This is a genomic window from Bacteroides luhongzhouii (assembly GCF_009193295.2).
Classification (GTDB): domain Bacteria; phylum Bacteroidota; class Bacteroidia; order Bacteroidales; family Bacteroidaceae; genus Bacteroides; species Bacteroides luhongzhouii.
In genome coordinates, this window is the sequence record NZ_CP059973.1 from 5,709,472 (window position 1) to 5,760,088 (window position 50,617).

The window sequence follows — 50,617 nt, forward strand, 5'->3', positions numbered from 1 at the left end:
AAAAAGAATATTTGAATCACGCTATCAAGATTGGCAAATTCATTATGAATCATCCGCGTCTGCCTAAGGATAAGATTCCTTATTGGGATTTCGATGCTCCCAACATTCCTAAAGAAGACCGTGATGCCTCTGCTGGTGCCATCATGGCATCAGCCTATGTAGAATTGAGCACTTATGTAGAAGGGGAACTAAGCAAACAGTTCCTCACAATAGCCGAACAACAGATAAAATCGTTAGCTTCTCCTGCTTATCGCGCAAAAAAAGTAGGCGATAATAACCATTATATTATCAAACATTGTACGGGCTTCATGGCTAAACAATATGAAATTGATGCCCCTCTGACTTATGCAGACTATTATTTTATAGAGGCATTAATCAGATATAAAAAACTACTGGAAAATCGTCCGGTAGTTGAAACAATAACAGCTTTCTCGGAGAATTCGGACCGTTCTCTCTGGTTAAGTTCACTCCATCGCATTTCCTACCCGCTGTTAACGAACATGGCAAAAGGGGAACTTCGGAAGAATATGCCAGTTGAATCTATCGCTGCTGATATACAAAAAAGAAAAGAGGTTACGCATTTGGAGGCTTTAGGAAGATTAATTACCGGAATCTCAACATGGTTGGAATTAGGACCAGACAATACGATAGAAGGCAAACTACGTGCTGAATATATTGATTTAGCCTTGAAATCCATTTCTAATGGAGTAAATCCACAATCTCCTGATTATCTGAACTTCAATAACGGACGCCAACCATTAGTCGATGCTGCATTTCTTGCTCACGGCTTGCTTAGAGCACGCACGCAATTATGGGACAAACTTGATAAGACGACTCAAGAACGAGTCATTAAGGAACTTAAATCATCGAGAGTAATAAAGCCTTCTGAAACCAATTGGCTATTTTTCGCAGCAATGGTGGAGGCTGCCTTGAAAGAATTTACCGGCGAATGGGAATATGAGCGTGTAAAATACGCTTGCGATCGTTTTGCACAATGGTATAAAGGGGACGGTTGGTATGGTGATGGTGCTGATTTTCACCTGGATTATTACAATAGCTTCGTCATACATCCCATGATGGTCGAAGTTTTGGAAATAATGAAGAAAAACGGTATAGAAAGCTCTATACCTTATGATCTTGAACTCGAACGTTATGCACGCTATGCCGAACAACAAGAAAGACTGATATCACCCGAAGGTACATTTCCAATAGTAGGTCGTTCATTGGCTTATCGATTCGGTGCATTTCATGCATTGTCTGATGTTGCCTACAGGAAATTGCTTCCTGAAAGGGTAAAGCCGGGCCAAGTAAGATCCGCTTTGTCCGCTATCATCAATCGTCAGGTTAATGCACCCGGAACATTTAATCCTGAAGGCTGGCTACGGGTAGGTTTTGCCGGATATCAACCCCATATAGGTGAGACATACATATCGACAGGCAGTCTGTATCTATGTACAGCCGTATTTATCGCTCTTGGTTTACCGGAGTCTGACGAGTTTTGGTCTTCTCCTTCTGCAGATTGGACCTGTAAAAAAGGCTGGGCTGGTGTTGATTTAAATGTAGATAAAGCCTTGAAAAAATAGGATAAAAAGAAGGACATTCATGAAAAATATATTATCTATTTTATTTGCTTCAGTAGTTTTGTTTTCCTGCTCAGAGAATAAATCAGTAAGAAAACAAACGACCTTCTGTAATCCGATCAATCTGGATTATGGCTGGGGAAACTTTCAGACAAGAGAAAAAAAAGCCCGTTCCGCAGCCGATCCCGTCATCGTATTGTTTAAAAACAAATACTACTTGTTTACCACGATGGACATTGGTGGTTATCGCGTATCTGACGATTTAATCACATGGAAGAATATATACTTTAATCCGGAGGTAAAGACGTCGGCTCTTGATGTCGATCATTATGTAGCACCTGCCGTGGCAGCCGACGAAAACTATGTATACTTCATTAATTTCACCAGAGACCGTACCAAGAAAACGGTAGATGTCATTCGCTCATCCGATCCGGAAAATGGGAAATGGGAAAAATGTGGCGAAGTAAGACGTATGGCCGATCCTTGTTTATTTATTGACAATGGGCGCTTCTTTTTCTATTATGGTTTAGGTGGAACTCAATCTACTACTTTCTTCGAAGTAGATCCTGCCACATTCAAAGAGATAGAAGGCTCTAAAAAGGTCTTGAGAGAATATGTAACAGATATCAATCAGTGTAAATCGGGCTATCATTTTGGACGTAGAGAGTTGTATGATGAAATTGATGCCTCTGCCTGGCAGGGAAAATTCTCCAAAGTACCATGTCCTGAAGGTGCATGGATTGTGAAGAACAAAAACAAATATTACCTGCAATATGCCACTCCAGGTACTATCTGCAATTGGTATTGTGATGTGGTTCTGGAGAGTGATAGTGTAAATGGTGGTTTTGTAGAACAAGCTTATAATCCTGTATCTCTAAAAGTCGGTGGTTTTATCGGAGGAGCCGGACATAGTTGTGTATTTAAAGACAAATACGAAAATTGGTGGCAAGTCACCTCCATGTGGGTGGGTAATCATGACGAATTTGAAAGAAGAATAGGTTTATTCCCTGTTTCTTTTGATGATAAAGGAAGAATGAGAACCCATACTGTCTTAGGGGATTATCCCATGTCACTACCTCAAAAGAAATTCAATCCTCAAGATATTTCCGCTTTTGGCTGGATGCTCCAATCCTATCATAAAAAGAGTACGGCGTCTTCTTCATTACCGGGTTTCGAACCGGAAAAGGCAGTGGATGAAAATGTTCGCACCTGGTGGTCGGCTACAAGTGGCAAAGTAGGTGAATATTTCATAATGGACTTAGGCAAGAAGATTCGTATGAATTCCGTTCAGATAAACTTTGCTGAACAAGACATAAACCCTGATGCTCCCAAAGAAACAGATTATCACGCTTATAAGCTATACGTATCCGACAATGGAAGAGATTGGAAACTAATAGTGGATAAATCAAAGAATATGGTTGCCATACCGCATGAATATGTTGAATTCCCTAAGCCGATAGAAACTTCTTTTGTTAAAATAGAGAATGTCCATACTCCCAAAGAAGGCAAGTTTGCTTTATTGGATTTACGCGTGTTCGGTTTCGGCTATTCGGACAAACCGGAAATTGTAAAAGAGCTGTCAGTAAAAAGAAACAAAGACGATGAAAGATATGCTTCGCTTAGCTGGAATAAAGTATCCGATGCTGATGGTTATCTTGTTCGCTTTGGTTATCAGCCCGATTTCCTTAATCAATGCATCCAGGTCAAAGATAAAGAAACGACCGATTTACAGCTCCACATCCTTACCAAAGGCGTACAGTATCATTACCGCGTTGACAGCTATAATGACAGTGGAATTACAGAAGGTATCGTTATCTCTGAATAAAAAGATATGAACAAGAAACTGCTTATTTACCCCCTACTCTTTTCTGCCGGGCTATTGCAAGCCCGGCAGAAACCTAATGTTGTGATTATTTTTACAGACGATCAGGGTTATCAGGACCTTGGTTGTTATGGTTCGCCATTGATACAGACACCCTTTATTGACCGCATGGCAAAGGAAGGCATAAAGTTGACAGATTTTTACGTATCATCTTCCGTATCAAGCGCCTCACGTGCAGGACTTCTGACCGGCAGATTAAATACACGGAACGGAGTAAAAGGGGTATTTTTTCCCGAATCTGAAGGCATGCCTTCGGAAGAAATCACTTTAGCCGAAGCATTGAAAGAGCAAGGTTACACAACCGGTTGCTTTGGCAAATGGCATTTAGGTGATTTAAAGGGACATTTACCCACAGACCAAGGATTTGACTACTACTATGGTATACCATACAGTAATGATATGTATATCGGCCCTTCCCAGCAATTTGCTTCCAATGTAACCTTCAGAGAAGGCTATAATTTGTCAAAAGCCAAAGAAGACCAAGAATTTGTGAGAACTTCCGGTAGAGCAGATATAAAAAAAAGGTTGAACAACGCTTCTCCACTATTTGAAGGAGATAAAATTATTGAGTATCCCTGCGACCAGTCTACTACCACCCGACGTTATTTTGATCATGCCATAGATTTTATAGAAAATAATCCGGAGCAACCTTTCTTCGTCTATATCACACCGTCAATGCCTCATGTACCGTTATTTGCCTCCGAGCAATTTAAAGGTAAAAGCAAACGAGGACTCTACGGTGATGTTGTAGAAGAAATTGATTGGAATGTAGGCCGTTTACTCGATTACCTGGACAAAAAGAAATTAGCAGAAAACACTTTAGTTATTTTCGCGTCGGATAACGGACCGTGGTTGTCTTTCAAAGAAGACGGAGGTTCCGCTGAGCCATTACGAGGCGGTAAGTTCTCTTATTATGAAGGAGGTGTCAGAGTTCCTTGTATCCTCCGTTGGAAAGGGAATATACCTGCCGGTGTAACTAGTGACGCAATAGTTGCCAGCATCGACCTTTTTCCTACAATCATGCACTATGCAGGTTGCCAATCCTTCAAACAAAAGATTGACGGTATAAATATTTCATCCTTTCTCAAAAATCCCTCTCTACGGTTACGTGACGAATATGTTTATGTAAAAGGTGGTGAAGTTCACGGTATACGCAAAGGGGATTGGGTCTATTTGCCTAAAACAGGTAATAGTAAGTTTAAAATAGGAGATGTTCCCGAATTGTTTAATCTAAAACAGGACATCGGAGAATTGAATAATCTTCATCTACAATATCCGGACAAAGTAAAAGAGCTGCAGGAAGTGATGAAGAAGTATCAATCAACTTCTACTATGCCATATACACAAGTACGTGATACTCTTAATGATGACAGACAATATTGGATTCAGACACTCGTGAAAATAGCTGATCCGGTGATAAGCAATCTTAGCAAAGACCAACTGAAAAAGAATATTCCTGTCGGGCGTTCGTCATCAGCTTTGGCCAGCAGCCGGGAGTTTATCACTCACATGGAGGCTGTAGGCAGAACTATCGCAGGAATAGCACCTTGGTTGGAACTTGGACCGGACAATACTCCGGAAGGCAAGCTACGTGAAAAATATATTAAAATGACGTGCAAGGCTCTGGCAAACTCTGTAAACCCGGAATCAAATGATTATTTCAACAGCACAGCTACCCGTCAGATATTAGTAAACAGTGCATTCTTAATACAGGGGTTATTGCAAGCACCTACACAGTTATGGGGGAATCTGGATGACACCACCCGTAAAAGACTCATTGAACAGTGGAAATCGACCCGTACGATGAAACCAGGAAATAACAATTGGTTGTTATTTTCTGCTATGGTGGAATGCGGATTAAAAGAATTTTCCGGAGAATGGAATTTTCCGACAGTAGAAAGAGCCTTGACGTCTCATAGAGAATGGTATAAAGGAGATGGAGTTTATGGAGATGGGGCAGATTTTCATTTAGATTATTATAATAGCTATGTTATCCATCCTATGTTACTGCAAATCCTGAAAGTGACAGTAAAACAGAAACCGTCCTTCCAGTCATTTCTGAATGAAGAATGGATACGATTTATTCGTTATGCCGAAATTCAAGAGCGCATGATAGCTCCCGATGGCAGCTATCCGGTACTAGGCCGTTCAGTTAGTTACCGTTCGGCAGCATTCCAAGTTTTGGGAGCATGTGCCTTATTCGGAAAACTTCCGGAATCATTGAAGCCCGGACAAGTACGTGGAGCCATGACAGCCATGCTTAAGCGTCTTTTTGAGCAGCCGGGAACTTTCGATAAAGAAGGTTGGCTGACGATCGGAGTTTGTGGCGAACAACCAGAATTAGGGGATATTTATCTGTCTACTCCTTGCGTTTATCTGTGTTCATTAGGTTTCCTGCCCTTAGGACTCCCTCCCAATGCCCCTTTTTGGTGCAACCCTGTTGAACCATGGACAAGTATAAAAGCATTTGGCGGTATAGATTTTCCAATAGACAAGTTTATTAAACCATAAAATAAAATCATGAGATATAGTATTTTGATTGTTGCCTTTCTGATGTTTAACTTTACAGGTTATTCACAAACAACTTCAGGGCAGGAAGACAGGATATATTGGGTCAACATATTATCTCAAATTGCCGACCCATTATTGAATAGTATGAGCAAGGGAGAACTAAAGAAGAACATGCCTGTAGAAACTATCTCCGGTATGCCTAATCCATCCAATGCGCGTACCACTCATCTGGAAGCTTTAGGACGCTTATTTGTGGGAATGGCCCCTTGGCTGGAACTCGGTCCGGACAATACACAAGAAGGACAAATACGTGAGAAATATATCCGCCTGATGACTGAGTCCATCAATCACGGATTCAATCCCCAATCTCCGGATTATCTGAATTTTACAGTCACTCGACAACCTCTGGTAGATACTGCGTTCTTTTGCCAAGGATTGTTGCGTTCTCCGAAACAAATATGGAGTAAGCTATCATCTGAAACCCAAAAGAATATCCTGAACGCCTTACAACAGGTAAGTGAGATTAAGCCGGTAGAAAGTAACTGGCTACTCTTTTCGGCTATGGTTGAAGCTACCTTGCTGGAATTGACAGGCAAATGCAATATGCATCCCATAGAGTATGCCATCATGCGGTTCAAAGAGTGGTATAAAGGCGATAGCTGGTATGGTGACGGAATAAATTTGCATATGGATTATTATAACAGTTTTGTCATTCATCCAATGCTGCTGGATATTCTGGAAGTCATGCAGAAACATGGCAAAGGCGAAACCGACTTTTATAAAAAAGAACAACTACGTTTCTCCAGATATGCCGAACAACAAGAAAGAATGATTTCTCCGGATGGAGCATACCCCGTAATCGGCCGTTCTATAGCATACCGTTTTGGAACGTTCCATGTACTTTCAACAGCTGCTCTAAATGACTTGCTACCAACTACCATTACCAAGTCACAAGTCCGATGCGGACTAACCGCTGTCATAAAAAGGCACATGGCTATAAAAGGGAATTTCGACGAACAGGGATGGCTGACTTTAGGATTTGCAGGACATCAGCCACAAATCGCAGAAAGATACATTTCTACCGGCAGCCTGTATTTATGCTCTACTGTATTCACAGCATTAGGGCTTCCGGTTACCGATGAATTCTGGAGTGCCCCTTATGAGGAATGGACAGGAAAAAAAATATGGTCAGGTAATCCCAATGTAAAACTGGACAAGGCTATAAAACTATAAAACCCTCTAAAATAGATTATATATGAAAAAGATTCTCTCCTTATTTTTAGTATCAATAAGTTGTAGCCTGAATGCTCAACAACTTTTTTCATCAAAGATGGAGAAAGAAGATATTACCAAAGTTTGTAATGCCGTATCCGAGTGGCAAATTACCCATCACAACGAAGTAAAACATAATCCACTGGACTGGACAAACGGCGCTCTGTATCGTGGAATGACAGAATGGGGAAAAGTCTCGGGAAATCAATCTTGCTATGACTTTGTACGTACTATCGGCGAAAAACATAAGTGGAATATGTGGGACCGCGTATATCATGCCGATGATATTTGTGTGGGGCAGGCATTCATCGAGATGTACCGCAGATTTGATGACAAACGTATGCTACAACCTGTAATGGAACGGGCTTATTACGTAGCTTCGCACCCTTCAAAAGCTACCTTACAAAAAACGAATGCTGTAGGAACAACGGAACGCTGGTCATGGTCGGATGCCTTGTTTATGGCACCTCCGGTTTATGCGGCTTTATATACAATAACCGGAGATAAGATCTATCTAAATTATATGGACAGTGAATATAAAGAATGTGTAGATTCACTATACGACAAAGAAGATCATCTCTTTTATAGAGACAACAAACGAATTCCTCTCCGTGAAAAAAATGGTAGTAAACAATTCTGGGGAAGAGGCAACGGTTGGGTATTTGCCGGCCTTCCTCTCATTGTCGATAATCTACCTCTCAACTGCCCTTCACGTAACTACTATATCCGATTATTTACAGAAATGGCAGAAGCAGTTCGCAAGACTCAATGCAAAGACGGGGATTGGCGTACCAGCTTACTAGATCCTGATTCATACAAAATGCCAGAGAATAGTTGTTCCGCCTTTATGTGTTTCGGTATTGCCTGGGGAATTCGCAATGGTTACCTGCCTCAACGAACTTACAAACCGGTTCTTGAAAAAGGCTGGCAATCGTTGGTTAAAGCAGTTCATCCTGATGGAAAGTTGGGATATATACAACCTGTTGGTGCCGCACCCAAAGCTGCCGGATTCGATGCAACAGATGTATATGGCGTAGGTGCTTTCTTATTGGCAGGAAGCGAATTATATAAATTGTCATGTGCTTACTAAATGTGGACTATGTATCAATAGTAATTCGATGCCGGCCAGCCACTTTCTCTACTGATTCTCCTGTAGAAATAGAATAGAAGACATTGCAGGCAACAAAATAAAGCACCAATGCCGCCAATTCATATAACAAAAAAGTTTTATTACCAAAACAATTGCTACCTTTGCTCTTGCAAACAGAATACTAATAGAAAATGAAAACAACAGCAAACCATAAAAGCACCGAGAATCATGAACAAAAAAATTGACTTTAACGACATCCCTAAGAATTATTTATACTGTACCCACAGCAAATGTCCGCGCCGCAATCAATGCCTACGCTATCAAGCTACGCTCTGTATACCGCAAAACGTTCCTGATTTCCGGACAGTTAATCCCAACCACATAATAGGAAACGAGAATAACTGTAGCTTTTTCAATCCATACTGCACTTCACGCTTTGCTTGCGGAATAGACCATATATTGGACAACATACCATATTCTACAGCTGTCACCATCCGCAAAGAATTATATTCTTTGATGGGGCGCAGTATGTTTTATCGCATCCGCAACAAAGAACGGATGCTACATCCAGAAGAACAAAGGCAAATTGCCGCTGTCTTTCTAAAACATGGTATCGAAAACAAACCTGAATTCGACAAATATATCGATTTATTCGATTGGTAAGGCTTTTATCAGAAATGCTATAAGGTTGCCGTTTCCAGGCATTCTGACAATGGGTAATTCTCACGCCTATGAGAAAAAATACTCATACTAATGGGAATATTTTCTCATAGGTATGAGTATTTTTTCTCATAGGCGTGAGTATAGTTGAGAATTTAACCGGCCTTCTCTATAAGTTCCAATATCATTCGTGCAAACTCTTGAACAATCTTAAGATTCTCTGATTGACTCACAACGTCCTCCTCATGAGTATCCAGCGCAAGATCTTCTTGCAATCGAAACATTTCCTCTTTTCCACATGTTATCAGTTGATCTTTTTTACACATATTCCAGGGAACGAAAGTCTTGCAGATAAAAAGTTCCATGCCGGACACCATCATAGCCGACCCGAGCGAGATACCATCCGGACTAGTGTACCACACAGGATTCAGTAAATCTTTCATTTCTTCTTCACTCAAGAATAAATGATCGGCATTATAGTGCATGGCAGTGTTCGTTTTAAAATATCTTTTTATCAAATCCTCTCCGGTGAGTTCCAATCCCATCCGCAGAGCATATCTGCTAAAAAAATGAGGTGGATAAAAAGTCACACCGGGGAGAGAGCCTTCTTTAGCCGGTAAATCGTATCGATAAACATACTTACCATGATCTGTTTCTCTGACGCAAACAAGAAAGCTATCAACATACTGTTTCAAACGTCGCTTACTCTTGGCGAAGAATATCAAAATCCATTTGTTCTTCCTGGGTGAAGTGACTGTAGAGAAAAGAAACATCGGAAATTTGCTTTGCCTGCGGAAATATTTTAGAGCATCCAGCATTTTTTTTCGCATGATTATGCTCACGTCCATGTAGTCCTTTGCTACCTCATTCGCCAATTCCTCGTAGGACATTTGTGAAGTTATCATATTTTCTTTTTTAATGTTTTAAATCACTCGATAATGAGAACTGGCGAAACTGATACCAAAGCATCGTTCCGGCAATCATACTTGCTATCAGGTCGGAAATCGGCATACTGATCCAAACTCCTAGTTGTCCGTAAAAGTGTGGAAGGATCAGCAGACAAGGTATCAGAATTAGAACCTGACGGGAGACAGACAAGAATATAGCCTTGCTTGCCATACCTATACTCTGAAAAAAGTTGGAAGTCACCATCTGAAAACCGACAATGGGAAAGAACATGACCACAATACGCAGTCCTTTAGCAGAAATACGAACCAGTTCTTCATCTGTGGTGAAAATAGAAACTGCCAAATCAGGTATCAGCATCCCCATCAAGAAACCGATAGTAGTGATAAGGGTGGCTACATAAATCGTAATTTTCAAGACTTTCGTCACACGGGAATATTGCCTGGCACCATAGTTATACCCGGCAATAGGCTGCATACCCTGATTCAATCCCATTACAATCATGACAAAAAGGAACACCAGGCGGTTGACAATTCCGAAAGCTCCAATAGCTAAATCACCTCCATACTGTTTCAGTCCCTTATTAATCAAAATCACGATAAAACAAGCTGCCAGATTCATCAGAAATGGTGCCATACCAATGGCCAAAGAGTCAAACACTATTTTCTTCTTTAACCGGAAAATTCCTTTATGGAAATGCAACAGTTCTTCTTTATTAGAGAATAGCTTGAACTGCCACGCCAATGCGATAACCTGTGCAGTAATGGTAGCGATTGCCGCTCCTTGTATTCCCCAACCGAAGCCATAAATAAAAACAGGGTCGAGTATCGTGTTAATCACAACCGTAGCAATCGTGGCATACATCGCCTTCTGCGGATGTCCCGCCGAACGAAGTACGGCATTCAGACCTAAATAAAGGTGGGTGACAACATTACCCAGTAAGATAACGACCATATAATCGCGGGCATAACCTACCGTAGCATCACTACCACCGAAGAAATAAAGAATAGGGTCGAGAAACAACAATGTGACGACTGTAAAGGCAAGCCCGATGATAATATTCAATACCAGTACATTGCCAAGTACCCGCTGTGCGGTATCGTAATCTTTCTGTCCCAATTTCACCGAAACCAATGTAGCCGCACCTACACCGACCAGAGAGCCGAAAGCCGCGGCAAGATTCATTAGCGGAAAGGTTAATGCTAACCCGGAGATAGCCATCGCCCCTACTCCGTGACCAATGAAAATACTATCTACCATATTATAAAGAGAAGACGCCGTCATGGCGATAATTGCCGGAATGGCATACTGCATTAAAAGCTTTCCAATCTTTTCCGTACCCAACGCAGTGGGTGTCTTTTGTCCTGTCATACCTATTAGTTTGAGGGTGCAAAGATACAAAAAAGAGACGGATTACAGGATATATGAGAAAAGTTTCGTATTTTTGCCCACAAAATTGAGTTAATACGTAACGAAATGAATATATTAGAACTAAGTGAACAGGAAATTATTCGACGTAACAGTCTGAATGAGCTTCGTGCAATGGGTATTGATCCATACCCTGCAGCAGAGTATGTAACCAATGCTTTCTCTACAGATATTAAAGCTGAATTTAAAGACGACGAAGAACCACGCCAGGTTTCCGTAGCCGGCCGTATCATGAGCCGCCGCGTGATGGGTAAAGCATCTTTCGTTGAATTGCAGGACTCTAAAGGTCGCATCCAGGTGTACATCACCCGGGATGATATCTGTCCGGGAGAAGACAAGGAACTGTACAACGCTGTATTCAAACGCCTGCTCGACTTAGGTGACTTTATCGGTATCGAAGGTTTCGTGTTCCGCACACAAATGGGTGAAATCAGTATCCATGCAAAGAAACTGACTGTACTTGCAAAGTCTATCAAACCGTTGCCAATCGTTAAGTACAAAGACGGAGTAGCTTACGACTCTTTTGAAGATCCCGAACTCCGTTATCGCCAACGCTATGTTGACCTGGTAGTAAACGACGGCATCAAAGAAACATTCCTGAAACGCGCCACTGTAGTGAAAACTTTGCGCAATGTCTTGGATGAGGCTGGCTACACGGAAGTGGAAACTCCTATCCTGCAATCTATTGCCGGTGGAGCCAGCGCACGCCCGTTCATCACTCACCATAACTCACTGGATATGGACCTTTACCTGCGCATCGCAACGGAGCTTTATCTGAAGCGACTGATCGTAGGTGGTTTTGAAGGTGTATATGAAATAGGTAAGAACTTCCGTAACGAGGGTATGGATAAAACTCACAATCCGGAATTTACCTGTATGGAACTTTATGTTCAGTACAAGGATTACAACTGGATGATGAATTTCACCGAAAAACTGCTGGAACGTATCTGTATCGCTGTAAACGGCTGTACGGAAAGCGTTGTTGACGGAAAAACGATCAGTTTCAAAGCTCCTTACCGCCGCCTGCCTATCCTGGATGCTATCAAAGAAAAGACAGGATACGACCTGAACGGCAAGAGCGAAGAAGAAATCCGCCAAGTTTGCAAGGAACTGAAAATGGAGGAAATCGACGAGACAATGGGTAAAGGCAAGCTGATTGATGAAATCTTCGGAGAATTCTGTGAAGGTACGTATATCCAGCCGACTTTTATCACCGATTATCCGGTTGAAATGTCTCCGCTGACCAAGATGCACCGTTCTAAACCGGGACTGACCGAACGTTTCGAATTAATGGTGAACGGTAAAGAGCTGGCTAATGCTTACTCGGAATTGAATGACCCGTTGGATCAGGAAGAACGTTTCAAAGAGCAGATGCGTTTGGCCGACAAGGGAGATGACGAGGCGATGATTATCGATCAGGACTTCTTGCGGGCTTTACAATATGGTATGCCTCCTACATCGGGTATCGGTATCGGTATCGACCGCCTAGTGATGTTAATGACCGGACAGACCACTATTCAGGAAGTATTATTCTTCCCGCAAATGCGTCCGGAAAAAGTAGTGAAAAAAGACGCTGCCGCCAAATATATGGAATTGGGAATCGCAGAAGACTGGGTTCCGGTGATCCAAAAAGCCGGTTACAACACTGTAGCTGACATGAAAGATGTCAATCCGCAGAAGTTGCACCAGGACATCTGCGGCATTAACAAGAAATATAAATTAGAACTGACCAATCCGTCGGTAAACGACGTAACTGAGTGGATACAGAAAATTTAATAAGTTCTTCATCCAAATCCATACAAATGAAATTACCCGGCAAGATAGCGATAATGGGCGGAGGAAGTTGGGCTACAGCCATCGCAAAGATGTGTCTGGCCCAGGAAGACTCAATCAATTGGTATATGCGGCGAGACGACCGCATTGCCGATTTTAAACGATTAGGGCACAATCCGGCTTATCTGACAGGAGTGAAATTCGATACAAAACGCATCACGTTCAGTTCCAACATCAACGATGTGGTGAAAGAATCGGATACGCTGATCTTCGTCACTCCTTCTCCTTATCTGAAGGCACATCTGAAAAAGCTGAAAACCAAGATTAAAGATAAGTTTATCATCACCGCTATCAAAGGAATCGTACCCGATGACAACGTTATTGTATCGGAATACTTCACAAAAGAATATGGTGTACCACCAGAAAATATAGCAGTCCTTGCAGGTCCCTGCCACGCAGAAGAGGTGGCCTTGGAACGCCTCTCCTACCTGACTATCGCCTGCCCTGACAAAGACAAAGCACGTATCTTCGCACGTCGTCTGGGAAGCAGCTTCATCAAAACATCAGTCAGTGATGACGTAGCGGGTATCGAATACAGTTCGGTACTCAAAAACGTATATGCCATCGCTGCCGGTATCTGTAGCGGCCTGAAATATGGCGACAACTTCCAGGCTGTATTGATCTCCAACGCCATTCAGGAGATGAACCGTTTCTTAAATACGGTGCATCCGTTGAACAGAAACGTGGATGAATCTGTTTATCTGGGGGATTTATTGGTGACCGGTTACTCCAACTTCAGCCGTAACCGAACTTTCGGAACGATGATAGGTAAAGGGTATTCCGTGAAGAGTGCGCAAATTGAAATGGAAATGATTGCGGAAGGTTACTATGGTACGAAATGTATCAAAGAAATCAATAAGCATCATCATGTCAATATGCCGATACTGGACGCAGTGTACAACATTCTGTACGAACGTATCTCACCAATGATCGAGATTAAATTGCTGACTGACTCTTTTAGATAATCTTTAAACAAGAACGATATGATTAGTTTAAACATTGAAAAGACATTTGGATTCATCTCCAAAGAAAAGGTTTTTGCTTACGAAGCTGAAGTAAAAGCCGCACAGGAAATGCTTGAAAAAGGTACAGGCAAAGGTAACGACTTTTTAGGATGGTTGCATTTGCCTTCTTCTATCACTAAAGAACACCTGGCCGACCTGAACGCTACTGCAAAAGTATTAAGAGACAATTGCGAAGTAGTAGTCGTAGCCGGTATCGGTGGTAGCTATCTGGGTGCCCGTGCCGTCATCGAAGCTTTGTCTAACAGCTTCACCTGGTTGCAGGAAAAGAAAACAGCTCCTGTCATGATCTATGCAGGACACAATATCAGCGAAGATTATCTGTATGAACTGGCTGAATATCTGAAAGACAAGAAATTCGGTGTCATCAATATCTCTAAATCAGGAACTACTACTGAAACAGCTCTCGCTTTCCGCTTGCTGAAAAAACAATGTGAAGATCAGCGCGGCAAAGAAACAGCAAAGAAAGTAATCGTTGCTGTGACGGATGCCAAGAAAGGTGCCGCACGCGTTACAGCCGACAAGGAAGGATACAAAACATTCATCATCCCCGATAACGTAGGCGGACGCTTCTCTGTATTGACTCCGGTTGGTTTGCTGCCGATTGCTGTTGCCGGATTCGATATCGAAAAACTGGTTGCCGGTGCTGCCGACATGGAAAAAGCATGTGGCTCGGACGTTGCATTTGCCGAAAACCCTGCCGCTATCTACGCTGCTACCCGTAACGAACTGTACAGAAACGGAAAGAAGATCGAAATCCTCGTTAACTTCTGCCCAAAATTGCACTATGTAAGCGAATGGTGGAAACAGCTTTACGGAGAATCTGAAGGAAAAGACAATAAAGGTATCTTCCCTGCATCAGTAGATTTCTCAACAGACCTCCACTCAATGGGTCAATGGATTCAGGAAGGCGAACGTTCTATCTTTGAAACGGTGATTTCAGTAGAGAAGGTTAACCACAAACTGGAAGTTCCTTCTGACGAAGCGAATCTGGACGGTTTGAATTTCTTAGCCGGCAAACGTGTGGATGAAGTGAACAAGATGGCCGAATTGGGCACACAGCTGGCTCACGTAGACGGTGGCGTACCTAATATGCGTATCGTACTTCCGGAATTAAGCGAATACAATATCGGTGGTCTGCTCTATTTCTTCGAAAAGGCTTGCGGTATCAGCGGTTACTTGCTGGGCGTGAATCCATTCAACCAACCGGGTGTGGAAGCATACAAAAAGAATATGTTTGCGTTGCTTGACAAACCGGGGTATGAAGAAGAATCTAAAGCAATCCGTGCAAAACTGTAATTAAGAACGTTTTTATAAACGGTAAACTATAAACAATGAACGGTGAACAACTATGCTATATGCATGGATTTGTTCACCGTTCATTATTATATTCTATTGGTTGCAGTTTCCGATTGCACCGTTTATTATCCGTTGTACCGTTTACAGCGCACCATTTTTACTTTTCATCTTCGACTTTCGTCTTTAAGCCGATTTCTTCCTGTGCTCCTTCACATTCGGCTTTGGAAGAAAGATAGAACTCTAATTTTACATCGCCGTTCTTATCTACTTGTTTGATAGTCGCAATCACCATAATTTTAGCTTTTGCCACACCATCCTTAAAACGAAGCTGTCCTTTTTCTACATCTGTCAGGTTTCCCTCTGTAGATACTTCTGTTTTCTCATAAAAGAGTTTAGTATCCACTTCACCATCATTCTCAAGTTTAAAAGTTTTCAGTTCTGCCCCATTTCCATCCAAAAGCAGAAAGGCTTTCACTTTGTCTCCCTCCTTCAAGGCCGGAAGCTCATCCCTCTGATTTGCATAATCTTTTTCACCGGAACCGGAACTTTCACTATCCGATTCGACCTTTGCATAAAGCTTTTCTATCTTGATAACAGGACTTTCCCCGCTATCAGAACAGGCGCCTAAAAACAATGGTAGCAACAATAATACTCTCTTTTTCATGCTATCGTCGAGTTTATAACGTTACAAAAATACACATATTCTTCTAAACAACAAATAATTATACAAGTAATACGCCGCAATTCAGTAGTGCCGAACAGTCTACACGACAAGAGTTGGCAGTACATACCACATGGCAAGTAATCACTAAACTATCTTCCCGTTCTAACTTATCTCTCGTTTTTTATCGTTATCTTTGCCTCGTATACAACTGTAGATTAAGCGAATCAAACTAAAAAGAACAAATAAAATGACAGGAAATTTATTAAAGAAATCCAGTGGATTCATATTATTATGTAGCATATCATTGCTAATGCTCGTAATGACCGGTTGCCAGGAAGCCAAACTCAAGACAGTGATCGGAGTAGCCAACAAACAGTGTCCGATAGACATGGGAGCAGTCGGTACGATCACCAGCATCATCTACGACGGGAATAACGTAGTGTACACGCTGAACATGAACGAAGAGATTACCAATATAAAGATATTGAAAGACAATCCGGAAAGCATGAAATCATCTATCACAATGATGTTTCAAAATCCGGCAGCAGATGTAAAAGAGATGCTCAAGTTGATGGCAAAATGCAATTCCGGATTACACATGATATTTGTAGGGAATAAGTCGGGCGAACAAGCGGTTTGCGAACTTACCGCTGAAGAGCTGAAAGAAGTGATTAATACAAATGCCGACCCGGCACAAAGCGGACAAACAAAGCTTGAAGCGCAACTGAAAATGGCGAACCTGCAATTCCCGATGCAAGCCAGCGAAGAAGTCATTGTCGAAAAAATCGAGGTCATAGGCGAATCGGTTGTTTATATATGCAGTGTGGACGAAGAATTGTGTCCCATCAGCCAGATTGAAGAAAACGCAGCAGAAGTGAAAGAGGGTATTGTATCAACACTGGCAAGTCAGACCGATCCGGCCACCCAGATATTCATCAAAACCTGCGTAGATAACAATAAAAGCATAGCTTACAGATATATCGGCAAGGAATCCGGTCAGCAATACGATGTGATTATTCCTCTGTCTGATCTGAAGAAAATGCTTATAGAAAAATAAAATATCATCTTAAAAAGATTCTGCAACGTACCAAAGTATGAAAAAGAAACTGAAAGCCGTCCTGTTTGACATGGACGGCGTACTTTTTGACTCTATGCCCTATCATTCGGAAGCCTGGCATACAGTAATGAAATCTCACGGACTCACTCTTAGCCGCGAAGAAGCATATATGCACGAAGGACGGACAGGAGCCTCCACTATTAATATTGTTTTCCAACGTGAACTGGGCAGAGAAGCTACCCAGGAAGAAATAGAAAGTATCTATCAGGAGAAAAGTGTTTTGTTCAATTCGTATCCCGAAGCAAAACGTATGCCCGGTGCATGGGAGTTGCTACAAAAAGTGAAAAAGGATGGACTGGTTCCGATGGTGGTCACTGGTTCCGGCCAACTATCCCTGCTCGAACGGTTGGAACACAACTATCCGGGAATGTTTCGTAAAGAATTGATGGTTACAGCGTTCGATGTAAAATATGGTAAGCCCAATCCCGAACCGTATCTGATGGCATTGAAAAAAGGCGGACTTAAAGCTGATGAAGCCATCGTAGTAGAAAATGCCCCGTTAGGAGTGGAAGCCGGACACAATGCGGGTATCTTTACAATAGCCGTAAATACAGGTCCTTTGGACGGACAAGTATTGCTGGATGCCGGAGCCGATCTGCTACTGCCATCCATGCAAGCACTAAGCGACCATTGGGATACGCTGTTTGAAAAGAACACCTAAAAGCTGAAAAGATAATTTATTCTTCAAAACAGGAGAAAAACATTGAAAAGCAAGAATATAAATCGTATTTTTACGGGAGTTTAATTCACTTAGATTCCATCTAAGCCAACGCAGATTCTACTATGCAAAAGTTATTATCCTTACCACCCAATTTGATCCATTGCTTCCACGAACTGGAAGAAGTCAACCATACCGATTGGTTTTGTACATCAGACCCCATAGGGAGCAAACTAGGCTCCGGCGGCGGAACGACGTGGTTACTGCAGGCCTGCCATCAGGCATTCGCGCCGCAAGAATCTTTCAGCAACTGGATAGGAAATGAAAAAAGAATATTGCTCCATGCAGGCGGACAAAGCCGTCGCCTGCCCAGCTACGGACCTTCCGGCAAAATATTGACTCCAATCCCTATCTTCAGTTGGGAAAGAGGGCAAAAACTGGGACAGAATCTATTATCATTGCAGCTCCCACTCTATGAAAGGATTATGAATCAGGCTCCGGCCGGTCTGAATACGCTGATCGCAAGCGGAGATGTATATATCCGTTCGGAAAAGCCACTTCAAGATATTCCGAATGCAGACGTAGTATGCTACGGCTTATGGGTGAATCCTTCATTGGCAACCCATCATGGTGTATTTGTTTCCGACCGGAAAAAGCCGGAGGTTCTCGACTTCATGTTACAGAAACCTTCTCTTGAAGAGTTGGAAGGATTATCGAAAACTCATCTTTTCCTGATGGACATCGGTATCTGGATTTTGAGTGACCGCGCCATCGAAGTATTGATGAAACGGTCATTAAAAGAAGGAACCAATGATATTAATTATTATGACTTATACTCGGACTACGGCTTGGCTTTGGGAGAGCATCCCAAAACGGAAGATGAAGAAATCAATCAGTTATCCGTAGCCATATTACCTTTGCCCGGTGGAGAATTCTATCATTATGGCACAAGCCATGAACTGATTTCTTCTACTTTAGCCATACAAGACAAGGTACGCGATCAAAGAAGGATCATGCACCGGAAAGTAAAACCGAATCCGGCTATCTTTATCCAGAACTCTATCACACAAGTTTCCCTTTCTGCAGACAATGCTAACTTATGGATTGAGAATAGTCATGTGGGAAAAGGCTGGAAACTGGGTTCCCGCCAAATAATAACAGGAGTTCCCGAAAACCAATGGAACATCAACCTGCCGGATGGAGTCTGCATCGACATTATCCCTATTGGCGACAATGACTTTGTTGCACGTCCGTATGGATTGGATGATGTGTTCAAAGGAGCGTTGGACAAATCAACGACTACCTATCTAAATATTCCTTTTACCCACTGGATGGAAGAAAGAGGAATCATCTGGGAGGATATAAAAGGACGCACCGATGATTTACAATCAGCATCTATCTTCCCCAAAGTAACTTCTGTTGAAGATTTAGGCATATTAGTGCGCTGGATGACATCGGAACCCCAACTGGAAGAAGGGAAAAAACTTTGGCTGAAAGCAGAGAAACTTTCTGCCGACGAAATCTCGGCAGGCGCCAACCTCAAGCGTCTTTATGAACAGCGCAACGCTTTCCGTAAAGAGAACTGGAAAGGACTGGCGGCTAATTATGAAAAAAGCGTATTCTATCAACTTGACTTACTGGATGCCGCAAACGAATTTGTACATTTCAATTTGGATACTCCCGATATCCTGCAAGAAGATGCCGCACCCATGCTACGGATACACAACCGAATGCTTCGCGCACGCATCATGAAACTACGTGAAGACAAAGATTGCGCAAAAGAAGAACAGGCAGCCTTCCAACTACTTCGCGACGGTTTATTGGGAGTGATGAACGAACGTAAAAGTCATCCCATACTCAATGTTTATTCCGATCAGATTGTATGGGGCCGCAGCCCTGTACGTATTGATGTGGCAGGAGGATGGACGGACACTCCTCCTTACTCTCTTTATTCAGGAGGGAGTGTTGTCAATCTTGCCATCGAACTGAACGGTCAACCGCCACTACAAGTATATGTGAAACCTTGCAAGGAATATCAGATTACCCTTCGTTCCATCGACATGGGCGCAATGGAAGTGATACGAAATTACGAGGAACTGCAAGATTACAAAAAGGTGGGTTCTCCATTTTCCATCCCGAAAGCCGCCCTTACGTTGGCAGGCTTCGCACCGGTGTTCTCTACAGAATCCTATCCTTCTTTAGCCAAACAGCTGGAAGCCTTCGGTTCAGGAATCGAAATTACCCTGTTGGCTGCTATTCCTGCCGGCTCGGGTTTAGGCACCAGTTCTATCCTGGCCTCCACCGTGCTCGGAGCAATCAATGATTTCTGCGGACTGGCTTGGGATAAGAATGATATATGTAGTTACACATTAGTACTGGAACAATTACTGACCACAGGAGGAGGCTGGCAGGATCAATATGGAGGTGTCTTCTCCGGCATTAAGCTGCTGCAATCCGAAGCTGGTTTCGAACAGAATCCATTAGTACGCTGGTTGCCCGACCAACTCTTTGTTCATCCCGACTACCGCGACTGCCATCTGTTATATTATACAGGAATTACCCGTACTGCCAAAAGTATTCTGGCGGAAATCGTCAGTTCCATGTTCCTCAATTCCGGACCGCACCTAAGTTTGCTGACCGAAATGAAAGCCCATGCAATGGATATGAGTGAAGCTATTTTGCGCAGCAATTTCGATAGTTTCGGTCGTTTGGTCGGCAAAACCTGGATACAAAACCAAGCATTAGATTGCGGAACCAATCCTCCGGCAGTAGCAGCCATTATCGAGAAAATCAAAGATTACACCCTGGGATACAAACTCCCCGGCGCAGGCGGCGGCGGTTATTTATATATGGTAGCCAAAGACCCTCAAGCAGCCGGACAAATCCGACGGATACTGACAGAACAAGCTCCCAACCCACGTGCCCGTTTTGTAGAAATGACTCTTTCTGACAAAGGACTTCAGGTTTCAAGAAGCTAAAGAAGAGGCATTGTCAGATTACCGGTCAATCTCATCCGGAGCCACAAAAAAACAAGCTTGGACAAATTCAAACGAAATGTCCAAGCTTCAATTTTTCAATGCCATAATGATCTGTTTTACATGTTGAGACTTGAAATAACTGTAAAGTAAATCACAATAATGATAAAACCAATAGCTCCAATAATCAGCGCTACACTAGCCCATTTCTTTTTTCTAGCTTCTTCCATTCTAATTTATATTTATGGGATTAATATAATTTATCGTCAGATATCTACTTCCGGAAAGCTATAAATACACTATATCAACATCATTTTTTTACTTCTTCATCGTTACAAAGTTAGTATTTTCCACGAGTATTTAATCACCTAAAACAACTTTTCATTCTCTTTAGATTAATTTATACAACTACAAATAACGACATGGAACACAAGATTTTATCTATTACTGTTTTTATATCATGTGAAAATTGTACATTTGCATAATTGACAATTTTGATTAAACACATTCAGACTAGGAAAAAGAATCAAAAACCAATAAAAATACAAAGATGAAATTACTTAAATTATTATCCGTTGTTTTGTTGTTTGCCTGCAATGACGACTCCAAAGACACTCCGACTACCGGAGAGCCCAAACAAATTGTTGTAGAAATGGACGCTGCTGCCTCCAATATGACAGATGTTTCCGGCACATATACATTGGAAGCCAATAAAGAATACTGTGTTCGGGAAGATGGAAAATACAAAATATTATTAGTAAAAAGCGTCTATATAGATAAAGAAGGAAAAGAGAAGGATATTCTTACTTACGGTATTCTTGACGTAGCAAAGAACGAATATCACTATTATACAGAAAAAATTGATGTAGCCAAAAGATTGGAAAGAAACTGGAATTTCTATGATGATAACAACCCGGATAACGCTGACAAGCAGCTAGTTTGCACTTCCCATCCGAAAGAAGAATAAATAGATAATAAAAAAACCGCAATTACTCTCTCTGCCAGTAATTGCGGTTTTCATCTGTGACCCCGGTGCGATTCAAACGCACGACCTTCAGAACCGGAATCTGACGCTCTATTCACTAAGCTACGGGGCCATTCTTTCTAAATGCGAGGACAAAAGTATAAAAAATCTTCTCATCTTCCTAATGATTCTTCTTTTTTTATAGTTCTTAAGGTACTTCCCCATGTTAGAACACTGTTATTTTGAAATGCTTTAGAGCATTTACTTTATCAAATTGACAATCTTTTAGAGAATATCCATTACATATATCAATTTTATTCCTATCTTTGCCGACAATTAACATTTAACAGACCTATGAGTTACTTGATAAAACCAAAGAACTATAAGCCATTACTCGACCTCAAACAGACCGAGCTGGGAATCAAGCAAATAAAAGAGTTCTTCCAATTAAACTTGTCATCCGAACTACGCCTTAGACGTGTGACTGCCCCCCTTTTCGTATTGAAAGGAATGGGTATCAATGACGATTTGAACGGAATAGAACGCCCCGTTTCTTTCCCTATTAAAGATCTGGGCGATGCACAAGCCGAAGTGGTTCATTCATTGGCTAAATGGAAAAGGTTAACCTTAGCTGACTATCATATCGAACCCGGATATGGTATTTATACGGATATGAATGCAATCCGTTCAGACGAAGAACTGGGCAACCTGCATTCTCTCTACGTAGACCAATGGGACTGGGAACGTGTCATCACCAATGAAGACCGGAACGTAAACTTCTTGAAAGAGATCGTCAACCGTATCTACGCGGCTATGATCCGTACAGAATATATGGTATACGAAATGTATCCGCAAATCAAGCCGTGCCTGCCACAAAAGCTACATTTCATCCATTCAGAGGAATTACGCCAACTTTATCCGAATCTGGAACCCAAATGCCGCGAACACGCCATCTGCCAGAAATACGGGGCTGTGTTTATCATAGGGATAGGCTGCAAACTTAGCGACGGCAAGAAGCACGACGGACGCGCACCGGACTATGACGACTACACGAGCAAAGGATTGAACAACTTGCCCGGACTAAACGGTGACCTCCTTCTGTGGGACAATGTATTGCAACGCTCCATCGAATTGTCATCTATGGGAATCCGCGTTGACAAAGAAGCCTTGCAACTTCAGTTGAAAGAAGAAAAAGAAGAAAAAAGACTGGAACTCTATTTCCACAAGCGATTGATGAATGACACCCTTCCACTATCCATCGGAGGAGGTATCGGACAATCCCGCTTGTGTATGTTCTACCTTCGCAAAGCTCACATCGGAGAAATACAAGCCAGCATCTGGCCTGAAGATATGCGCAAAGAATGTGAAGAACTTGATATACACCTTATATAACAAACTATGAACGTACAGATTGAAGAAAGCTGGAAAGCACATTTAAAACCCGAATTCGACAAAGACTATTTTCGCACACTGACCGATTTCGTCAAAAGTGAATATAGCCAGTATCAGATCTTCCCTCCGGGAAAACTGATCTTCAATGCTTTCAACCTTTGTCCTTTCGACAAAGTGAAAGTTGTAATTATAGGACAAGATCCTTACCATGGACCGGGACAAGCACATGGTCTCTGTTTCTCTGTAAACGATGGAGTGCCTTTTCCCCCTTCATTAGTGAACATATTCAAAGAAATCAAAGCCGACATCGGTTCAGATGCCCCGACCACGGGAAACCTGACTCGCTGGGCAGAACAAGGAGTATTATTACTCAACGCAACTCTGACCGTACGTGCCCACCAGGCAGGTTCACATCAGAATCGTGGCTGGGAAGCATTTACCGATGCTGCAATCCGTTCCCTGGCAGAAGAAAAAGAAAACCTGGTATTTATCTTATGGGGATCATACGCTCAAAAGAAAGGAGCGTTTATCGACCGCAATAAACATCTGGTACTCACTTCCGCCCATCCTTCTCCTCTTTCAGCTTACAACGGCTTCTTCGGAAATAAACATTTCAGCCGTACAAACGATTACCTGAAAGCACATGGAAAAACAGAAATCGCATGGTAGATAGATAATAAACAACGAACGAAAAGCAATGAGCGGTGAACAATATATGCATTAAGATTGCATAAGTTGTTCACCGCTCATCGTTTTCCGTTTATAGTTTATTGCGTTTACCGCTTTATTAATACCACTGAATATTACTTTGCGTCTGGCTTCTCTGCTCATACTTCAAGTCTTGCAGGATGCTTGCATTCGCACGGATTGTAACATTGTAATATTTCCAGCGTCCGAAAGGAGAAAGACTGGCGGACAAGTTGAAACAGTGCAAGTCACGGGAGATTGTACAAGAAGTCTGCGTAATCTCTTTTGCCTGAAAATCATAGCCGGAGTTGAACGAGAGCGACCAGTTGTTAGAAATCTTTATATTTCCGTTTGCATTGATGTTATGCGTATAAGTATAAGGGTATCGCATGGAATAGCGATTAATAGGTTTGGACCTATCTTCACGAATATTAAACGAATAACTAAGGCTCAACGACCAAGGCATCTTAAACACCTGATAGCCATCCGAGTCAGCTTGTGCTTTCTCCACTTTCTTAGGCGTAGTGCCATCTCCTTCCGTTCCGTCAGATTCTTCATCCTCTCCATCCTCTGACTTATTCTTATTCTTCACGTTTTCATCTTCTTCTTTCGGACCGAACCATTTCTTCCATGTATCATTATTAAAGGTATAGTTGAAAGAAGAACCATATCCCTGAAAGCGTCCGAAACGTCCATACGACCATTCTGTACGATTACTGGTCACTACATTACCGCTTTTATCGAATGTATAGGCATACGTAGCAAACGATGCATTCATGTTGAAAGTATAATTCTTCGTCAGTTTCAAACGGAGGTTCATACTTAAATCACTCCAAGGTCTCTCTTTGGCAGCCATATTATAGGACATGCTCGCTCCCAATTCATCAATCAGACTGACTTTTTTAAGCGTATCTTTTTTGGCGTCGTAATACTTCATCTCCAAGTTATTTGAAATAGAGAAGCTGACTGTTCCCGATCCTTCACGCGAAGGCACTCCATAAGGTTGCCCCGTAAAAGGAGAATAATATTGCGTATTGCCATTATAATCTGTATATTCCTCCCAGTACTTGCTGAATCCCGGAGCACCGCTAAGACTTACCTGCGGAGTGAATACGTGACGAATCTGTATCTCTTTCTTTTTAGCGAAAAGAGGTTTGTACATACCATACAGTTTCGTACTCAAGCTCAAACTTGCCGAATAATTGGAAACCCGGTAGAAACCATTCAATGTATCACCCGGCAATGCTTCCAATTTATGGTCTACCTCATTGTATTGCTGATTGATCTTACGAGTATACCAACGCTCTGTATAATTGACCGAAGGAGAAACCTGCAAATATTTAAACAGTGTAAAAGTAGCACTGATAGGAATATTATGATTCATCGCATTTTCCCATTCGCTTAGTCCGGCTTTAAACAGACGGTCGTCTTTGGTACGGATACTGTTTGTCAGACGTCCCGTATAGCTAATGGAAATCTTTTCATACCAGCGTTCAGCTCCTGCCGCTTTCTTGCGTTTGAAGGGGAACAGACGGCTTAATGTAATATTCAAGTCAGGCAAAGTGACCGCAATAGAAGAGTCACGCATTGTCTGTGCGATATTGGTAGTTCCGGATAAGGTCAGACCGATATCAGGGAAGCTACGAGAATAACTGATACTTGATGTTTTGGTATTTTGAGTCAACAACTGCGAATTATAAAGGTTGTTGATATTGGAACGTTCGTAACTACTGGTTGAGAAGTTCACACTAGCGGAGAATGTACTGTTCGGACTGGCTTTAGCGTCCTGGCGATGATTCCATACTACCTTAAAGTCCTTAGCAACTGCATAGTCCGGCATCCCTTTATCTCCTGTCTTGGTGACCTGATAGTCTGCTTGCAGCGTACCGGAATATTTATAACGTTTATTATAGTTTGTCAATCCGGACAGTCTCCATGAACCTTTCGTGAAGATATCTCCCGTCATCTTCAAGTCCATGATATCACTGATGGCAAAGTAGTATCCTCCTTCTGCCAAACCGAAACCACGGCTGGAGTCGTCCATATAAGTCGGCATAATGAAACCGGAAGAGTAACTGCTGGAGAATGGGAAGAAGAAGAACGGCACAGCCAACGGCAGAGGCACATCTTCCACTACCAGATAGGCAGGTCCTGTCACCACATTCTTTTTGGGACGCACTTTAGCTCTTGTCAGCTGCATATAAAAGTGAGGATGATCATGATGATCGCAGGTTGTATAACGCCCATGCTCCATGAATATTTCATCATTAGCCCCTTTCTTCGCCTTGCTTCCGGTCACATATCCTTCTCCCTGCTGGGTGACGATATCAGTAATTCCCGCTTTCTTGGTTTTGAAGTTATATCGGATTGTTTCCGTATCATACGAAGTATCACCTTCTTTAAATACCGGTTTACCTTTTTCCACTCCGGTAGTATCCTTGATACCATAAGCATGCACAGTACTACTATCCAGATTCATCGAAATAACTTCCGCAGCCAGTTCGATGTTCTGATAATTAACTTTTCCGCTACCATAAAGTGTAGCGGCTCCTCCCAAAGTAAAGACAGTGGAGTCGTTAGATTCATAAACAACCGGTGCATCGAGTGGTTGTTTCTTCTTTACCGGTGCGATGGAATCAATGCGTACCGTTACCGTATCTGCTTTCAACGAATCATTTCCCTGAAGGGAATCCGTTTGTGCGGTATTGGAGGCAATCATTCCTCTTCTTCGACGTTGAGACGTAGCCTCATCGGGAAGCATCAGCAAGACAATCAGCAGTATGAATGATATAAGTATTTTTGCTTTCAATGGCGCCATTAACTAATAGTTTACGCTTGAAGTGGCAAAAGTACACAATCTTCACCAAATATGAGTTAGAATCTTCGTTATTTAATTATTTTTTAGTGCTATAAAAAGAGAGAACACCATCTATCAAAGCGGCTTAGACCTTCTTCACCATATTTTGCAATACTTTGCCGCGCTTTCTCCACTGTTTTCTCTTCATCCAGATGGGTTTTAGAAAAGAATTTATCCGCAAAGCAAATCAATTGCTCTTCCAGGGTGATGGGCAGCATCTCCCGATGAGGAACGGGAAGTTGCTGGGCAATGATATCTTCCAACGAAAGTCCGGCTCCCGTATGACGTTCACACACCAATGCGTGTTGAGGGAAACCTTCCGCCCGCAAGATTTCAGCTCCCAAATATCCGTGAGCGATATAAGGATGAGTGCCAAAGCACTGAATGGTTGGAGCGTCCGTCTGAAAAATACCAATATCATGCAACAGAGCGGCTTCTTTCACAAAACTCCGGTTTAAACGCAATTCGGGATGAGCATCCAGCATTTTCATTGCTTTTCCGGACACGGCCAGACTATGTATTACTAAGATTTGTCTCTGCTGCGTATTCTCCGGATAATATTTATCAATGATTTCGTATGGATTCATGTGCTTTATTTTTTGCTCTCTTGACGAGAAATTAATATTTTTGTGCAATATTACAAAAAAATTACCGATATGCAAACTCGAGCTTCCTTCATTCTTATATTTTTGTTCATTATGTTGTTGCCAATGCGTGTAAACAGTCAAATTGTCACGGGAGCAGAACAGATGGATCAATATCTGCCGTTGCTGAAAGGAAAACGCATCGGAATGGTGGTCAATCATACTTCTGTTGTGGGAAGAAAGCAGGTTCATCTTCTCGATGCCTTATTAAAAAGAGATGTCCGGGTAGTCAAGGTATTTGCTCCCGAACATGGTTTCCGTGGTAACGCAGATGCAGGTGAAACAGTGAAAGACGGAAAAGATTCCCGCACCGACATTCCTATCGTATCGCTTTATGGTGACAACAAAAAGCCGTCTGCTACCCAACTAAAAGATGTCGATGTAATCGTATTCGACATTCAGGATGTAGGAGCACGCTTTTATACCTATATAAGCACAATGTATTATGTGATGGAAGCTTGCGCAGAGAACAAGAAAGAAATGATTGTACTGGATCGCCCCAATCCGTGCGATTATGTGGATGGTCCGATACTCAAACCTGCCTACCGGAGTTTTGTCGGTATGTTACCCCTTCCGGTTCTCCACGGATGTACCATCGGCGAACTGGCACAGATGATAAACGGGGAAGGATGGATTGCCAACAAGAAAAATCCTTGTTCATTAAAGGTAATTCCAATGACCGGATGGAAACACGGGGAACCTTATTCACTTCCCATCAAACCGTCGCCCAACCTCCCGAACGACCAGTCTATCCGATTGTACGCCTCACTCTGTCCTTTTGAAGCCACCCGCGTCAGCGTGGGACGGGGAACAACTTTCCCTTTCCAGGTATTAGGCGCACCTAATAAGAAATACGGAAGTTTCACTTTTACTCCCCGCTCCTTACCCGGGTTTGACAAAAATCCAATGCACAAAGGTATCACCTGTTATGGGGAAGATCTCCGGAATGTAACCGATGTGAATGGATTTACGCTTCGCTACTTCTTGAACTTTTATCGCTTATCCGGTGAAAACGCAGCCTTCTTCTCCCGTGCCCGATGGTTTGATTTGCTGATGGGAACTGACAGCGTACGCAAAGCTATCCTCAAAGGAGAGTCGGAAGAGGCTATCCGGAATAGTTGGCAAAAGGAATTACAGGATTACAAGGAGATCAGAAAAAAATATCTTCTCTATGAGTAAAAAAACTAGTATCATACTCTCATTCATTTTCATAAACCACTTATAATTAAAAGAATAAGTATGATAGATAACTATTATTTCCGGCATTTATCATACTTAGACCATCAAAAACGAGGTATCTATCATACTTGATTATTCCACGCTCTCTCCTGAAGTCTCATTTTTTTCCCGTTCATCACCAACTTGCAATGCACTTTTTGCATTAAGTGGAGATATAACAGGGCGTTTTAGCTGACTTTCCAATTGCTTACGAGCAACTCTTGCCACATTTCCTCCATCTTTTGCCACTTCGGCATTTTCAGCAAAACCGGATGGGTTTCTCTCTTTGGACAAATCCGTAGTAGCCGTTTCAGCAAGCATATTAAGGATCAGTTCAGTGTTCGTCATATTGTCACGGAGATTTTCTTTCTTCAATCCTTTAAACTGCTTATATTCTTTTGCCGACTTTTCAGCCCATGTCTGATAAATTATATCCGTTAATGCAGCAAACTGAACGCCCTCTTGCATCCCATTTCTTTTCCATTCGTCAGTTAGTTCCTTCCGTACTTCAATTGATTTCAATCGTTGATTAATCCAATTATCCGAGTAACCTAAAGATTTATATTCCATCATCGCCCGATTTATAGTTAGTTCAGGGTCCTGCATTTCATCCAGACGCTCTTTGGCGACTTGAGCCATCCACATCTTAAAGGGTTCCGCTTTGGGTGAGGGAATAGACTGAATTAGACGGAAAAGCTGTTGGGTTGTAGCTACATCTGTCTTATACAGTTTGCCGTCGGAAGAGGGTAATTTCAGTTGTCCGATTTCTTCGGACAACTGACTTCCCTCTGTTTTCAACTTCTTTTTTAAATCCCCCCAATACTTACGAGGACGCTCACTGTCTGTTAATACTTCAATCACATCCACAATGGAAAAATACCATTCCTCCTTTTGGTCATCCCAAACAGCACGGATCTTTTTATCTTCAAACACTTTTATAGCATCTTTTTTAGTCATAGCATTATATATATGATGTAAATAATTAATAAATAACAAATTCTATTCTACCTCCAAAGGTACAACATGATAATACGTACCATACGTTTTCCGTTTAGATTTCACTCCGAGCCGCTGCAAGATACGCCCGAAATAAGACGCCTGCCTGGCGGAAAACGTCATCTTACTCGCTTTCTGAATCCGCCGCAGAATATCAATAGCCAGTAGCCATTCTCCTTCTTCCTCTTCTTCCGCCCTACGATAATAAACCATAAATAACTGTTCGATGACAGGAGATTGTTCAAACTCACGGTTGTTTTCCGTCATGATAGCCTCTTCTTCGGAGTCAAACCAATAACGTTCGTTGTGATAAAGCAACTCCAACGCCTGTGCATAAAGCTGTTCATAATCAATAGGACGCGACACATCTATAGCTCCCGTCATGTAAATACCAATGAAACGACGGCTACCGGAAGTATCCGTCAACAAATCCCGATGATTGCTCGTGGCAATGAACGATGCATACCGGCGAAGCTCTTCCACTGCCGAAGCATTCGGACGACGTGTGTTCACCACCGGCTTTTGCAGAATATGTTTCAGAAAAGCCTGCTGGGTAGGACTAATCTGATCGAATTCATCCATATTAATAAGCAGAAAGTGATTCAGATACAACTCCGCGTCCCGTTTCCGACTGAAATCAATGCTATCCGTATAATGCAGCGGAGAAAAGTACTGACAATGCTTCATAATTTTCATATCCGGGTGCCATTCGCCGCAAAGGAGAATCGAATTCCCCGGAAGAGTATACCTCAACGCTTCCCTCATCTTTGAGACGGGCTGCGCCTTGACTTCCGTTTTCATCTGCTCCAGAAGGAGCTCCATTTTCAACGTCCGTAAGGTATTTACCTTGCCATCGTCTCTGACTAATGTTATTTTCATCTTTTTTTATTATTCTTTCTTGTAAAAAGGAAAGCTTCGCTACAGCTATACAAAAGTACAACAAACACTTCGCCCGAACAAATTTTCCTGTCTTTATTTGCCACGTCACATGGCTTTATTTTATAGAAATAATGCTTACTAAATTTGCAAATGAAGGCTGGATAATGTACCTTTGCGGGCAGTAAGACTTCAGCCCGCATAAGTGTGCCGTACAGCCCACGTATGCGGGCTGAAGAGTTTACATTCGTGGGCTGTAGAGCCCACAAATGTGTGCCCAAGAAAAGCCACTGATTCCAGTTGATTATCCAGGTTGCAATTGTAGGTTATCTTGCTGCAAAACAATCATTAAAATGCCTTTTAAAAGGCGTTTTAGCCACATTAACCCATAATAGAAAAGACATGTACGCAAAGTATGATTTTCGCAAAAAACCGTCTTCGAAAGAAGACGAAGACGAACAGCCGTTGTATCCCCGCATCGTATCGAACGGAACCATCGACTTTCAACAAATTGTAAAAGAGATCGCTCAAGCTTCCAGCTTTACGCCGGCAGATATTGAAGGAGTCCAGCTGGCTATTGAAAATAAAATATCCGAATATTTAGTCAGCGGGCATCACGTTCAGTTGGGAAACCTTGGATATTTTTCAGCCAAGTTAAAAGCACGTCCGGTGATGGATGCCAAAGAGATACATGCACAGTCCATTTATTTCGATAATGTAAATTTTCGTCCATCATCTTCTTTCCGAAAGAAGGTTCGCGGATTTGTGGAAAAAGCGAAGTTGGGATTTGCACATTCCGCCGAAGTTCCGGTGGAAGAACGTCGCCGCAGGTTGGAGAAGTTTCTGGATGAACGACCGATGATACGACGCAAGGAGTATACGCAACTGACGGGACTACTGAAGAATAAAGCGCTGAATGAATTGAACGGTTGGGTGAAAGAAGGGGTACTAGACACCATTGGAAGCGGCAGCCACAAAATTTATGTGCGAGCCAACACAAAGAAGGAGTAAACAGCAAAAAAACAGTGAAACGGGAATGATAGATACCCATATTTCATAAAGAAAGTATGATAGATACCGGATTTTAAAAGCGTCTATCATACTTATTCATCAGTAAATTAGCATATTAATAAAAAATGAGAGTTATAAAAGTGATAATAGTTGTTTTAAGGTAAGCTTTTATTTATCGAGATAGCTCTTCATTGTTTCAAATTAATCACTACTTTTGTATTGATGCAAATAAAAGATTTATCACATAATGAATTGGAGAACGCACAATCGGATTTGCAAATAATCAATCATACTGAATTATGAAGAAAGTAGAGCGTATATTGATTTATGTATTGGCTATAGGAACAATTATTTGTTTAGGATTATACTTTGCACCCATCAAGATTTACTTAATGCCGATAAATGCATGGGAACGTCAGATTTGGTCAGGGCCTACTTCCACACAAAAAGAGGAAAATTTTGTAGTCTATAATCATTTATTCAAAAGCAAGCAAACACTCATTGACAGTATCATTGCTTTCCATGACCGGACAATCCGATTGGATTCGATTAAAAAATATCCAGACGGCTATTGCCGCAGCTTTTTCAAAAGGAGCACCGTTCTTGATAAATACTATCGGGAAGAGCCAAATGGCTCGGATATCATATTCGATCATATGGACAAACAGATTCTGGCAGTTGAATGGCGAATTACAGGAGATACGGTCTGCGCAAATTTCTTTGGCAAAAATTATAAAGTTCTTATTACAGATACTGCCACAATATCAATATATAGCTTATCCCAATTAGTCAACGAAAAACAGAAATAAAAAACATGATGATGAAAAAATGAACCTTTTAAGTTTATTGTTCATAGCAAGCGCTATTGTGGGTTGCCATAATACAACAACAAAAAACACGACAACTGATGCTTCTTCAAACGAAGAAACACAAGAAGCCGTAAAAACAAACAATGAAACGTTAAGGCTTACTACAATGAAATTGACGGATAAAAAATGGCTGGAGCTAAAGTCCGGGTATGACAAATTAACTAAGGCTCAAAATGAAATCATGGATGGAGAGTATTACGAAGGTAGTCTGTATATAAACTTATCCGGAATAGCAACACCTGATGATGTTTCTTTGGGAGGAATGATTGTATATTATAAATTGAAAGAGCAAAACTATCGTTTTTTACCGGACAATGAGTATGCGGAACGCATTAAATATGTTTTCGGGATTGACCTGAACGCCCCTGATGCTTTAGACAAGAAAAAATTAAAAAGTCATGAAAACTACATTGTAGCCCTAAACCCAAACCCTGATATGGACAGCAAAGACAACATACAAGAGAAAGAATTCTATCCATATAGGAATCATCTGTATTTTTTCAAAAAGTTCAATATATGTGTTATGCAAATGCCTTCTGCCCTATTACTGGAGATAGATAAAAATACAGACAAAGATCATATTAACGTTTATAAAAACGCTTTTGATTATCATTGGAATAATTATATACTAAATGACAATAAGGCCAGCCTAGCCTGGTTGGTAAGCAATGGAAAAGAAATGGAAGTGAAAGATTTGCTATTCTGCTTTGGCTATGATAAGGACGCTAAGCTGAATAAACTGATACTGGACAGCATCTCCAATAATGCAAATGACGGGTATTCCATTGAAAGTCTGGAGCAGGTCTTTGCAGGAAGAGATTTAAACGGCAAGTTACAGATTCATGAGAACTTACTAAAGTTTATACAAGAAAATCCGACCAATGATTATGTCAAAATGCTTGATATATATGGGAATTATTGTTTAGGAGAAAAAACGGATTGCAAATTTACAAGAGATGAAAGTTTTAAGATTGCCGCATATATTACTTATTATCTGAAACTGATAGATTTAGAAAACGACAAACGTTCAGGTAGTGACGAGTATCTTATAATCAATGATATGTTGTTTCGAATAATTGGAGCACTAGAAGATAAAGAAGGAAACCAAAGGGATGATGAAGGAGAGGACTCCAAGTTTCTAAAAGAGATAATAAAGAATGATTACTATAACCTGCCGAATTTTAAAGAAATAGTATATGGTTTAGTGAACGATTACAGAAATATCGGCTATTCATCTGAAGCAGTCGACTAACCTAGTAAATATACCAAAATAAAAACTAAATGAATATCGAAGAATTTAGAGAATATTGCCTGTCTTTTAAGGGAGTCCATGAGAAGATGCCGTTTCCCAATGTGCCCGACAAATATAGCCGTGACGTTCTATGCTTTTATGTAGCGGACAAATGGTTCTGTTTCGTTAATATTGAGATTTTCGATTTTTGTTGCATCAAATGTAATCCTGATGAATCCGGAGAACTGCAAACTGAATATGCTGGTATAAAACCAGGCTGGCACATGAATAAAAAATATTGGATCAGTGTTTATTTCAATCAAGACGTACCTGATGAGAAAATCAAAGAGCTTGTAAGCAACTCCTACGATATTGTAGTTAAAAGTTTGACAAAGAAAGAACGGGAAATGCTATAAATAAAGGAAGGATTCAAAAACCTCCCAAACGTAAATCCTGTACTCTGTTGTCTTTCCAAAAAACAGTGAAATTATAATTTACACCACTATTCCGGTAAAACACAATCTCCCAACTATCACTATATAGTACAGCCGGCACGATCGTATAGGGATAAAATTCGTCCTGCCAGGATCCGTATATTTTTCTTTATGTTTCTGCTGACTTTTGCTGAACAGTATGCTATCTAGTTGTTCTGCCATAGGTACCCAGTTCTGCAATAACACCTGTAATTCCAATAATTGCCTGGAAAACGGAGCAGAAGCGTCCCCTTCTATCAGAACAAGAGTTTCTACCGAGTAAAAAGGCAATTGCACTGCACCACTCCAAAGATAACATTTATCTCGCCACCAATCACAAACCTTACAGGTAAAGATGCCCAAACCTTCCACTTTATACTCTCTCTTAGTTCCAAACAACTCGTTTATCAGTGTCTTGAATACTTTCATTACTTTTCCCATCGTTTTCTTTTTTTTAGTATGCACTAACAATGTTACTATGATTTCTGGAATCTTACCGCTTGCTATGTGGGTGGGTGTTTGTGTGCATATTGTTTAATTTTAAGTTTTTATTCTTCGTAATAAGTAAAGATACGCTCGACATAAGGTTTTAATATACGACCGAGCCCCGTGCCAAAATCAACATAATCTTTGAAATTCTTTGTTTCAATCCAATTACCATTCGCATCACAGCCGTAGTCTTGGAAGTCTTTGTAGAGTATTTCAAATCCTGGCCGCTCGTCAATCGGTCGTCCTTGTTCATCGTATTTCTCTTGCACGATACTATTACGAACAACGGTTTTCAGTTTACCGTTCGGATAATATTTACGTTTACACCAGGACTCAAACTCTTTATTACCTTCATCGTCAATCCTATATTTTTCCACAACGCAGTTACTATCACTGTATTCATAGATGAAATGCGTTTCCGGCCTATCACGACTCAGCAAATCATACACTTGAGTCTGAGCCAACAGACCATTTGTATCATACTCATAGACTGTTTTGCCCGATAATTCCCCTATATTATAATATTCCCTCTTCTCCACCAACAAATCATGTTCGTTATAATCATATTCGGTCATAGCCGGTTTGTAAATCGTGCCGTCAATCTGTTTGGTTCGGATAAGATTTCCCCTATCGTCATAAGTGTTTATCTCCCCATGGGAATCACTATACACAATTTCCAGCAGTTTCCCGTCAGTATTATACTTATTGACAATCGTACTGTTAGTTTTCGGAAAGCTGAGTGTAGATGTATGTCCCCAAGTCTCATAGGTATAATCGGTCTTTCGAATAATATTTTCTTGTTTATCGTACTCGTTACACTGAACAAGATTGCCGTCGATATTGAAATGAAAATGGTAGTGATGTATTCCGTCCTCTTCCCATTTCCCACCCTTTTTGAATTTCACCGAGAAGAAAGACGATGTATTTTCCGGACGATAATAATAGATATCCAACGTTTTGACTTTTCCGTTCAACCCCATCCTGCTTTTGTCGTTATTGACAGAATCGATTGTCGGGGGAATGTATTTCAAAGGAGATTGTCGGCAACCTGCAAACATCGATATAATCAAACTTCCTAAAATAACAACGACTACAACAGCTTTATTTTTCATGTTTTCTTGTATGTGTTACAATGTTTTGACGCAAAGATAGCAAAACAGAACCAGTTCTAAAATATAACTGACGCAAAAGATTACTTTCGTGTTATTATAATATCATCAAAGCATAGTTCCAATGACTGATTATCGGGGTTATACTCTGTCCAATCTTTCGGATCGCTACTTTCGTTGTCTACCATTAAATGATAATAAGAAAAGCCAGAGTTTGGATCAGGCAATCTATGAATTTTATAGCTCCACACAGTTGCCAACTCATTATCTTCAACGACTTTCAGCCAGCCTAAAGCCTTGTCTATCTGTTGAAGATGAGATAACTCTATTATATCTTTCATGCTTTCCACTCGGTTAGTATTGAATTAAAATCTTCAAGCATCAAGTCGAAGTCATAATCCAGCTTCTTCTTTTTCAGCTTGTCAGTTACATGGTTTAAAGCAAACAGAATATATTCACTTAGCTTTAATTTCTGTTCGGCATGACTTAATTCACTGAATTCTTTCTCAAGGTTTAGTCCGATCCTAATTTTCCCAGTATCTGCTCTGAATGGTCCAAATTCAAAACGGTTGCGAAGGAAATATCCATTCTGTTCAATTTCTTTCTTAGTAAACATTGTGAGCAGTGTCGGATAGAAATCTTTTTGTTTCAATTTCAACTTTTCATCAGCAATGACATAGTTCGTTTTACAATATGCATGGTCATAATAGCTATATGAACAGTTAATTATAATTTGATTAATCGCCCGTCCGTATTTTTCAGGACGCATCCTTCTATTCAGCTCCGATTGTAGTTCTTTGTCAACGCTCTCGATCACCGCCTTCGAGTTTTCATAACAATTACTAATTATTCGCTTTATCCAAACCGGATTTTTAGGAATCCAGTTTCTTTGACTTTCCAGACTTATATCCTGTATATCTTCTTTTACTTCATATTCCCAAAGTACGGATTGCTTTTGATTCGGGTCGTCAGGACTGAAACAATAACTTGTCCTTCCCTGTTCCATAGTAAAACCGTTGACTCTTTTCGACCAAATGGCATCGACAAAACGAGTTTCTCCAAATTTATTTTGAAAACAAGTCGCAGGATTTCCATTAAAGAATTGTCCTCTCAATGCTTCGACGGGTTCATGATTTCCCCAACCGATAATAGCCAGGCTCTCGCAAAGACGAACGGCTTTATTCCATTCTCCGGCATTTTTATAATCCGTATATTTTAGAAACTCGGCAAACAAGCGTTCGCGCAACTGTTCTATCTCCGATTGAGTTTGCAAAAATTCTTCCAGTTCTTTTAAGCCTTCTATTTCAAATATTTCCCCCATCCTTTTTCTTTTTAGTTCCGACTAAATGATTAAAATCATCGTTGAACACCCACACCTCAGAATGAAATCCTACTATTATAAATCAGATATTTACGCTTGATTTTTCAATTCATTCTTTCTCTTCTTCCACAACTGCCACGAATTGATTATATTCTGCCACACATTATATATACAATATTATACAAATCTGATTATCAAAAGAAAAGCCCACCTATTACTAACAGTAGGTAACAAAATAGTAACAAAAAAAAACGAAGAAATCGTTTTGTGATGGGCTTCACGTGCAAAGGTAACAAAAGCCCTCTAACCATAAAAGTAAAACTGGCGAAAAGAAGAATACTGTTTTCTTTTCGCCAGCACATATATTTTGCTGTCAATAGAAATTAGTTTAATCCGTTTTGGATATATAAACAAAGAAGTAAACTAAACCCTATTATTCAAAGTTTCACAACTAAGGTATTTTCAAGAAAAACACATGTCATTTACATCTTTTCTACTATTATCCCATAGACGCGATTTTACATTTTTAACATTTTACAAACGTTTGATTATCAATACATAAAAGTGTATTTCCTCTAAAAAAACGTCACGCCAGAGCGTACTAAAGAATTGTTTTTTTTCGTATATTCGCATTAGAATTTTAATCAATTTAATATGGAACAACTAAAAAAATTAGTACATGACCTGTCTAAAGACAGCACCAACAGGAACGACCAAATTTTGTTGCTGCAACAAATTAATGAAGTCATATTAAAAAGATACCAATTGTCAATTGGGAACTATCTGTTTGTCCAACCACTGGAAGTAGAAATTTTTTATGTCAATCAAAAAAGTAATTATCCCTATATCGATACAAATATGCACTGCATGATTGACCCGAAGATGCAACCGGAAATTTGGAATTTACAATCAGCACGTTTTGGGCAACTCTATTACCATTTAAAAGGAGCTGGCGGCATAGATGTCTGTTTATCCGATAGCCCGGATTATGCCCTTTGTTGTACTTTTAAATCAGCCCGTATCAACGGCAAAGACATTTGGAGACAGACCAAAGTCCGCAACGCAATCATAGAGCACATTTGTGAACACGAAAGTTTAGAGAGCAAAGAAACGCTAATACAAAGGATGAACAGCGTTCAGTCTATGCCTGTACTTTCTTGCCGTGAGAATCCTACAACAGAAGGATATGTGTATCACATAAAACGCCAATTACGCCGTAATGACAAAAATTCATCACTACTGCTACGCTCATTCATGGATATTTGGAATAAGAACATGCCCATTACTACAGTAAAAAGAGTTAATCTCTATATGCAAGCACATCCTACCGAAAATGTATTGGAAGTAATGCGTAAGCAAGGTTTTCACTTTATTCCTGTCGAAATCAGAATGAAATATAGCATCGGTAAAAATAGCAAACTATAATAATCGAAAAGTGTCATGCAAGAGTACACAAAAACTTTTGCTAATTTATAAATTAAATTCGTATGTCAAAAACCCATGTAGAACAAGTACAAAAAGCACTCATGTTAGTTGCCGGTTTACGTAAAAATGTAGAACTCGTAAAAAATCGAGGTATAAACAACGAGCAAATTAGAGAGCTGGAACAAATGGCTAATGAATTGGGGATAATGGACAAAGAGCTTGACAATTTACGTCTCGAAGTCTCTCAAAAAACAAAAAAAGCCAATCAAAAACTTATGGAAATGAAAGGAAAGATGATTGACCTCAAAAAGATTGTAAAACACTACTTCGATTCAAGTCGCTGGAAAGATTTCGGGGTGCAAGATAAACGCTAATATGTGTTTTTCGCAAGTTCGATAAAGTAAAGAACATAATGTAAATAGCCTGCTGGTTTGAAGTCAACAGGCTTTTTACATTTAACCATTCATGAATTAAATTAAAATGATAACGCAACTATTAGAACAGAAATTGTTCCGTCTATTGGCGGAATACTCGCAACGCAAAGTTTCAGTATCAGAACTGACAGAAGCTATCAATGATTTGGCTACCCATGTAGTTAATTTCAGCATCAAAGAGCAAGAATATAGCGTATTACTTCGCTATTTTTCTTTTGGCTTGTACCGCCTTAAATCATATCGGGCACAGTTTGAGCAAGAAAAAAATACCCTATTTGCATTTAATTGATGAAGCGATAGGACTACTAAACACTGAAATACGCCTTATTGAATGGCGCATCAAATATCCGGAACAACTCAAACAGCAGATTGAAAAACAAAAACCTTCCCCTCTCTACCTCGCTGATAAAACACCCCTTATCAATATCATGGAAATGGTAAGCGGCTTGTTCCTCTCCAAAGACATCGTATATCAAAATGGCAAACCTGCCTACTTGGTAGACTTATCCAAAGGATTTGAATGGTTGTTTAATATCAAGATAAGCGACTGTCACCAAAAACATGAGGACGTAATAAAACGAAAGCCGGGTAAACTTACCGAATTTCTTAATGGACTGGCAGACCTTATCCAAAAGGAACACGACAAGAAAGGATATAGATAATCAGCGATTTATGATTTATTTATAATGGATTCCATGTGCGCCCTCGTAATTACCTTGCACTCTTTTTCTGAACTTTACTTCATCAAATTACAAAAGGTATAATCTGAAATATGAAGCGACTATGTATATAGAAAATAACGAGTTCAGCGAATGGATGCAGAAATTATATGCCAAGCTGGAAGAACTTTGCAAGGATATACGGGTACTGCGCAATGCAGACAAGGTATTGCCCGAAGATGATAACCTGCTGGATAATCAAGACTTGTGCCTGTTGTTCAAAGTTAGTATCAAAACCCTGCAACGCTACCGGGCTATCGGTGCGCTGCCGTACTTCACTATCAGCGGAAAAGTGTATTACAAGGCTTCCGATGTTCGGGAGTTCATTAAGGAAAGATTTAGCGTTACTACATTGCGCAAGTTCGAGAAAGAACACTGCACAAAGAAAAAGAAATGAATTTGAAAAGCCGGACGGTGAATATAGTTCATCATTCCGGCTTTACTTCGCTTATGGTTTACCCAACTTATCAGCTTCCTTTCTCAACTGCTCGGCTTGTTCATTGAGTAGCCTTGCACGCTCCAACGCTTCCGCCTGTTTTCTGCTACGATATTCAAAATCTATCACAGAATCGGTTAGGCTTTGGATGAAACCGTTATCCCTCTGCCAGTTGAATTTGGTTTCCAGTATATCAAAGATTTCTCCGTCAGCCCAACCCTGCATCAGCAAATAGCGATATTTTATATCGTTGTCCTGCAACTGCTGCATCCGTGTAACTAAACGGACGTTCAAGAATATGGAAGCAGAACAGATAACCAGAACTGCCGAAAAAACAAACAATCCCGGACGAATCCAAGAGGTAATCTTGTTGTAAATCCGTTGATAGAACGGTAAGGGCGTAACATCCTCTTTATCCGTCTTACAAGAGCCCAAAGTATCAATCATTACCTTGAAACAACGGTAGGTTTCCAATGTTATTTTCTTGGTGTCCTCTATGTTCTTCTGCTGACCTTGCATCCTGCTCTTTATGTCGTCAAGCTGACTTCGGATAGCCTGCAAATCCTTTTCGGGAACAGCCGAATTACTGTGCAGTTCCGACAACGCTTGTTCGACTGCTCCCAGCCGTTCGAGAGTTTCCTCCCGACTGGCTGGCGTTACCTGTGCTTCCAGCATCCCTTTCAGTTCTGTTACCATAGAGAGAAGCCCCTCTAAAATCAAGTTGTCTTCCATGTCTTTACAATTTAAGTTGTTTTTTCTTTTTCTTCTTCTTTCTCAAATTCAAGTTCGGCTCTTCATCCACCGGAGACGGTGCTGCAGAAAACAGACCGAGCGAACCACTTATAAACAAACTTTCAGCATTGCTCCGTGTGGGTATTTGTTCCCGAATGGGTGCGAAAGCTGTTTGCCGTTGACTTTCGGCAACATTCATTCCTGCATCTCCGAAATATCTATCCAGTTTGGAGAAACTGAAACTGCGGTCTATCTCCGAACCCTTAAACGTGTATTCGCCTTTGGAAAAGGATATGCCCTGTATCTCACTTGTCTGCCCCTTGTGCTTGAATTGGATAGTAATATCCTTTTCCGCTAACCGCTCCTGTAACTGCTGCCAGTTACGGGATTTGCCGATTTCGTTTTTCACAGCCGTGTAAATCTCGTATTTCGACTTGTCCGGCTCTTTCAATCGATGCTGTTTCACCTGCTCTTTCCCCTTGGCGAAATAAAGCCCATGTTTGGCTTTCAGCTTCTTGCATACCTGCTCGTTACGGTACATATCGTTCCTGTCCGAAATAGTCTTTCCGTTGTTGTCTATACGGTTGAACACGATATGCACGTGTGGATGCTCCCGGTCTTGATGGCGCACGATGATATACTGCGTATCGGTGATTTTCATTTCACGCATATACTCCTGCGCAAGCTGTATCATCTTCTCATCCGTCAGTTTGGGTGCGTCCACCGCCGAATAGCTTAACGCAATGTGTCCGACAGGTTTCTTTAAGTCGGGATTCATCCCGGTCTGCATACAGAAGCTGCGGATTATATCGCCCCGGCTTTCGGTCAGAACTCCGTCCGCATGAAGCAAAACCGCCTGCTCCTTACCAAGCACATAGTTCACACAACCCTTAAAACCGCTTCCCTTTTTTATTTTTCCAATCATCCGACAAATGATTTATGATTTCAATAATCCTATTTTTGAGCTTCACCAGTTCCACCGCCACCAATGCGAAACCTCCGGCATTTGCCCTATGCGCCAGCTGATTGATATTGTTGGCTTCCCCTACCAGCTTGCGGATAGCATCTGCATCCTGCCTGCTCAGCCGGGGTATGACCTCTGCCGAAATAACTGCTTGCCGGACATATTCACTGATGCGCACCCCGGCTTCCCCGGCTCGCTTCCTGATGGCGTAATACTGCAACTCGGTCAGCTTCGTACTGACTACCTTTTTCTGCTTTTCCGTCCGTTTCTTTGCCGGACGACCGCCCGGCTTGTCCTGTATCTTTCTCATGCCTTTTTACTTTTAAATGATGTCTTAGAAATTGCGACCAACGGGAGCGGTTTCCTTTGCGGTGAGCAAAGCAAGGTGGTTTCGGTTTACCGAAACATAACCTTGCTCTCCAAATAAACCGCCAGCCGTTGGTAATCCTGCCGGACTAAATGCCCATACCCCTTTTCTGTCTTGGGGCGGCACGTTGTCCGGTTTCCTGCTTAGTTTCCTGCGTTTGGCTGGCTGCGTTTTTCTGCTCCTGCTTCCTGCCGCACAGGTAATCGTTCAAGTCCGAATAGCCCCTATAATTGTGCGAGAAGTCACGTACATGGTAGGAGTATTCCAGTTCGATAGCCCGTGTCGCTTCAAACCCTGCCTTGTCATTATCAAGCATACAGTGGATGCGCTCATACGGGGACAGCACGTCAATGGCTTTCGACACATTGGCGGTAGAGTTAAGAATGACATAATCCTGCCTGTCAAGGTCGGGCATGGTCGGACAGTTTCTCATGCGGAGCGTAAGGAAAGAGAGGTAGTCCATGAAACCCTCGAACACCAAACACTTCTCCCTCGGCTCTCCCTGCTGTCGTATGTGGGTGATGTCTTTCGGGGCGATGCAGCCTTTGAAAAAGGAGTTGCGAACCTCGTAACCTCCTGCCATGTTCGGGAAACCGATAGCAAAGAACGGTCTACCGTTATTGGTAAAATGGAGTTCCTTACATTCTCTTTTTGCCAGTTCGATATTGATACCCCGTCCCTGCAAGTAACGGAGCAATGCCGGATGGGTAAGGTCACGGACTTCCAAATGCTGGAAGCTCGGCTCTGTCCTACGCTGGGGAAAAGAAAAACTGACCGGGCGGACGTGCGGTGTCTGTTCCGCTATCCGGTTTAAGAGGTAGGGCAAACTGTCCGAACCGTAAAGTTCCTTTGCCAGTGCGATGATGTTGCCGCCTTTGCCTGCGCCAAAGTCATACCAAAGGTTGCGGTCTGTATTCACCTTAAAGGACGCTTCGTGTTCCTCTCTTAACGGTGATTTGTACCATAAGCCGTTACCCTGCTGCTTGACGGGAGAGTAACCTAAACTGTGCAGATAGTCTGCGATGGATATTTGTTTCACATCTTCGATGTTCATAACATTTTCTTTTTGGGGAATTAAAAAATAGTTGAAAAGTGCGCCAGTCCTGTTTAGTCCGTCATATATATACCAGTACCATACTAAACCTGCTTGTTCCTTAGATGGGAAATAGTAAGTCCGTTCCTCTTATATATACACCCGGACTAAACCAAACTGACTTTTAATAATGGAAATCGGGATTATAACGGTAGCCCCTGCCCTCTTTCACAATCATGCGCTTGTTCACAAGGAACTTGTTCAGTTCCACATGGATATTGCGTCCACGCTTGTAGCCGATACTCGCATAACCCTGTTTCAAGGTCTTTAGGACATTCTCGTAACCATATATAACCTGTTTGCCAAAGCCGTTTTCCAAAGCCGTCCTGTGCTGTTGTTCCGTCAGTTCTGCCAGTGGAAAGCCCCTGTCTTGGCTGGGCTGCTTGAATACATAACCGTCCACAACTTCGGGTAATGCGTTGTCATTGATACGGAATGCGAACGGGTCAAACTCCCGGTCACGTATGTGCATCGCCTTTACCTCGCTTATGTTACCGTCCTGCTGGCTTTTCGTGATTTGCAGGACGGTTTCAGCCTTGTTGTTCAGTTCCGTGCCAATATGCCCCCTTGTGTTGTCATCCCCCTTGTTCAAATGCAGTACGGTATGGATATGCAGGTTATATCCGCTTGACCAGCGCATCAAGAGATTGATTAGGTCAGTCGATTCGCTCGGACTGTTGATGTCATACATCAAGTCACGGATTCCGTCAATGATGAGCAACCCCACATCGGGCATATTTTCAAGCATATAGCCGATAATCTGCTTCCGTTTGTCGGGGGTCTGTTCCCTTAGCACGATGAAAACAAAATCCTCCCTATCCTTGTCTGTCGGCAGTCCGGCAAGCCGCAAAATACGCTCCATGACCTTGTGGCAATGGTATTTGCTCTGCTCGGTATCTACATAGAGGATTTTCCGTTTGTTCGGTGGCAGGTATGCCGAATACTTCAGCACCTCGTCATTCTTCAACGCTGCCGCAACGATAGCGGAAATGTTGAATGTCTTTTTGCTCTTGGCTTTGCCTGTGGATGCGCTGAAATTGCCCAACGTGCCAATGGTAGAACCGTTCACCCAAAGAATTTCGGGCGGCACTTCATAAGTGTCCGTCACTTTTAAATGAATGGTTTTCCAAAGGGTCGCAAAATCCTCTTTCGTCATGGCTATACCTTGTTCGGTTTCCTCTTTCTTCTTGTTTTCCATAGCCATTATTTCTTTAGAGGACGGTTAAGGATATACTTCTGCGCTTCCTTCTCTATCTGCGCCTGTGTCTTCACCGGGTTCTGACGCAACCACGCTTCCAACTCCGCTTTCTCAAAATAAAGCATTTTGCCCTGCGGTTTGTAATGGGGTATCAAGTTACCCGAAGTCAGCTTGTACAGGTAACTTTTTGAAAGATTCAAAAACTTGCTCGCTTCATCGAAGCTAAGCACATTCTTTGAAAGGAACACTAAATTTTCGAGTTCTGCAACTCGCTTCTCAATACTTGTTTCCATATAACAAAAGTATTTGCGTTAGACAATATGGAGTGCATGCCCTCCGGTTTCTTGTAATCGATTACGGGGGGGCAAAAGTATTGAGGAATAGCTTGATAGCGGATTAAACTATGTTTGAGGTCTTAACCTATTCTTAAAGTTTTTTCAGTTGTTTGATATAGTTGCTGATAATTGCATAATCTTTTTCATACTCCAACCCTTTTACATAATTAGCGGCTGTGGCTAAATCACCTTGATTCAGATATTTTTCTTTCTTTATATTCTTCGTAACAAACAATTTGTTCCTTGCTATAACAGATTGCCAATTAGGTGTTATCAAACCACGATTGCTTAACTCCGAAAAAAGAAAAGCTACCAGCCTGTTATTATTAGACCTAAATATAACTTTAGGCTTACAAGAAAATATTGCTTTCAAATCTTCAAAAGTCATAGGGGCATTGAAAATTTCCACTTCATTGATACAGTCTACCAACAATGCTATTTGCCTATCGTTTAAAACAGACTTAAATGGATTTTCAGTTTTAGCTACATGGGGGATAATTTTAGGCTCTTGGCATTGGGCTTGAATTGATTGCTGTTCTTCCCGTTCTTGTTGTGGATGTATTTCCATTTGCACCTTACTTTCTTTCTTTTTTCGCAAGTATGCTGAATATCTTTCCAATACAATAGTTTTGACCACTACGGAGAAATAAGGCAGTTCTTCATCATAAACCGTATTATCTTGCTCATACTGGGAATAATCAAAAGAGAGAGGATTAAACGATATGTATTTTCTTTTCTCATCAGATTTCAAAGATTCATAAAAACCGCTTTCCCAAAAGAAATCAGGTACAGAATAGAAATTTTGGATGTCATTCAGTGCAGAATAACGGATATATAACTGCACCAACTCATCAGCGGTACGAACATATTCTTGCTGTTCCAGTTTATTTGCCTGTTCTTCGTCTAAATATAAGGACTTAGAGGCAATACTATCTATCATAACTTGGCTGGCATAATTAATACAGCGATTGAATATACCTTGTATATGGTCGAATTTTATTTTCAGTTCTTCTTCTGTCATAATAATCTATGTTTCAGTTAGTAGAAACAAAGATATATTTTTCCGGCTAAACAAAGACAAAAAAAGAAAGAAAGTACGGTAACTGTAATATAACCGTACTTTCTTTTTAAATCAGTCCGTCAAATTCGGTATCAAACTTATAGCTTCTTCTTTTTTCTTATCAACAATCTTCGCATAAATTTGAGTTGTGGCAATATTTTTATGCCCTAACAATTTGCTAACTGTGTACAAATCAACCCCTAATGTAAGCATCATGGTAGCATGGGTATGCCGGGCAGTATGAAATGAGATATGCTTAATAACCCCTGCATCTTTCGCCCATTTTTGAAGTATTTTATTTATAGTTCCCTCATGCGTCAAAGGAAAAATCAAATCATCGCCTTTTGTTTCATTTTGTTGCGGTAACCACTTTAACGCTTCATCGGATATAGGCAGATAAAGCGGTTCTCTTGTTTTCTGCATCTTTATTTCAATTCTTATTCTTTCACCGCTTTTCTGCAAATCGTTCCACTTCAATTTTCTTATATCGCTTACACGCAGTCCACACAAACAACTGAAAAGAAAGGCTTGTTTCATTATCTCATACTTGCACTCTGTCCCGATAAGCTGCTTCAATTCTTCTATTGTCAAATACTCCCTGCGGCTGACTTCCGCTTTTACCTTACTAGCAAAATCAAACTCTTTCGTTGGATTGACCGTAATAATTCCCTCTTTATAGGCTCTATTTATAGCGGTACGCAGCACTCCATAGTAAGCAATAACGGAATTATTACTTAATACACCTCCAGCCTTTAACAAACCAAACTTGCTTGCTTTCTTCGCTTGTTTCAAGAAATCCACAAAGCTATTCAAGAAGTCCTTATCTATATCACGAAAAGCGATATAATCCCCTCTGAACAATTTTAGTTCACGAATGGTATTACCAACGGTCTTTTCATAGTTCAAGCTGCCACGTTCTTTAGATTGGCTTCTCATGTTCATTAAATAATCAATCACATTCGCTTTTGACTTGTTGGTGTTCTGAAAACCGTGTGCATCATTTTGTAACTCCACTATCCTCTTACTCTGAATCGCTTTTGCAAGAGCCAATGTAGCTTCGTTCTTCGCCTTATCCTCCCTCGTTTTTTCGGGTATAAGGTACAACTTCAAAAATTCATATTGCCGTTTACCGCCAACATAATTTTCTTTTCTAATAACATCACCTGTATAATAGTCCAAATAAATAGACTGGTTGCCATTGGCAAGCTGCTTGAATCTAATCCTTACAGGTTCTTTCAATTTAACTTCTTGTTTTTTCTTCGCCATAATTATGTTCTTATTTTGTTACCGATACAAATATAGCGATTTGTTTTGTTACTCCAATGAATACGGGTAACAAAATAGTAACAAAACAAAGGCATTTATTAGACAAAACAAGAAAACAAGGAAAATAAAGGAAATATCACAAATCAAACACAAACCATTAAATATCAGTGTTTTATATTCAATATTTTATCTCATTCTTTCTCATTTTCCACAATTGATAACTATTGATTATGTTTTGCCACAACACATACGAACCGGGAGCCACAGAAGACAATGGATTCAAATAAGTATGTGCCATCCAAATAGCCAGAATCGTATTCTTTTGTCCCAACGCCTGCCCGCCACTGATACGGTCATTATAAATTGAGCCGATTGTCTTCCCCAAAAAGAACTGCAAACAGCAGGCAATCAGTGCTCCGACAGCAATCATGATTTCCGTAAAACCATCCGCAGGATCATTGAGCAAGGAATACAATGTCTGCGCTGTTACAATAGCTAAAGACACAGCCCACAAATAAAAAGCAAGTTCATGATAGCCCAATAACTTCTGATGCACTTTTGGCAAACACTTGCTCAACAACCAAGCAACCAAAAAAGGACAAATCAACAACGGAAATACCTTACCTAAAATAACAAGAAACGCCTCCCAAAAAGTAACATCAGGATGCACCTCCACCAAAGGAAAAAGAATAGGCACAGCAATAGCCGCACCGATATTTGCTATCAATGTATAAGTAGTCAGACTGGCTGCACTCCCACCCAACTTGGAAGTAATCACCGCAGCGGCCGTAGCCGTAGGACAAATAATACAAACCATCACTCCCTCTGCTACTATTTTATCAAAGCGATAAAGCAACAGATAAGCCGCCAACGCTCCGCCAATCTGAATCAATAACAACCACATATGGAGAGGTTTAGGCTTCAAATCACGAGGAGATACCTTACAGAAGGTCAATAGCAACATCGTAAAAATAAGATAGGGAGTCAGAAAAGAAAGGCTGATAAACAGCGGATAACCTATAGCACCTACCAGCATAGCAATAGGTAACGTCCAATTCTTCAAAAACTTAAGCATCGTCGTACATTTTAACTTCGAAGCACAAAGTAACGGAGATTTCAGGAAAAAAGCTACCATTAAACCGAAAAAAACACAAAACTTAATGGCAAATAATGAGTTTTCTACAAATTTCTACTACATTTGCACCGTATTATAGATATGAAACTGAATAGACCGTACATATTATACATATTCATTTGCCTCTGGCTACTTTTTCTACCCTCATGTACTAACCACTTATGGGGGAAGGATTTTGTAGTAGTTATCGACGCAGGACATGGCGGACATGATCCGGGTGCCATCGGCAAAATCTCGAAAGAGAAAAATATCAATCTGAACGTTGCCCTGAAAGTGGGAAATCTGATTAAAAGGAACTGCGATGACGTCAAAGTGATCTACACCCGTAGCAAAGATGTATTCATCCCTTTGGACCGACGCGCAGAAATTGCGAACAACGCGAAGGCTGATCTCTTTATTTCCATTCACACCAACGCACTGGCTAACAACCGTACCGCAAAAGGTGCTTCAACCTGGACACTGGGTTTGGCCAAATCAGACGCTAATCTGGAAGTTGCCAAGCGAGAGAACTCCGTAATCCTCTATGAAAGCGACTATGAAACAAGATATGCCGGTTTCAACCCGAACTCTGCCGAATCATATATCATATTTGAATTCATGCAAGATAAATATATGGAGCAGAGTGTACACCTGGCTTCGCTGATGCAGAAACAATTTCGCCAAACTTGTAGAAGGGCAGACCGTGGAGTGCATCAAGCCGGATTCCTTGTCTTAAAAGCGAGTGCCATGCCAAGCATTCTGATAGAATTAGGATTTATATCTACGCCCGAAGAGGAGCGCTATCTGAATTCCGAAGAAGGGGCCGGCACCATGGCAAAAGGCATCTACCGCGCTTTCTTAAATTATAAGAGAGAACATGAACTGCGCCTAACGGGAGTCAGCAAAACGATCGTCCCAACCGAACAGGAAGAAGACAATGCCCCGGCAATTGCCCAAAAGGATACCGAAAGCGTGAACACAGCTCCCCAACAGCAGGAACTATTGGCCGAAACAAAAACAAAACCTGCCACGACAGCCAAAACAACACCGAAACGCCCGATTGTGGTAGAAAGGGCAACCAATGACAGTGAAATTACGTTTAAGATACAGATACTCACTTCTTCCAAACCTCTCGCCAAAAACGACAAACGGCTGAAAGGACTGAAAGAGGTAGATTATTATAAGGAAGGGGGAATATACAAATACACGTATGGAGCCTCCGCCGATTACAACAAAGTGTTGCGTACAAAGCGTACCATTACGGCACAATTCAAAGACGCCTTTATCATTGCTTTCCGGAACGGCGAGAAAATGAACGTCAATGAAGCGATTGCCGAATTCAAAAAAAGAAGAAATAAATAAAAAGATAAAATGAAGTACATTACAAAAGAAGTCAGAATAGGTATTGCAGGTATTGTTGCACTATGTGTGCTCATATACGGAATTAACTGGCTGAAAGGTATACATATGTTTCAACCTTCCAGCTATTTCTATGCCAAATTTGAAAACGTAAACGGACTCACTAAATCAAGCCCTGTATTTGCCGATGGTGTTCGTGTAGGTATCGTACGTGACATCTATTATGATTATGTCAAACCCGGAAATGTGATTGTCGAAGTGGAGCTGGACACGGAACTACGGATTCCCAAAGGAAGTAGTGCCGAGCTTGTATCCGAACTTATGGGAGGCGTACGCATGAATATTCTTCTGGCAAACAACCCGCGCGAAAAATATGCCGTAGGAGATACGATCCCCGGCACACTGAACAACGGAATGATGGAAAGTGCGGCGAAACTGATCCCAAAGGTAGAAGAAATGCTTCCGAAACTGGATTCTATCCTCATCTCTCTGAACAATATATTAGGAGACAAGAGCATCCCTGCCACCCTGCACTCGATAGAGAAGACAACCGCCAACCTGGCAGTAGTCAGTTCGCAAGTAAAAGGGCTGATGAGTAATGACATACCTCAACTTACCAGCAAACTGAACACCATCGGAGACAACTTCGTTGTCATCAGCGGAAATTTGAAAGAAGTAGACTATGCAGCCACTTTCAAAAAAATAGACGAAACGCTGGCTAACGTAAAAATACTTACAGAAAAATTAAACAGCAAAGATAACACAATCGGACTGCTCTTCAACGACCCGACTTTATACAATAATCTGAACGCAACAACTGAAAATGCAGCCAGCTTATTAGAAGACCTGAAAGAGCATCCGAAACGGTACGTTCACTTCTCATTATTCGGCAAGAAAGACAAGTAGCAAATTATCGTTATATAGATTTTATCTAAATAACGAAGGGCTTTCAAAAGAAAGTAGATTGCTCTTCAAATGTCTATCTACAAACCGAAATAATATTCCCGTACAAACGTACAAAAGTGAAAATAAAGGCTAAAATTACACATATAAGATACTAAAATACAGATACTTATAAAAT

General features: G+C 41.2%; 45 protein-coding genes, 1 tRNA gene and 3 pseudogenes (1 of these 49 cut by a window edge). 28 read left to right on the forward strand and 21 right to left on the reverse strand.

Going from position 1 to position 50,617, the window contains the following annotated elements:
* The 7 genes and pseudogenes from GD631_RS21790 to GD631_RS21815 all read left to right on the forward strand — a co-directional run.
* Nucleotides 1-1,583: the 3' portion of a DUF2264 domain-containing protein gene (locus GD631_RS21790; RefSeq protein ID WP_143257987.1), read on the forward strand. The gene continues 802 nt to the left of window position 1, outside the view; 1,583 of the gene's 2,385 nt are visible here — the last part of the coding sequence; its start codon lies beyond the left edge, outside the window; it ends in the stop codon at nucleotides 1,581-1,583.
* Nucleotides 1,584-1,602: 19 nt separating this feature from the next.
* A complete protein-coding gene (locus GD631_RS21795; RefSeq protein ID WP_143257806.1) occupies nucleotides 1,603-3,405 on the forward strand; it encodes a family 43 glycosylhydrolase in 1,803 nt (600 codons plus the stop codon).
* A 6-nt stretch (nucleotides 3,406-3,411) separates the two neighbouring features.
* Nucleotides 3,412-4,716 (forward strand): annotated as a pseudogene (locus GD631_RS22370) (sulfatase family protein); the annotation flags it as partial.
* A 78-nt stretch (nucleotides 4,717-4,794) separates the two neighbouring features.
* Complete coding sequence (locus GD631_RS22375; RefSeq protein ID WP_342356070.1) at nucleotides 4,795-5,973, forward strand: DUF2264 domain-containing protein; 1,179 nt, start codon at nucleotides 4,795-4,797, stop codon at nucleotides 5,971-5,973.
* Nucleotides 5,974-5,982: 9 nt separating this feature from the next.
* On the forward strand, nucleotides 5,983-7,206 hold the full coding sequence (locus tag GD631_RS21805) for a DUF2264 domain-containing protein (RefSeq protein WP_143257804.1): 1,224 nt from the start codon (nucleotides 5,983-5,985) through the stop codon (nucleotides 7,204-7,206).
* Nucleotides 7,207-7,228: 22 nt separating this feature from the next.
* Nucleotides 7,229-8,335 (forward strand): glycoside hydrolase family 88/105 protein, encoded by a 1,107-nt coding sequence (locus GD631_RS21810; protein ID WP_143257803.1) that lies wholly within the window; start codon nucleotides 7,229-7,231, stop codon nucleotides 8,333-8,335.
* Nucleotides 8,336-8,563: 228 nt separating this feature from the next.
* Complete coding sequence (locus GD631_RS21815) at nucleotides 8,564-8,998, forward strand: DUF6078 family protein (protein WP_143257802.1); 435 nt, start codon at nucleotides 8,564-8,566, stop codon at nucleotides 8,996-8,998.
* A gap of 152 nt (nucleotides 8,999-9,150) precedes the next feature.
* Here the strand turns inward: GD631_RS21815 and GD631_RS21820 are convergent, their stop codons facing one another.
* Both GD631_RS21820 and GD631_RS21825 read right to left on the reverse strand, forming a co-directional pair.
* On the reverse strand, nucleotides 9,151-9,900 hold the full coding sequence (locus GD631_RS21820) for a hypothetical protein (RefSeq protein WP_143257801.1): 750 nt from the start codon (nucleotides 9,898-9,900) through the stop codon (nucleotides 9,151-9,153).
* A 10-nt stretch (nucleotides 9,901-9,910) separates the two neighbouring features.
* Complete coding sequence (locus GD631_RS21825) at nucleotides 9,911-11,272, reverse strand: MATE family efflux transporter (protein ID WP_143257800.1); 1,362 nt, start codon at nucleotides 11,270-11,272, stop codon at nucleotides 9,911-9,913.
* A gap of 105 nt (nucleotides 11,273-11,377) precedes the next feature.
* On the opposite strand from GD631_RS21825, the gene lysS reads away from it, so the two are divergent.
* From lysS to GD631_RS21840, 3 genes are read left to right on the forward strand one after another with little or no spacing between them, the layout of a single operon-like run.
* Nucleotides 11,378-13,105 (forward strand): lysine--tRNA ligase, encoded by a 1,728-nt coding sequence (gene lysS / locus GD631_RS21830; protein WP_143257799.1) that lies wholly within the window; start codon nucleotides 11,378-11,380, stop codon nucleotides 13,103-13,105.
* A 26-nt stretch (nucleotides 13,106-13,131) separates the two neighbouring features.
* On the forward strand, nucleotides 13,132-14,127 hold the full coding sequence (locus GD631_RS21835; protein WP_143257986.1) for an NAD(P)H-dependent glycerol-3-phosphate dehydrogenase: 996 nt from the start codon (nucleotides 13,132-13,134) through the stop codon (nucleotides 14,125-14,127).
* Between the two features lie 18 nt (nucleotides 14,128-14,145).
* On the forward strand, nucleotides 14,146-15,483 hold the full coding sequence (locus GD631_RS21840; RefSeq protein ID WP_143257798.1) for a glucose-6-phosphate isomerase: 1,338 nt from the start codon (nucleotides 14,146-14,148) through the stop codon (nucleotides 15,481-15,483).
* Between the two features lie 157 nt (nucleotides 15,484-15,640).
* Here the strand turns inward: GD631_RS21840 and GD631_RS21845 are convergent, their stop codons facing one another.
* Nucleotides 15,641-16,147 carry a DUF5035 domain-containing protein gene (locus tag GD631_RS21845; RefSeq protein WP_143257797.1) on the reverse strand — a complete coding sequence of 169 codons (507 nt, stop codon included), beginning with the start codon at nucleotides 16,145-16,147 and terminating at the stop codon, nucleotides 15,641-15,643.
* 247 nt (nucleotides 16,148-16,394) lie between these two features.
* Here GD631_RS21845 and GD631_RS21850 point away from each other — a divergent pair, with 247 nt between their 5' ends.
* The 4 genes from GD631_RS21850 to GD631_RS21865 all read left to right on the forward strand — a co-directional run bounded on the left by GD631_RS21850 (nucleotide 16,395) and on the right by GD631_RS21865 (nucleotide 21,864).
* The gene (locus GD631_RS21850) at nucleotides 16,395-17,204 is read left to right on the forward strand and encodes a hypothetical protein (RefSeq protein WP_008024965.1); all 810 of its coding nucleotides are present in this window, start codon (nucleotides 16,395-16,397) and stop codon (nucleotides 17,202-17,204) included.
* Between the two features lie 37 nt (nucleotides 17,205-17,241).
* Complete coding sequence (locus GD631_RS21855) at nucleotides 17,242-17,925, forward strand: inorganic diphosphatase (protein WP_143257796.1); 684 nt, start codon at nucleotides 17,242-17,244, stop codon at nucleotides 17,923-17,925.
* Between the two features lie 122 nt (nucleotides 17,926-18,047).
* Complete coding sequence (locus GD631_RS21860; RefSeq protein WP_143257795.1) at nucleotides 18,048-20,900, forward strand: bifunctional fucokinase/fucose-1-phosphate guanylyltransferase; 2,853 nt, start codon at nucleotides 18,048-18,050, stop codon at nucleotides 20,898-20,900.
* Between the two features lie 547 nt (nucleotides 20,901-21,447).
* Nucleotides 21,448-21,864 carry a hypothetical protein gene (locus GD631_RS21865; RefSeq protein WP_143257794.1) on the forward strand — a complete coding sequence of 139 codons (417 nt, stop codon included), beginning with the start codon at nucleotides 21,448-21,450 and terminating at the stop codon, nucleotides 21,862-21,864.
* A gap of 57 nt (nucleotides 21,865-21,921) precedes the next feature.
* Here GD631_RS21865 and GD631_RS21870 read toward each other — a convergent pair.
* Nucleotides 21,922-21,994: transfer RNA gene (locus GD631_RS21870), tRNA-Arg, on the reverse strand.
* Between the two features lie 221 nt (nucleotides 21,995-22,215).
* On the opposite strand from GD631_RS21870, the gene asnA reads away from it, so the two are divergent.
* Nucleotides 22,216-23,253, forward strand: coding sequence for an aspartate--ammonia ligase (asnA, locus tag GD631_RS21875; RefSeq protein WP_143257793.1), 1,038 nt, complete (start codon nucleotides 22,216-22,218; stop codon nucleotides 23,251-23,253).
* A gap of 6 nt (nucleotides 23,254-23,259) precedes the next feature.
* The gene (gene ung / locus GD631_RS21880) at nucleotides 23,260-23,922 is read left to right on the forward strand and encodes a uracil-DNA glycosylase (protein WP_143257792.1); all 663 of its coding nucleotides are present in this window, start codon (nucleotides 23,260-23,262) and stop codon (nucleotides 23,920-23,922) included.
* Nucleotides 23,923-24,040: 118 nt separating this feature from the next.
* Here ung and GD631_RS21885 read toward each other — a convergent pair whose 3' ends face one another.
* On the reverse strand, nucleotides 24,041-26,758 hold the full coding sequence (locus GD631_RS21885) for a putative LPS assembly protein LptD (RefSeq protein WP_143257791.1): 2,718 nt from the start codon (nucleotides 26,756-26,758) through the stop codon (nucleotides 24,041-24,043).
* A gap of 89 nt (nucleotides 26,759-26,847) precedes the next feature.
* Nucleotides 26,848-27,384, reverse strand: coding sequence for an HDIG domain-containing metalloprotein (locus GD631_RS21890; RefSeq protein ID WP_004312347.1), 537 nt, complete (start codon nucleotides 27,382-27,384; stop codon nucleotides 26,848-26,850).
* Nucleotides 27,385-27,453: 69 nt separating this feature from the next.
* Between GD631_RS21890 and GD631_RS21895 the strand changes: the two genes are divergently transcribed.
* Nucleotides 27,454-28,620, forward strand: coding sequence for an exo-beta-N-acetylmuramidase NamZ family protein (locus GD631_RS21895; RefSeq protein WP_143257790.1), 1,167 nt, complete (start codon nucleotides 27,454-27,456; stop codon nucleotides 28,618-28,620).
* 132 nt (nucleotides 28,621-28,752) lie between these two features.
* On the opposite strand, the gene GD631_RS21900 is transcribed toward GD631_RS21895, so the two are convergent.
* Together GD631_RS21900 and GD631_RS21905 are read right to left on the reverse strand one after the other, a co-directional pair.
* Nucleotides 28,753-29,616 carry a BRO-N domain-containing protein gene (locus GD631_RS21900; RefSeq protein ID WP_008641043.1) on the reverse strand — a complete coding sequence of 288 codons (864 nt, stop codon included), beginning with the start codon at nucleotides 29,614-29,616 and terminating at the stop codon, nucleotides 28,753-28,755.
* A 42-nt stretch (nucleotides 29,617-29,658) separates the two neighbouring features.
* Nucleotides 29,659-30,312 (reverse strand): annotated as a pseudogene (locus GD631_RS21905) (DUF3874 domain-containing protein); the annotation flags it as partial.
* A 621-nt stretch (nucleotides 30,313-30,933) separates the two neighbouring features.
* Here GD631_RS21905 and GD631_RS21910 point away from each other — a divergent pair.
* The 4 genes from GD631_RS21910 to GD631_RS21925 all read left to right on the forward strand — a co-directional run bounded on the left by GD631_RS21910 (nucleotide 30,934) and on the right by GD631_RS21925 (nucleotide 34,058).
* The gene (locus GD631_RS21910) at nucleotides 30,934-31,542 is read left to right on the forward strand and encodes an HU family DNA-binding protein (RefSeq protein ID WP_143257789.1); all 609 of its coding nucleotides are present in this window, start codon (nucleotides 30,934-30,936) and stop codon (nucleotides 31,540-31,542) included.
* Nucleotides 31,543-31,841: 299 nt separating this feature from the next.
* On the forward strand, nucleotides 31,842-32,351 hold the full coding sequence (locus GD631_RS21915) for a hypothetical protein (protein WP_143257788.1): 510 nt from the start codon (nucleotides 31,842-31,844) through the stop codon (nucleotides 32,349-32,351).
* A gap of 19 nt (nucleotides 32,352-32,370) precedes the next feature.
* A complete protein-coding gene (locus tag GD631_RS21920) occupies nucleotides 32,371-33,663 on the forward strand; it encodes a hypothetical protein (RefSeq protein ID WP_143257787.1) in 1,293 nt (430 codons plus the stop codon).
* Between the two features lie 29 nt (nucleotides 33,664-33,692).
* Nucleotides 33,693-34,058, forward strand: a complete 366-nt coding sequence (locus GD631_RS21925; protein WP_143257786.1) for an MmcQ/YjbR family DNA-binding protein — start codon at nucleotides 33,693-33,695, stop codon at nucleotides 34,056-34,058.
* Nucleotides 34,059-34,071: 13 nt separating this feature from the next.
* Here GD631_RS21925 and GD631_RS21930 read toward each other — a convergent pair.
* From GD631_RS21930 to GD631_RS21945, 4 genes and pseudogenes are all read right to left on the reverse strand, one after another.
* Nucleotides 34,072-34,556: pseudogene (locus GD631_RS21930) on the reverse strand (hypothetical protein).
* 107 nt (nucleotides 34,557-34,663) lie between these two features.
* Nucleotides 34,664-35,716 (reverse strand): hypothetical protein, encoded by a 1,053-nt coding sequence (locus tag GD631_RS21935; protein WP_143257785.1) that lies wholly within the window; start codon nucleotides 35,714-35,716, stop codon nucleotides 34,664-34,666.
* Nucleotides 35,717-35,796: 80 nt separating this feature from the next.
* Nucleotides 35,797-36,054, reverse strand: a complete 258-nt coding sequence (locus tag GD631_RS21940; RefSeq protein WP_229067732.1) for a hypothetical protein — start codon at nucleotides 36,052-36,054, stop codon at nucleotides 35,797-35,799.
* Entirely contained in the window at nucleotides 36,051-37,034 is a 984-nt protein-coding gene (locus tag GD631_RS21945; protein ID WP_143257784.1) for a hypothetical protein, read from the reverse strand. The genes GD631_RS21940 and GD631_RS21945 overlap by 4 nt, the downstream gene beginning before the upstream one ends.
* A 654-nt stretch (nucleotides 37,035-37,688) precedes the next feature.
* Between GD631_RS21945 and GD631_RS21950 the strand changes: the two genes are divergently transcribed.
* The 5 genes from GD631_RS21950 (at nucleotide 37,689) to GD631_RS21970 (ending at nucleotide 40,009) form a co-directional block, all read left to right on the forward strand.
* The gene (locus GD631_RS21950; RefSeq protein ID WP_143257783.1) at nucleotides 37,689-38,459 is read left to right on the forward strand and encodes a hypothetical protein; all 771 of its coding nucleotides are present in this window, start codon (nucleotides 37,689-37,691) and stop codon (nucleotides 38,457-38,459) included.
* 62 nt (nucleotides 38,460-38,521) lie between these two features.
* Nucleotides 38,522-38,833: a hypothetical protein gene (locus GD631_RS21955; protein ID WP_143257782.1), complete on the forward strand. Its 312-nt coding sequence runs from the start codon at nucleotides 38,522-38,524 to the stop codon at nucleotides 38,831-38,833.
* A 106-nt stretch (nucleotides 38,834-38,939) separates the two neighbouring features.
* Complete coding sequence (locus GD631_RS21960) at nucleotides 38,940-39,182, forward strand: hypothetical protein (RefSeq protein ID WP_129943553.1); 243 nt, start codon at nucleotides 38,940-38,942, stop codon at nucleotides 39,180-39,182.
* On the forward strand, nucleotides 39,160-39,555 hold the full coding sequence (locus GD631_RS21965) for an RteC domain-containing protein (protein WP_143257985.1): 396 nt from the start codon (nucleotides 39,160-39,162) through the stop codon (nucleotides 39,553-39,555). Before GD631_RS21960 ends, GD631_RS21965 begins: the two co-directional genes overlap by 23 nt.
* 121 nt (nucleotides 39,556-39,676) lie before the next feature.
* On the forward strand, nucleotides 39,677-40,009 hold the full coding sequence (locus GD631_RS21970; RefSeq protein ID WP_143257781.1) for a helix-turn-helix domain-containing protein: 333 nt from the start codon (nucleotides 39,677-39,679) through the stop codon (nucleotides 40,007-40,009).
* A 51-nt stretch (nucleotides 40,010-40,060) separates the two neighbouring features.
* On the opposite strand, the gene GD631_RS21975 is transcribed toward GD631_RS21970, so the two are convergent.
* From GD631_RS21975 to GD631_RS22015, 9 genes are all read right to left on the reverse strand, one after another.
* Complete coding sequence (locus tag GD631_RS21975) at nucleotides 40,061-40,780, reverse strand: hypothetical protein (RefSeq protein ID WP_143257780.1); 720 nt, start codon at nucleotides 40,778-40,780, stop codon at nucleotides 40,061-40,063.
* A 4-nt stretch (nucleotides 40,781-40,784) separates the two neighbouring features.
* On the reverse strand, nucleotides 40,785-41,705 hold the full coding sequence (locus GD631_RS21980) for a relaxase/mobilization nuclease domain-containing protein (protein WP_143257779.1): 921 nt from the start codon (nucleotides 41,703-41,705) through the stop codon (nucleotides 40,785-40,787).
* Nucleotides 41,671-42,054, reverse strand: coding sequence for a MobC family plasmid mobilization relaxosome protein (locus GD631_RS21985; RefSeq protein ID WP_143257778.1), 384 nt, complete (start codon nucleotides 42,052-42,054; stop codon nucleotides 41,671-41,673). Before GD631_RS21985 ends, GD631_RS21980 begins: the two co-directional genes overlap by 35 nt.
* A 145-nt stretch (nucleotides 42,055-42,199) precedes the next feature.
* Nucleotides 42,200-43,165, reverse strand: a complete 966-nt coding sequence (locus GD631_RS21990; protein WP_143257777.1) for a DUF8464 domain-containing protein — start codon at nucleotides 43,163-43,165, stop codon at nucleotides 42,200-42,202.
* A 163-nt stretch (nucleotides 43,166-43,328) separates the two neighbouring features.
* Nucleotides 43,329-44,402, reverse strand: coding sequence for an AAA family ATPase (locus GD631_RS21995; protein WP_143257776.1), 1,074 nt, complete (start codon nucleotides 44,400-44,402; stop codon nucleotides 43,329-43,331).
* Between the two features lie 5 nt (nucleotides 44,403-44,407).
* Complete coding sequence (locus GD631_RS22000) at nucleotides 44,408-44,695, reverse strand: helix-turn-helix domain-containing protein (protein WP_143257775.1); 288 nt, start codon at nucleotides 44,693-44,695, stop codon at nucleotides 44,408-44,410.
* Between the two features lie 133 nt (nucleotides 44,696-44,828).
* On the reverse strand, nucleotides 44,829-45,758 hold the full coding sequence (locus GD631_RS22005; protein ID WP_143257774.1) for a hypothetical protein: 930 nt from the start codon (nucleotides 45,756-45,758) through the stop codon (nucleotides 44,829-44,831).
* Nucleotides 45,759-45,869: 111 nt separating this feature from the next.
* A complete protein-coding gene (locus GD631_RS22010) occupies nucleotides 45,870-47,063 on the reverse strand; it encodes a site-specific integrase (protein WP_143257773.1) in 1,194 nt (397 codons plus the stop codon).
* A gap of 178 nt (nucleotides 47,064-47,241) precedes the next feature.
* Nucleotides 47,242-48,198: a transporter gene (locus tag GD631_RS22015; protein ID WP_143257772.1), complete on the reverse strand. Its 957-nt coding sequence runs from the start codon at nucleotides 48,196-48,198 to the stop codon at nucleotides 47,242-47,244.
* 81 nt (nucleotides 48,199-48,279) lie between these two features.
* Here GD631_RS22015 and GD631_RS22020 point away from each other — a divergent pair, with 81 nt between their 5' ends.
* Nucleotides 48,280-49,539, forward strand: a complete 1,260-nt coding sequence (locus GD631_RS22020) for an N-acetylmuramoyl-L-alanine amidase family protein (protein WP_143257771.1) — start codon at nucleotides 48,280-48,282, stop codon at nucleotides 49,537-49,539.
* 9 nt (nucleotides 49,540-49,548) lie between these two features.
* On the forward strand, nucleotides 49,549-50,442 hold the full coding sequence (locus GD631_RS22025; protein WP_143257770.1) for an MlaD family protein: 894 nt from the start codon (nucleotides 49,549-49,551) through the stop codon (nucleotides 50,440-50,442).
* Nucleotides 50,443-50,617 lie beyond the last annotated feature (175 nt).

Bases quoted from the DNA above. Each gene is read 5' to 3' on its own strand.
- GD631_RS21945 (WP_143257784.1), bottom strand. From the start codon at position 37,034: ATGGGGGAAATATTTGAAATAGAAGGCTTAAAAGAACTGGAAGAATTT.
- GD631_RS21950 (WP_143257783.1), top strand. From the start codon at position 37,689: ATGGAACAACTAAAAAAATTAGTACATGACCTGTCTAAAGACAGCACC.
- GD631_RS21970 (WP_143257781.1), top strand. From the start codon at position 39,677: ATGTATATAGAAAATAACGAGTTCAGCGAATGGATGCAGAAATTATAT.
- GD631_RS21985 (WP_143257778.1), bottom strand. From the start codon at position 42,054: ATGAGAAAGATACAGGACAAGCCGGGCGGTCGTCCGGCAAAGAAACGG.
- GD631_RS21975 (WP_143257780.1), bottom strand. From the start codon at position 40,780: ATGGAAGACAACTTGATTTTAGAGGGGCTTCTCTCTATGGTAACAGAA.
- GD631_RS21825 (WP_143257800.1), bottom strand. From the start codon at position 11,272: ATGACAGGACAAAAGACACCCACTGCGTTGGGTACGGAAAAGATTGGA.
- ung (WP_143257792.1), top strand. From the start codon at position 23,260: ATGAACGTACAGATTGAAGAAAGCTGGAAAGCACATTTAAAACCCGAA.
- GD631_RS21925 (WP_143257786.1), top strand. From the start codon at position 33,693: ATGAATATCGAAGAATTTAGAGAATATTGCCTGTCTTTTAAGGGAGTC.
- GD631_RS21855 (WP_143257796.1), top strand. From the start codon at position 17,242: ATGAAAAAGAAACTGAAAGCCGTCCTGTTTGACATGGACGGCGTACTT.
- GD631_RS21840 (WP_143257798.1), top strand. From the start codon at position 14,146: ATGATTAGTTTAAACATTGAAAAGACATTTGGATTCATCTCCAAAGAA.
- GD631_RS21820 (WP_143257801.1), bottom strand. From the start codon at position 9,900: ATGATAACTTCACAAATGTCCTACGAGGAATTGGCGAATGAGGTAGCA.
- GD631_RS21845 (WP_143257797.1), bottom strand. From the start codon at position 16,147: ATGAAAAAGAGAGTATTATTGTTGCTACCATTGTTTTTAGGCGCCTGT.
- GD631_RS21910 (WP_143257789.1), top strand. From the start codon at position 30,934: ATGTACGCAAAGTATGATTTTCGCAAAAAACCGTCTTCGAAAGAAGAC.
- asnA (WP_143257793.1), top strand. From the start codon at position 22,216: ATGAGTTACTTGATAAAACCAAAGAACTATAAGCCATTACTCGACCTC.
- GD631_RS21915 (WP_143257788.1), top strand. From the start codon at position 31,842: ATGAAGAAAGTAGAGCGTATATTGATTTATGTATTGGCTATAGGAACA.
- GD631_RS21940 (WP_229067732.1), bottom strand. From the start codon at position 36,054: ATGAAAGATATAATAGAGTTATCTCATCTTCAACAGATAGACAAGGCT.
- GD631_RS22375 (WP_342356070.1), top strand. From the start codon at position 4,795: ATGCCATATACACAAGTACGTGATACTCTTAATGATGACAGACAATAT.
- GD631_RS21895 (WP_143257790.1), top strand. From the start codon at position 27,454: ATGCAAACTCGAGCTTCCTTCATTCTTATATTTTTGTTCATTATGTTG.
- GD631_RS21865 (WP_143257794.1), top strand. From the start codon at position 21,448: ATGAAATTACTTAAATTATTATCCGTTGTTTTGTTGTTTGCCTGCAAT.
- GD631_RS21935 (WP_143257785.1), bottom strand. From the start codon at position 35,716: ATGAAAAATAAAGCTGTTGTAGTCGTTGTTATTTTAGGAAGTTTGATT.
- GD631_RS22005 (WP_143257774.1), bottom strand. From the start codon at position 45,758: ATGACAGAAGAAGAACTGAAAATAAAATTCGACCATATACAAGGTATA.
- GD631_RS21980 (WP_143257779.1), bottom strand. From the start codon at position 41,705: ATGATTGGAAAAATAAAAAAGGGAAGCGGTTTTAAGGGTTGTGTGAAC.
- GD631_RS21885 (WP_143257791.1), bottom strand. From the start codon at position 26,758: ATGGCGCCATTGAAAGCAAAAATACTTATATCATTCATACTGCTGATT.
- GD631_RS22010 (WP_143257773.1), bottom strand. From the start codon at position 47,063: ATGGCGAAGAAAAAACAAGAAGTTAAATTGAAAGAACCTGTAAGGATT.
- GD631_RS22000 (WP_143257775.1), bottom strand. From the start codon at position 44,695: ATGGAAACAAGTATTGAGAAGCGAGTTGCAGAACTCGAAAATTTAGTG.
- GD631_RS22015 (WP_143257772.1), bottom strand. From the start codon at position 48,198: ATGGTAGCTTTTTTCCTGAAATCTCCGTTACTTTGTGCTTCGAAGTTA.
- GD631_RS21900 (WP_008641043.1), bottom strand. From the start codon at position 29,616: ATGACTAAAAAAGATGCTATAAAAGTGTTTGAAGATAAAAAGATCCGT.
- GD631_RS21995 (WP_143257776.1), bottom strand. From the start codon at position 44,402: ATGGAAAACAAGAAGAAAGAGGAAACCGAACAAGGTATAGCCATGACG.
- GD631_RS21955 (WP_143257782.1), top strand. From the start codon at position 38,522: ATGTCAAAAACCCATGTAGAACAAGTACAAAAAGCACTCATGTTAGTT.
- GD631_RS21835 (WP_143257986.1), top strand. From the start codon at position 13,132: ATGAAATTACCCGGCAAGATAGCGATAATGGGCGGAGGAAGTTGGGCT.
- GD631_RS21850 (WP_008024965.1), top strand. From the start codon at position 16,395: ATGACAGGAAATTTATTAAAGAAATCCAGTGGATTCATATTATTATGT.
- GD631_RS21960 (WP_129943553.1), top strand. From the start codon at position 38,940: ATGATAACGCAACTATTAGAACAGAAATTGTTCCGTCTATTGGCGGAA.
- GD631_RS21920 (WP_143257787.1), top strand. From the start codon at position 32,371: ATGAACCTTTTAAGTTTATTGTTCATAGCAAGCGCTATTGTGGGTTGC.
- GD631_RS21795 (WP_143257806.1), top strand. From the start codon at position 1,603: ATGAAAAATATATTATCTATTTTATTTGCTTCAGTAGTTTTGTTTTCC.
- GD631_RS22025 (WP_143257770.1), top strand. From the start codon at position 49,549: ATGAAGTACATTACAAAAGAAGTCAGAATAGGTATTGCAGGTATTGTT.
- GD631_RS21860 (WP_143257795.1), top strand. From the start codon at position 18,048: ATGCAAAAGTTATTATCCTTACCACCCAATTTGATCCATTGCTTCCAC.
- GD631_RS21890 (WP_004312347.1), bottom strand. From the start codon at position 27,384: ATGAATCCATACGAAATCATTGATAAATATTATCCGGAGAATACGCAG.
- lysS (WP_143257799.1), top strand. From the start codon at position 11,378: ATGAATATATTAGAACTAAGTGAACAGGAAATTATTCGACGTAACAGT.
- GD631_RS22020 (WP_143257771.1), top strand. From the start codon at position 48,280: ATGAAACTGAATAGACCGTACATATTATACATATTCATTTGCCTCTGG.
- GD631_RS21810 (WP_143257803.1), top strand. From the start codon at position 7,229: ATGAAAAAGATTCTCTCCTTATTTTTAGTATCAATAAGTTGTAGCCTG.
- GD631_RS21805 (WP_143257804.1), top strand. From the start codon at position 5,983: ATGAGATATAGTATTTTGATTGTTGCCTTTCTGATGTTTAACTTTACA.
- GD631_RS21990 (WP_143257777.1), bottom strand. From the start codon at position 43,165: ATGAACATCGAAGATGTGAAACAAATATCCATCGCAGACTATCTGCAC.
- GD631_RS21815 (WP_143257802.1), top strand. From the start codon at position 8,564: ATGAACAAAAAAATTGACTTTAACGACATCCCTAAGAATTATTTATAC.